Origin of the sequence: Streptomyces filipinensis (genome assembly GCF_014649495.1) — a bacterium.
GTDB classification, from domain to species: domain Bacteria; phylum Actinomycetota; class Actinomycetes; order Streptomycetales; family Streptomycetaceae; genus Streptomyces; species Streptomyces filipinensis.
In genome coordinates this window covers 851,287-906,457 of sequence record NZ_BMTD01000001.1, presented here as the reverse complement: position 1 = coordinate 906,457, position 55,171 = coordinate 851,287, and the positions used below count along the sequence as shown (strand labels likewise).

The following is a 55,171-nucleotide window of genomic DNA, read 5'->3' as shown; positions in this document are numbered from 1 at the left end:
AGACGTTCGCCCAGTTCCCCACGGACTACTCGACGCTGCCCCAGCTGTCGTTCGTGACCCCGGACCTGTGCAGCGACATGCACGACTGCTCGGTGTCCACCGGTGACACCTGGCTGAGGAACAACCTGGGCGCCTACGCGACCTGGGCCAAGAGCCACAACAGCCTGCTCGTGATCACCTTCGACGAGGACAACCGGCTCAGCGGGAACCGGATTCCCACGGTGCTCTACGGGCAGCCCGTCGCGGCGGGGTCGTCCAGCTCCACGACGTACGACCACTACGACCTGCTGCGCACCCTGGAGGACAGCCAGGGGCTGACCTCGCACGCGGGCAACGCGGCCTCCGCCCAGGACATCACCGGCATCTGGGCGTCCTGAGGTGTACGTAGCGGACAGCCGCGCGAGTACGCCGGCGTCCGCGGACGGCGCCGTCCGGCCCCTGGCCGGGCGGCGCCGTGCCGCGATCGCCCCGACCGTGCTCGCGCTCGGAACGGTCAGTCTGGTGACCGATGTGTCGTCCGAGATGGTCACGGCCGTGCTGCCGTTGTACCTGGTCAGCGGGCTGGGTCTGTCGCCGTTGGGCTTCGGGCTGCTGGACGGTGTCTACAACGGGTTCTCGGCGGTCGTACGGCTGGTGGGCGGGCATCTCGCGGACCGGGGCGGCGGGCGGCACAAGTGGGTCGCCGGGTTCGGCTACGGCCTGTCCGCCGTGTGCAAGCCGTTGCTGCTGGTGGCGCACTCGCTCACGCCGATCGGGCTGGTGCTGGCCGCCGACCGCACCGGCAAGGGGCTGCGGACCGCCCCCCGGGACGCCCTGATCTCGCTGTCCAGTACGGCCGAGTCGCGGGGGCGGGCCTTCGGTGTGCACCGGGCGATGGACACGGCCGGGGCCCTGCTGGGGCCGCTGGTGGCGTTTGTGATCCTGCGGGCCGCGGTGGACGGCTACGACGCCGTGTTCACGGTGAGTTCCTGTGTGGCCGTGCTGGGCGTGCTGGTGCTGGTGCTCTTCGTGCCGGGCGGGCGCGGTGGTGCGGTCGCGGCCGAACGGCCCACGGTGCGGGGCGCGGTGGGACTGCTGCGGCGGCGTGGGCTGCGGCGGGTCGCCGTGTGCGCGCTGCTGCTGGGTCTCGCCACGGTGAGCGACTCGTTCGTGTATCTGCTGCTCCAGCGGCGGCTCGGCGTACCGGACCGGTGGTTCGCGCTGCTGCCGCTCGGTACGGCCGCCGCGTTCCTGCTGCTGGCGGTGCCGCTCGGACGGCTCGCGGACCGGGTGGGCCGGTGGACGGTCTTCGTCGCCGGGCACGGTGCCCTGCTGCTGGGGTACGCCCTGCTGCTCACGGGGTGGCACGGACCGGCTCTCCCGTACGCCGTCCTGGCGTTGCACGGTGCCTTCTACGCGGCCACCGACGGGGTGTTGATGGCGGCGGCCTCGGACGGCGTGCCGGAGGCGCTGCGCTCGTCCGGGCTGGCCCTCGTCCAGACCGGGCAGGCGCTGGCCCGGTTCGCCTGCTCGCTGCTGTTCGGCGCCGCCTGGACGGTGTGGGGCGACCGGGCGGCGCTGGTGGGGGCGGCGGTGGCGCTGGCCGCCTGTGCCGTCCTCTCCCTCACCCTGCGTCCGAAGGCGACGGTGACCGCATGACCGTACGCAGCCGCATCCTGATCCTCGTCGCGGCCGTCGCCGCGCTCGGGGCGGTCGGGCTGGCGTCCGTGCTGCACGCCTCGGCCCGCGCCGACCGCCGCGACCACACCCGGGCGGGCGGTCCGCGGGTGGCGCCGGGGAGCGTCACGCTGACCGGGCACGCGCGGATGGTGTTCCGGAACATGGCGTGGGGCCCGCACCGGGACGAGATCGTCAGTGTCGCGGCCGGTGATCCTTCCGGTCCGCGTACCGCCTCCGGCGTCAAGTGCCTGCGTTTCTACGCCGCTTCGGGCACCGGCGTGTGCCTGCAGGCGGTGCACGGTCCGGTCTCGGACACCTACCGGGCGCTGGTCCTGGACGACCGGCTGCGGACGGAGCACCGGTATGACGTGCCGGGCATTCCGTCGCGCGCCCGGATCTCGCCGACGGGGCACTTCGCCGCCTGGACGGCGTTCGTGGGCGGGGACAGTTACGCCGGCACGGACTTCTCCACGCGCACGGCGATCGTGGACACCCGCAGCGGCGTGCTGATCCCGTCCCTGGAGGCCTTCCGGATCGTCAAGGACGGCCATCCGTACCGGGGGGCGGACGTCAATTTCTGGGGGGTGACGTTCGCGGCGGACGACCGCACGTTCTATGCGACCTTGGCGACGAAGGGGCGCACGTACCTGGTCCGTGGCGATCTGCGGGCCCGTACGGTGACGGCCCTGCACGCCGACGTCGAGTGCCCGTCCCTCTCGCCCGACGGCACCCGGATCGCCTACAAGAAACGGGTCAACGGCCTGCCGCAGGACGCCCCTTGGCGGCTGTACGTGCTCGACCTGCGGACGATGCGCGAGACACCGCTGGCCGAGCGGAGGAGCGTGGACGACCAGGCGGTGTGGCGTGACGCCCGGACCGTCGTCTACGCCCTGCCGGGCGACTACGGCGCCGACCTGTACCAGGTGCCGGCGGACGGGTCGGGACGAGCGCGGCGGATCAGTACGGCCGCGGTGTCCCCCGCTTATACGCCGTAGGGACCCAGGCCGCAGTCTGACAGATCATGAAATCGGCGTGTCGATGTCCATTTTGGCGGATATTAACCCTAGTCTCCGTTGCTGTAAGTGGAAGGTCCGTGACAGATCGCATCCACACACTCACTCTATGGAGATGACATGCACAAGCTTCACAAGGCTGCCGTCCTGGTCGCGGCCCTCGGCAGCGTCGGACTCCTGACCGCCGGTACCGCTCACGCCGGCGGCGAAGGGGGCAACAGCGTCCTTCAGAGCTCCAACTGCCGGTCGCACGACCTGAACCTCGACGTCCTCGGCGAGGTCGGGATCCTCAACGGCGTACTCGGCAACGCCCTCAACGGCGAAGGGGACCCGGGCGCGCAGGCGACGCACATCGGCTCGACCATGGGCTGCGACAACAAGGCCTGGTAAGAGGCCGGTTCAGCACCCCTGGACGTGGTGGGAAGTGGCTGGGCGGTGGCACCGAGGGCGCACGAAGCGCCCCGGTACCACCGCCCGCAACCGTTTAGGGGACGACCGGGGACCTGCGGACGCCGGGCCACGTGCGGGGGATGACGGCCGTCGGTGTGCCGGTGGTGGGGGGCGGCATGAGCGGTGCCGGGGGAGACGAGCCGGCGGGCGGCCGACCGCGGCCTTGCGGTCGCCCCCGGCGGGTCCGGCGCACCCCACCTAGACTCAAGGGGACGGAGCTCACCGCGAGACCGCCCTGCTGACGCCTGGGCCACCGGTTCGTGCGCAGGGCAGGGGATGCGCATGTCAGGTCCACGAAAGAGACGCGCACGTGGGGGGCTGGTGCCCCTTACCGCCGTCTCCGGTGGGCTGCTCGCCCTGCTGATCGGGCTCGCCTTCACGATGCTGCTCTGGTCGATCATCGGGCTCGGCGAGTCGACGGCTGCCGACCGCCACGCCCAGGCGGCGCTCGCCCAGGCGAGAACGGTCGAGGGGCTCGTCGTCGACCTGGAAACAGGCCAGCGCGGCTTCGTCATCACCAGGGAGAAGCAGTTCCTTGAGCCATGGCAGACCGCCCGGACCAAGTTCTCCGGCCAGGCACAGCAACTCGTGCGCCTCAGCGCCACCCCCGGCCAGAGGGCACTGGCCCAGCGCATCCGGCAGGCCGGCGAGTCCCTCATCCACGACTACTCGATTCCGCTGGTCGCGGCTGCGAGCCGAGGGGACCCCCGGGCACGCGGCGTGGAGGCGACGCTGGAAGGGAAACGGCGCGTCGACGCGCTCAGGAAGCAGTTCGACCGGTACGAGTCGACCCAGGCGACCCTGATCGCGGCGCGTGAGAGCGCCGCCAACGCTGACGCCCGGGAAGCGGTCGTGGCGGCGTCGATCGGCCTTGCCGGCTCCATGCTCCTCATCGCGACCTTCGCCGGGTACGTGATCCGGGCCGTGGTCTGGCCGGTCCGCAAGGCGGCAGGCGCGGCGTCCCGGCTCGCCGGCGGCGACCTCGCCGTACGGATGCCCGAAACCGGCAGGGGCGAGATCAGGCAGCTCGGGACGGCGTTCAACACCCTGGCCTCCTCACTTGAGGAGAGCCGTGAGCAGGCACGACACGCTCACGAGCGCCTCGGACTGTTGTACGAGGCCAGCATTGTCATCGGTACGACTCTCGACGCGAAGCAGACCGCGCAGGAACTGGTGCGCGTGCTGGTCCCCCGCTTCGCCGACTTCGTCACCGTCGACCTGGCCTTGCCCGTCCTGCTCGTCGGCGAGCCGCTCGCCGACCCCAGCGCACGGGCCCGCCGCGTCGCGCTGGGCGGGGTCCGCGATGACCCCCCGCTCGACCCCGTGGACTCACAGATCGCTCTCACCGCCACGAGCGCGACCTTCGTACCGGACCTTCGTACCTCCTCCGCGTGGCAGGCCCATCACGGCCACCGGGCCCGCGGGCTGCTGGACTTCGGCATGCACTCGCTGATCACCGCCCCGTTGTACTCACGGCGCACACTTTTGGGTGCGATCAGCCTCTGGCGAGCGCAGAACCCCAGCCCGTTCGGGGAGGACGAGCTGTCCGACGCCGAGGAGATCGCGGCCAAGGCCGCCGTGGCGATCGACAACGCCCTCAGCTACGCCCGCGAGCACGACACAGCCCTGACGCTGCAGCGCAGCATGCTGCCCCGCAGCTTCACCCCTCCCGGCGGTATCGAGATCGCCCACCGCTACCTGCCCGCCTCCGACGCCAACGAGGTGGGCGGCGACTGGTACGACGTGGCCGCCATGACCCCCGACAGGGCCGCCCTGGCCATCGGCGACGTCATGGGGCACGGCATCCCAGCCGCCGCCGTCATGGGGCAGATGCGCAGCACGCTCCGGGCCCTCACCCGCCTGGACCTGCCCCCCGACCAGCTGCTGCACCACCTCGACCAGACGATGCAGGACCTCGACGGCCCGATCCTGGCCACATGCCTGTACGGCGTCTGTGACGCCGCGGCCCACCGCTGCCGGTTCGCCCGGGCCGGGCATCCGCCACCTGCCCTGATCACCCCCGACGGCACGGCCCGCCTCATCGACCTGCCCTCCGGCGCACCGCTCGGTATCGGTGGCATCTCCTTCACGACCATCGAGATCGCCGTCGCTCCCGGGACCGTGCTCGTCCTCTACACCGACGGGCTCGTCGAAGCCCGCGAGCACGACCTCGATGAGCGCCTGGAGGAGCTCACCCACCTCCTCGCCGGCACCCATCCGTCCCTCGACGAGCTGGCCGACACCCTCCTCGACCGTCTCGCCCCGACCCCCGCGCAGGACGACATCGCCCTCCTCATCGCCCGCGTCGGCACCTCGCTCCCCCGGTGAACGCCCACGGTTCCATACCCCCTGGGCGCCGGCCCGAGCGCCGTGACCTCGCTGCGGTACCCGGTCACCCCCTGTCTGCTCCACCGAGAGGTGACCTCGGTAGATCTTCGAGCCGGTCGGCGAGGATCACCGCCACGTCGTCCGCCAAGTCGCCGTCCGTGTGGCGGGTCAACGCCTGGTGCAGTTGCTCCAGGAACACGGGTGGGGTGGGGCCGACGCCCATCCCCTCCATGGCCTCCGGCAGAGCGAAGAATTCGCCGGCACGGTTACGGGCCTCGATCACACCGTCGGTGTACAGCAACAGACGGTCGCCGGGCATGAACACATGGGTCTCGGGCTTCTCGGGGAGGTCCGTGACGAGGTCTTCGAGGCCGAGAGGCGGCGACGGCACGCTCGGCGTCAGCGGTACAGCCCTTCCCTGGTGCAGCAGCAGCGGCGGGGGATGTCCACGGTTGACCAGCTGGACCACGGGTTGGTCCGGCACCTGTGCGATGAGCGCCGTGGTGAACCCTTCCATCAGAACCTCATGACCGTACGCACCCGGCACCGCGACCTCCCGTCGCAGCGCAGCCGAGCAGCGGTTCATGACCTCCACCAGGTCCTCCTCGTAGTGCACGGCCTCCCGGAACGCGCCCAGCGCCACCGCGACGGCTCGCACGGCGACCAGGCCCTTGCCCCGGACGTCCCCCACGATCATCCGGACGCCGTATCGCGTCTGCACGGCCTCGTACAGATCACCGCCCACCCGTGCCCCCGTCCCGGCCGCCAGGCACAGGCTGGCGGCCCGCAGGGGGCCCAGGCGCGCGGGCACGGGCCGCAACACGACGTCCTGGGCCGCCACGGCGATGCTGCGGACCTGGTCGAGCTCTCTCCGCCTCCGCTCCTGCATCGCGCGGCTGGTGATGAAGCCAGCCGCGGACACCAAGGCCAGAGCCAGGAAGTTGCTGTAGACCTGCAGGCTGCCCCATGCCCCGTTACAGGTCGCGGTGGTCACGCTGATCGCCAGCGCGAGGGCCGCCGCCGCGGCGGTGCCCTTGGGCCCCAGCGTCACTGCCGCCAGCGCCGGGACCGCGGTGAGGAAGGGGCCGGTATAGATGAAGTGCGCAGGGGTGAGCTCGATGACCAGCACGGCCAGCGCGATCAGGAAGGGCACACACTGCATCAGCGTGAAGAGGATCCGGTTATGACCGCCTGCGCCTGGCCACGAGGGCGGGTGCAAGGGCGCCTTCATGCACCAAGCCTGCCTCGCTGGAGGCCACGGCTCCACCCGGACGGCGGCCCGGAACGGCCCGGGGCCTGCGAGACGCGGTGGGGCCGACGGTCCGCGACCGCCGGCCCCACGGAATCGACGTGGAGGGGAACTGCTCTGAGCGGCCCTACAGCACCGGCAGGTTCTTCCGCAGCTCGAACGCGGTGACCTCGCTGCGGTACTCCTCCCACTCCTGGCGCTTGTTGCGCAGGAAGAAGTCGAAGACGTGCTCGCCGAGGGTGTCGGCGACCAGGTCGCTGCTCTCCATGAGGGTCAGGGCCTCGCCGAGGTTCTGCGGCAGGGGCTCGATGCCCATCGCGCGGCGCTCGGCGTTGGACAGCGCCCAGACGTCGTCCTCGGCGCCCGGCGGCAGTTCGTAGCCCTCCTCGATGCCCTTCAGGCCGGCGGCCAGCAGGAGGGCGTAGGCCAGGTAGGGGTTCGCCCCCGAGTCGAGGGAACGTACCTCCACCCTCGCGGAGCCGGTCTTGCCGGGCTTGTACATCGGGACGCGGACCAGGGCGCTGCGGTTGTTGTGGCCCCAGCAGATGTACGAGGGGGCCTCGCCGCCGGCGCCGGCCGTGCGCTCGGAGCCGCCCCAGATGCGCTTGTAGGAGTTCACCCACTGGTTGGTGACCGCGGAGATCTCCGCCGCGTGCTTGAGCAGGCCCGCGATGAAGGAGCGGCCGACCTTGGAGAGCTGGAACTCCGCGCCGGACTCGTAGAACGCGTTGCGGTCACCCTCGAAGAGGGAGAGGTGCGTGTGCATGCCGCTGCCGGGGTGTTCGGAGAAAGGCTTCGGCATGAAGGTCGCCTGGACGCCCTGCTCCAGCGCCACCTGCTTCATGACCAGGCGGAACGTCATGATGTTGTCGGCCGTGGAGAGGGCGTCGGCGTAGCGCAGGTCGATCTCCTGCTGGCCGGGGGCGCCCTCGTGGTGGGAGAACTCCACCGAGATGCCCATGGACTCCAGCATGGTGATCGCCTGGCGGCGGAAGTCCATGCCGACGTTGGTCGGGGTGTGGTCGAAGTAGCCCGAGTTGTCGGCCGGGGTGGGGCGGGAGCCGTCCAGCGGGCGGTCCTTCAGCAGGAAGAACTCGATCTCCGGGTGGGTGTAGAAGGTGAAGCCCAGGTCGGAGGTGCGGGCCAGGGCACGCTTGAGGACGTACCGCGGGTCGGCGAAGGACGGGGAGCCGTCCGGCATGAGGATGTCGCAGAACATGCGGGCGGTGCCGGGGGTCTCCGCGCGCCACGGCAGGACCTGGAAGGTGGAGGGGTCCGGCTTGGCGATCATGTCGGACTCGTAGACCCGGGCGAAGCCCTCGATGGCGGAGCCGTCGAAGCCGATGCCCTCGTCGAAGGCCTGCTCCAGTTCGGCGGGGGCCACGGCGACGGACTTCAGGAAGCCCAGCACGTCCGTGAACCACAGCCGTACGAACCGGATGTCACGCTCCTCCAGTGTCCGGAGCACGAACTCCTGCTGCTTGTCCATCTTCCGCTACCCCATCCTTGCTGGTCAGGCCGCCTGTCCCCCATCCCGTGGGCGGCGGTCGGGCACCTGAGCATCCCACCACAACAGCATTTCATGCGCGTTGCGGACCTTGATCGCCCGAGCGTCCCGGGCCTGAACGCCTCGCGTACGGCAGGTGTACTGCTGTGTGGCCCATCTTGCCTGCTCGGACCGGCATCCGTCAGGGCCGGTCCGATCCGCGGCGTGAGGGACACCACGGCCGTTTAATTTGCATCTCAGATACAAGTTTTCATAGCGTCCCGATCAGCCGAGTCGTGAGGAGTCCCGATGCTGTCCGAGCAGTCCGCAGCCACCGTCCGCGCCACCCTTCCCGCCGTCGGCGCGGCCATCGGCGAGATCACCGAGCGCTTCTACGCCCGCCTGTTCGCCGCCCACCCCGGACTGCTGCGGGACCTGTTCAACCGCGGCAACCAGGCCTCCGGCGCCCAGAAGCAGGCCCTCGCCGGATCGATCGCCGCCTTCGCCACGCACCTGCTGGAACACCCGGACACCCGGCCCGACGCGATGCTCGGCCGCATCGCCCACAAGCACGCCTCGCTCGGCGTGGCACCCGAGCAGTACGCGGTCGTGCACGAGCACCTCTTCGGCGCCATCGCCGAGGTGCTCGGCGAGGCCGTCACACCCGAGGTGGCCGCCGCCTGGACCGAGGTCTACTGGCTGATGGCCAACGCGCTCGTGGCGATCGAGAAGCGGCTGTACGAGGAGAGCGGCACCCGGGACCGGCGGCCGTGGGAGGTCGTGGAACGCGTCGAGGAGACGGCGGACGTCGTCACCTTCCGGCTGCGCCCGGCCGACGGCGGCCCGGTGCGCGACGTCCGCGCCGGCCAGTACGTCTCCGTCCAGGTGGAGCTGGCCGACGGCGCCCGCCAGATACGGCAGTACAGCCTGTCCGGGGCGCCGGGCGAGAGCGTGCGCCAGTTCAGCGTCAAGCGCGTGACCGGCGACGCCGCCGCCCCCGACGGCGAGGTGTCGAACCACCTGCACGCACACGTGCGGGTGGGCGACGTCCTGGAGCTGTCCGAGCCGTACGGCGACCTCGTCCTGGACGCCGACGCCGGCACCCCTGTGCTGCTCGCCTCCGCGGGCATCGGCGTGACCCCGATGATCGCGATGCTGGCCGGCCTCGCCGCCACCGGCCACCAGGGAGCGGTCACCGTCGTCCACGGCGACCGCTCCCCCGCCGACCACGCCCTGCGCACCGACCACCAGACGTACGCCGGCAAGCTCGCGGACGCGTCCGTGCACTTCTTCTACGAGCGGGACGCGGAGCCGGGCACCCGCACCGGCCTGGTCGACCTCGCCGGCATCGCCGTGCCGCCCGGCACGCGCGCGTACCTGTGCGGGCCGCTGCCCTTCATGCGCGCGGTCCGCGCCCAGCTGATCGAGCAGGGCGTGGCCCCGGCCGACATCCACTACGAGGTGTTCGGCCCGGACCTGTGGCTGGCCCGGGGCTGAGCCCCCGCGGGTCACTCGGCGCCGAAGCGGCGGGCGCCCTCCCGGCCGATCTCCTGGTTCTCCGCCACGTAGGGGCGCAGCTCCTGCTCGTAGGCGGCGAAGGCCTTGGCGTGGTCGCCGCCGGACTCGGCCAGGTGCCGGGCGAGGGTACGGGCGCCGATCAGCGCCTGGGAGGTGCCCATGCCCGAGGTGGGGGCGGCGCAGTAGCCGGCGTCGCCCACCAGCACCACCCGGCCCTCGGACCAGCGGTCGAGGTGGACCTGGCAGGCCGAGGAGAAGTAGAGGTCGGTGGCGGCGGACATGTCGTCCAGCAGGCGGGGCACGATCCACCCGGCGCCGGCCATCCGCTCCCGGGTGATCCGCTCCTGCTCCGCGCGGCCCAGGAGGTCCAGCTCCGGTGAGTCGCTGGCGAAGGACAGGCTCACGGACATCCGCTCGGCGTCGGCACCGCTGAACGCGTAGACCGCGCGGCCGGGGCTCCGCCACAGCGCGCCCCGGCGGTCCAGGGCCAGCCGGTTCGGGGCGCTGAAGCCCACGCCCGACATGCCGAGGTGCCGGACGGCCTCGCTGTGCGGTCCGAAGACCAGGCGGCGCACCACCGAGTAGATGCCGTCGGCGCCGACGACCAGGTCGTAGGTGTCCGGGGCGGCGCGTTCGAAGCCGACCCGGACCCCGTCGGCGTCCTGCTCGATCGCGTTGATCGAGTCGTCGAAGACATAGCGCACCGCGGCGGCCGTGCGCGCGTGCAGGATACGGGTCAACTCCCGCTTGGGTACTTCCAGTTCACCGGCGAAGACATCGGCGGGCAGCTCGCCGGCGCGGTTGCCGCCGGCGTCCAGCAGGTCGGTGCCGCGCATCCCGGTGGCGTGCCCGCGCACCTCCTCCAGGATCCCCAGGTCCGCCAGCACCTCGAAGACCGCGCCCCGGAAGTCGACGGCGTAGCCGCTGTCCCGCAGGGCCGGGGCGCGCTCGACCACGGTCACCTCGTGCCCGTCGCGGTGCAGGAGGAAGGCGAGAGCGGGACCGGCCACGCTCGCGCCGGAGATGAGGATCTTCATGGCGTACCCCCGTCGCGGTTCTGAAGTCGGCCTCCAGCCTTCCCCAGGCCCGCCCGGCGATCAACGGCGTTTTTGGCCAGTGACCTCGGCCGTCCCAGGCCCGGAAGCCGACCGGCGACCCGCCGTGTCAGCCGGGTCCCGGCCCCCGGGACATGCCCAGCAGCAGGGGGGCTGTGGGGTCGGAGACGATGTCGGCGACCGTGACGGGGTCCAGCGCCGCGAAGAAGGCCTCCTGGGCCCGGCGCAGGGCGCCGCGCAGGCGGCAGCCGGAGTTCAGGGGGCAGGGGGTCGGGCCCTCGCAGTCGACCACGTCGCCGTCGCCCTCGAAGGTACGCACCACCGCGCCGACCGACGCCGTACGGCCCTCGCCGGTCAGCGCGAGACCGCCGCCCCGGCCGCGGCGGGCGTCGACGAGGCCCAGGTGCTGGAGTTCGGCGACGACCTTCGCGGTATGCGTGTAGGGCACATTCATGTCGGCCGCGACCTGGCGGGTGGTGGGCGTGGCGTCGGCGGCGACGGCCAGTCGCATCAGGACGCGCAGGGCCAGGTCGGTCGAGCGCAGGAGCCGCATACCACGAGCGTAGGCAATGCCGCATCCACGGTTCAAACTATCCCGCCGTCCCCTCGGCGTCCTGCCCGCCCTACGGAAGTTTGCCGTGCCCTCCCTACGGAAGCCGGCCCTTCCCGATTACGATCAGCAGGCCCGCCCCTTCCCGATGCCGTCCCTTTCCCCCGAAGGACACCTCATGGGTTCCGCCAAGAACAGCACCGCGGCGCGCAAGGCGCGCATAGAGGAGATGCGCCGCACCGAGCGCGTGCGCGAGCGCCGCAACCGTGTGCTCGCCGTCGCCGCGAGCGTGGTGGTCGTCGCCGGTCTCGTCGTCGGCGGCGTGGTCGTGCTGAACTCGCGGTCGGACGACAAGAAGGACACCGCGAGCGACTCCAAGGGCTCCGCCGCCGACTCCGGGCACTGGGTCGCCGGCGCCGACGGCGTGAAGACCTGGAGCGGCAAGCTGGAGCGGACGCACGTGCCGACCAGCGTGTCGTACCCGATGCACCCGCCGGTGGGCGGCAATCACAACCCGGTCTGGGCGAACTGCAACGGCGACGTCTACACCGAGCCGGTGCCGGACGAGAACGCGGTGCACTCCCTGGAGCACGGCGCGGTCTGGGTGACGTACACGAGCGAGGCGAAGAAGGCCGACGTCGACGCGCTCGCGGCGAAGGTGAAGAAGACGCCGTACTCGCTGATGAGCCCGTACCGGAACCAGGCGGCACCGCTGATCCTGTCGGCCTGGGGCCACCAGGTGACGGTGAAGAGCGCGGCCGATCCGGAAGTGGACAAGTTCTTCGCCGCGTACGTCCAGGGTGCGCAGACGCCCGAGCCGGGCGCCCCCTGCACCGGCGGGGTCATGAAGTGAGGCGGCGGTACGTCGGCTGGATCGCGGGGGCCGCGGCGGCGGTGCTCGTCGCGGCGGGCGCCATCACCTACGCGGTCGCCGAGGACTCGGGCGGCTCGGACCCCGGTACGCCGGGCCCGGAGTCCGCGGACGCCGGTTTCGCGCGGGACATGGCGGTCCATCACCAGCAGGCCGTCGAGATGTCGTACATCGTCCGGGACCGCACGGGGAACGAGGAGGTGCGGCGGCTCGCCTACGACATCGCGCAGACGCAGGCCAACCAGCGCGGCATGCTGCTGGGCTGGCTGGACCTGTGGGAGCTGCCGAAGGTGTCGGCCGAGCCGCCGATGACCTGGATGGGCATGGGCGACATGGCCTCCGGCAAGGACGGCGCGCTGATGCCGGGCATGGCGACGAACACGGAGCTGAACAAGCTCCGGTCGCTCAGCGGGAAGCGGGCCGAGGTCCTCTATCTGCAGCTGATGACGGACCATCACAAGGGCGGTATCCACATGGCCGAGGGGTGCGTGGCCAAGTGCACCGTCGGCGTGGAGAAGCGGCTCGCGCAGGGGATGGTGGACGCGCAGCAGTCGGAGCTGCAGGTGATGGCGGGGATGCTCAAGGAGCGGGGAGCGGCGCCGCGTTCCTGAACAGCCCGCCGGCCGTTCCGTTACCCAACCGTGAGGGATGAAAGGCGCAATTCGCCCCACCTGACGGGCACTTGAGCTTCTCTTGACCTTTACCTTCCCCTGGCATGAACGGTTCATCGCAAGAGTGACCCCCATCATGTGATCCATTCGCCGGCCGAACCGCCGCGGGCCGACGCGCGGATACATGGCGTACCGACCACTACATGCATGCGAACCGCATCGCAGGGGGTTCTATGAGATCCAACCGCGCCAAGACGCGCGCTGTGAGCATGGCAGCGACACTGCCCATGATCGCCGGCGCGCTGGCGCTGGGCATACCCGCGGCGCACGCCGCGGGCAGCCCCGCTCGTGACGCACTGAAGGGCACCAAGCCCGTTTGGGCGACGGCCAAGGCGGACAAGGGTGCGACCTCGAACAGCGCCCAGATCAACGCCCGGGTCTACCTGGCCGGCAAGGACGCGGCCGGACTCGCCGCCTACGCCAAGGCCGTGTCCGACCCCAGCTCGCCGCTGTACGGCAAGTACCTGAGCGCCAAGAAGGCGCAGGCCCGCTTCGGGGCCACCAAGGCCCAGGTGGCCGCCGTCAAGTCCTGGCTGACGGCGTCCGGCCTGAAGGTCACCGCGGTCACCGCGCACTACGTCGCCGTCTCCGGTGACGTGGCCGCCGCCGAGAAGGCCTTCGGCACCCAGCTGCACAACTTCGCCAAGGGCTCGGCGACTTACCGCGCCCCGGCGCAGACGGCCTCCGTGCCGGCCGGCCTGCAGGACGCCGTCCTGACCGTCACCGGTCTGGACAACGCCCCGCACAAGTCGAACCACGACGACCAGCTGCCGCCCCCGGACGCCGTGTTCAAGAACGCGGGCCCGTTCTCGTCCTACTACGGCTCGAAGACGGCGTCCTCGCTCCCGGACGCGTACGGCGGCAAGATCCCGTACGCGATCAAGGGCTACACCGGCAAGCAGCTGCGCGCCGCCTACGGCGCCGGCACGTACACCGGCAAGAACGTCCGCATCGCCATCACGGACGCCTACGCCTCGCCGACCATCGCCCTGGACGCCGGCACGTACGCGGTGAAGAACGGCGACGCGGCCTGGAAGACCGGCCAGCTGCACCAGTCGCTGCCCGCGAACTACACCAAGACCAAGGAGTGTGGCGCGGCCGGCTGGTACGGCGAGGAGACCCTCGACGTCGAGGCCGTGCACGCGGTCGCCCCGTCCGCCGACGTCACCTACGTCGGTGCGGCCTCCTGCTACGACGCCGACCTGCTCGACTCGCTCAGCAAGGTCGTCGACAACCACCTGGCCGACATCGTCTCCAACTCCTGGGGCGACGTCGAGGCGAACCAGACGCCGGACCTCGCGGCGGCCTACGACCAGGTCTTCCAGCTGGGCGCGGTGCAGGGCATCGGCTTCTACTTCTCCTCCGGTGACGACGGCGACCAGGCCGCCAAGTCCGGTACGAAGCAGGTCGACACCCCGGCCAACTCGGCGTGGGTGACCGCGGTCGGCGGTACCTCGCTGGCCGTCGGCAAGGGCGACACGTACCAGTGGGAGACCGGCTGGGGCACCGAGAAGGCGACCCTGTCGGCCGACGGCAAGAGCTGGCAGGGCTTCCCCGGCGCCTTCACCTCGGGCGCGGGCGGCGGCACCAGCAAGAACGTGCCGCAGCCGTACTACCAGAAGGGCGTCGTGCCGAAGGCGCTGGCCACGGCCAACAACGCCACCGGCAACCGCGTCGTCCCGGACATCGCGGCCATCGCCGACCCGAACACCGGCTTCCTGGTCGGCCAGACCCAGACCTTCCCCGACGGCACCGAGCGGTACAGCGAGTACCGCATCGGCGGCACCTCGCTCGCCGCTCCGGTGATCGCGGCGGTCCAGGCCCTGGCCCAGGAGGCGCAGGGCGGCAAGGCGCTCGGCTTCGCCAACCCGGCGATCTACGCCAAGTACGGCAAGAAGGGCGTCTTCCACGACGTCACGGACAACCCGACGGGCTCCGGCCTGGCGGTCGCCCGCGTGGACTTCGCCAACGGCCTGAACGCCTCCGGCGGCCTGCTCTACTCGGTGCGCAGCCTCGGCAAGGACAGCTCGCTGTCCGCGGTCAAGGGCTACGACGACGTGACGGGCGTCGGCTCGCCGGCGGACGGGTACGTGCAGTCGTACGCCGCCAAGAAGCACTGACACTCCGCTGAACAAAGGGGGCGTGGGGTCCTGGTACCCCGCGCCCCCTTTCCCTTTCAGTGGTGCAGCGCCTCCGCGCCCTCCGGCACGTGGGACGTGACGACCCGCCCCGCCGGCCAAGTCGCCCGGCGCCGGTCCACGGCGTACGCCACGCCCGCCACACCGAGTCCCAGCACCGCCAGTGCCGCTCCGGCGAGCGCGGGGGACGTCGTACCGAAGCCCGCCGCGAGGGCCAGGCCGCCGATCCAGGCGCCGCCGGCGTTCGCCAGGTTGAAGGCCGCCTGGTTGGCGGAGGAGGCCAGGGACGGGGCCGCGGCGGCCTTCTCCATGACCATCAGCTGGAGCGGGGAGCCGGTGACGAAGGCGGCCATGCCCAGCAGGGCCACCGCCAGGGCCGCGCTCCACTCCGCCCGCATCAGCACCGGGAAGAGCAGCAGGACGAGTCCCAGCGAGGCCAGGCCGCCGAACAGCGTCCCGCGCAGCGCATGGTCCGCCAGCCGGCCGCCCAGCAGGTTGCCCGCCGTCGCGCCCACGCCGAACAGCGCGAGCAGCAGTGTCACGTTCGAATCGGCGTAGCCCGCCGCGTCCGTCAGCATCGGGGTGACGTAGCTGTAGGCCGCGAAGAGCGCGCCGAAGCCCGCCACCGTCGTACCGAGCGCCAGCCAGACCGGCAGGGACCGCAGCGCGGCCAGTTCGCCGCGCAGGCCGGCCGACGCGGCGGCGTGCGCCCGGTCGTGCGGGATCAGCAGGGCCAGCGACGCGATCGCCGCCAGGCCGATCAGGCTCACCCCCAGGAAGGTCGCACGCCAGCCGAGGTGCTGGCCGACCAGCGTCGCCACCGGCACACCCGCGATGTTGGCCACGGTCAGGCCGAGGAACATCAGGGAGACCGAGCGGGCCTTGCGCTCCGGCGGGACCATCCCCGTGGCGACGACCGCGCCCACGCCGAAGAAGGCGCCGTGCGGCAGGCCGCTGAGGAAGCGCGCGGCGAGCAGGGAGCCGTCGCCGGGGGCGAACGCCGACAGGGCGTTGCCCGCGACGAACAGCGCCATCAGGGCGATGAGGACCGTGCGGCGGGACATCCGGGCCGTCACGGCGGCCAGCAGCGGGGCACCGATGACGACACCCAGCGCGTAGGCCGAGACCAGGTGCCCTGCGGCGGGGATCGAGATGTGCAGGTCGTCCGCGACGTCGGGGAGCAGCCCCATCATCACGAACTCGGTCGTGCCTATACCGAAAGCGCCGACGGCCAGGGCGAGCAGGGCCAGGGGCATGAAGGGCCTGTGCCTTTCAACGTAAGGGAGCGGAGTTCCGTGTCAGCCTATGTTCAGCATCGGAACAAAGCCTCTCAGGCCCGGTATTCCCCAGGGTTACGACGACGTGTCCAGCTTCACACGGGCGGCCACCGGCAGGTGGTCGCTGCCGGTGCGCGGCAGCGTCCAGGAGCTCTCGGGCTCCACGCCCCGGACCATGATCTGGTCGATCCGCGCCATCGGGAACGACGCCGGCCAGCTGAACCCGAAGCCGCTGCCCGCCGCGCCCTGCGTGGAGCGCATCTGGGAGGTGACGGCGTTGAGGGAACGGTCGTTCATCGTGCCGTTCAGGTCGCCGAGCAGGACGACCCGCTTCAGGGGCTCGGCGGCGATGGCCTCGCCGAGCGCGTCGGCGCTCTTGTCCCGCTGCCGGGCGGTGAAACCGGCCTCCACCTTCACCCGCACCGAGGGCATGTGGGCGACGTACACGGCGACCGGCCCCTCGGGGGTGGTGACCGTGGCCCGCATGGCCCGCTTCCAGCCGAGCTTGATGTCGACGGCCTGCGTGTCGGTCATCGGGTACCTGCTCCACAGGCCGACCGTGCCGACGACCGCGTGGTACTTGTACGTCGGCGCGAGCGCCCTCTCGTAGACGGCGACGGCCGTGCCGGGGATCTCCTCCAGGGCCAGGACGTCGGCGCCGGAGGAGGCGACGTCACGGGCGGTCACGGCGGGGTCCGGGTTGTCGGCGTTGACGTTGTGGGTCGCCACCATCAGGTCGCCGCCCGAACCCGACTTGTCGCTGAGCAGCCCGCCGAAGAGGTTCAGCCACACGATCGCCGGGAGCAGTACGGCGACGAGCGCCGTCGCCGACTTCCGCAGGAGGCCGAGGAGCAGCAGGACCGGGATGGCGAAGCCCAGCCAGGGCAGAAACGTCTCGGTCAGGCTGCCGAGGTTGCCCACCCGGTTCGGGATGCGCGAGTGCAGCAGCATCACCAGGGCCAGCAGCAGGGCCAGCACGGCCAGGACGATGCCCCGGCGCCAGATGCCCGGATCCCCGCGCCAGCCCGCGAGCAGGCGGTGCAACAGGCGCCGAAGCCGCGATCCCGGTCGCTCGGGCCCCGAGCCGCCGTCCGCCGTCTCCGCCATGTATGCCTGCTGCGCCATACCGTCTGCCTCACTGCCTGCCGTGCACACCGTCGTTCCCCCGTGCTCTTCCGACCCTAGGGGATGATCGGCTCCGTTCCCGCCGTCCCATGACGGCCGTACGGAAGACGAGGACGAACGGGCCGGGGCGGGGAGTTCCGCCTACCCCCGGGACACGTGAGGTCTGTGACGAAATGCGCACATGAGTGCTACGAGGCTGTCGACCTGACGGGCCGTAGGCCCTCCAGGACCGTGTCGACGATCTGCTCCGCCAGGCCCTCGGGCAGCTCGGCGTCCGGGCGCAGCACGGCCCGGGTGAGCATGGGGCCGACGAGCATGTCGTTGGCCAGTTCCAGGTCGACGTCGGTGCGCAGCTCGCCGTCGCGCTGCCCGCGGCGCAGCACTTCCAGGCCGAGGGCGCGCCGCGGCGCCACGACGTTCGCGTGGTACGCGGCCCAGATCCTGGGACTGCTCTTCATCTGGGCGTGGGCGTTGTGCAGCATCGCCGACGTCCGGCTGGCCAGGCCGCGCTGGCGCAGGTTCTCCAGCAGGACGACGAGGTCGTCGCGCATGCAGACACCGGGGAGTTCGGGGTCGGCGGGCTCGACGGCACGCACGACGTCGATGAACAGCTCCTCCTTGCCGCTCCAGCGGCGGTAGATGGTGGCCTTGCCGACCCCGGCGGTGCGGGCGATGCGCTCGACGGAGAGTTCGGCGAGGGACACGCCGTCCTCCAGGAGCTTCATCACGCCCTCGATGATGGCGCGTTCCACGGCCTCGCTGCGGGGCCTGCCCCGTACGGGGCCGTCCGGGCGCGGCCGGCTTTCGGCAAGGCTCACGTCGATCCGTCCTCTCACTGTGCTGCGGGAATTGTCCCGCAGCCGCCTCCTTCCCCCGTGGAGCCGTGGTCCGCGTCAGTCCGCGGCCGCGACCAATTCCGTTTCCTTCTCGTCCCCTTGCGCGGCGGGCGGCCTGCCCGGCAGGAACAGGGCCGTGACCACGGCGCCGATGAGCGCGACGCCCACTCCGCACAGCGCGGTGACGTGCATGGCGTGCAGGAACGCGTCGTCGGCGGGCGTGACCAGGGCCTCGCCCCGCGGGCCCAGCTTGTCGGCGATGCCCAGGGTGGCCTCGATGGACTCGGCGGCCTTGTCGCGCAGGGCGGGCGGCAGCACGCCGAGCTTGCCCTCGATGCCGTTGCGGTAGGACGTGGCCAGCACCGAGCCGAGGACGGCGATGCCGAGCGCGCCGCCGACCTGGCGGAAGGTGTTGCTGAGCGCCGAGGCGGAGCCGGCCTTCTCACGCGGCAGCGCCTGCATGATGACGACCGAGGTCGGCGTCATGATGTGCGCCATGCCGGTGCCCATGAGGAAGAAGACGACCTCAAGCAGCCAGATCGGCGTGTCGGCCTCGAAGGTGGCGAACATGGCCAGCGTCGCCGCGATCAGCACCAGACCGGCGGTGGTGGTGGCCTTGTTGCCGAACCGGTCGACCAGCAGCCGGGCGCGCGGCGCGAAGATCAGCTGGGCGGCGGCGAGCGGCAGCATCAGCACACCGGACTCCAGCGGGGAGTAGCCGCGCACGCTCTGGGTGTAGAAGACACCGAAGAACGTGACGCCCATCAGCGCGAAGAAGACCAGCGCGATGGCGCTCATGGCGGCCGAGAACACCTTGTTCTTGAAGTAGGTGACGTCGAGCGACGGGTGGTCGCTGCGCTTCTCGAAGACGACGAAACCGGCCAGCACGACGAGACCGGCGATGATCGTCGCCAGCACCTTCGGGTCGGTGAAGTCGGCGAGCTCGCCGCCCTTGATGATGCCGTAGACCAGCAGGACGAGGCCCACGACGGACAGGACCACGCCGACCGGGTCCAGGCGGCCCGGCCGGGGGTCGCGGGAGTCGGGCACCAGCCAGGTCATCAGGACCAGCGCGACGACCACGATCGGCACGTTGACGAAGAAGACCGAGCCCCACCAGAAGTGGTCGAGGAGGGCGCCGCCGGTGATCGGCCCGATGGCGATGGCGAGGCCGACGCCGCCGGCCCAGATGCCGATGGCCTTGGGCTGCTCCTCACGCTCGAAGACGTTCATCAGGACGGCGAGGGTGGCCGGCATGACGAAGGCGGCGCCGAGGGCCATCAGGGCGCGGTAGGCGATCAGCTGGCCCGGCGAGCCGGACTCGGCGGCCAGCATCGAGCCGATGCCGAACACGGCGATGCCGCCGAGCAGCACCTTCTTGCGGCCGAGGCGGTCGCCGATGAGGCCGGCGGTGAACAGCAGGCCGGCGAAGACGAGGGTGTAGGCGTTGATCGCCCACTCGATCTGGCCCTGGGTGGCACCGAGGCCCGTCGGCGCGGGGCTGGAGATGGTCTTGATGGCGACGTTCAGGATCGAGTTGTCGAGCACCACGATGAGCAGGCTCAGCATCAGCACGCCGAGGATCGCCCAGCGGCGCCGGTGCACCGCTTCGGGTATCCGGGAGGCAGGGACAGGACTTGTCATGTGTCCGACCCTACGGCCTTTTCGATACGGAACGGTCTCGTATCTTACTTCTTTACCAAGGCCTTACACGCCAGCCCTGTACGGCCGCCTCCGGCCATGGGCGGGGATCACAAGCTGCCCCTCTGGTCCTGGCTGGCACGAGGTGCCACCATGGAGTCGATCCGGGGACGCCGTCAGGGCGCCTCGAGATGACTGAAGGAGCCGTTGCCATGACGCAGCTTTCGGCTGCCCAGAACAAACCTTCCGACGGCAGCAAGGCGCTGTACGGGGGGAAGGGCACCCGCCGCATCACCGTCCGCGACATCACGCTCGCCAAGGAGCGGGGCGAGAAGTGGCCCATGCTCACCGCCTACGACGCGATGACCGCGTCCGTCTTCGACGAGGCCGGGATCCCGGTGATCCTGGTCGGCGACTCGGCGGGCAACTGCCACCTCGGGTACGAGTCGACCGTGCCCGTCACCCTCGACGAGATGACGATGCTGTCGGCGGCCGTGGTCCGCGGCACACAGCGCGCCCTGATCGTCGGCGACCTCCCCTTCGGCTCCTACCAGGAGGGTCCGGTGCAGGCGCTGCGCTCCGCGACCCGGCTGGTGAAGGACGCCGGGGTCGGCGCGGTCAAGCTGGAGGGCGGCGAGCGCTCGCACGAGCAGATCCGGCTGCTGGTGGAGTCCGGCATCCCGGTCATGGCCCACATCGGGCTGACCCCGCAGTCCGTCAACGCGATGGGCTACCGCGTCCAGGGACGCGGCGAGGAGGCGGCGCAGCAGCTGCTGCGGGACGCGAAGGCGGTCCAGGACGCGGGAGCGTTCGCGGTCGTGCTGGAGCTGGTGCCGGCGGAGCTGGCCGCCGAGGTGACGCGGGTACTGCACATCCCGACGGTGGGGATCGGCGCCGGTCCGGAGACGGACGCCCAGGTGCTGGTCTGGACCGACATGCTGGGGCTGACCTCCGGCCGGGTCCCGAAGTTCGTCAAGAAGTACGCCGCCCTGCGTGAGGTCATGGGCGACGCGGTGAAGTCGTTCGCCGAGGAGGTCGTCTCCGGAGCGTTCCCGCTGGAGGAGCACTCCGTCCACTGAGCCACTGCGGCAACACCCCGGCAGCCCCGCTGATCGTCCCCCGTCAGCGGGGCTGCCCCTTTCTGCGCCTGAGCCGACGCCGCTCTCGCGGAGGGGGTTGCTCACCGTCGTGGTCGCTCAATCGGTGGTCACGGTGGTCGTCGGGAGGTTGTCGGCGGCTGTCGGCGGGCTGTCGGTGGTTTGTCGGTGGGCGCTGGCACCGTCTTCCCCATGACGCGAATCGATGACACCCCCGTCGGCGCAAGCCACGCAGTGACGGTACGGGGACTGGTCAAGCACTACGGCGAGACCAAGGCGCTGGACGGTGTCGACCTGGACGTGCGCGAGGGCACCGTGATGGGCGTGCTCGGTCCGAACGGCGCCGGCAAGACCACCCTCGTACGGATCCTGTCCACCCTGATCACCCCGGACGCGGGCCGGGCCACCGTGGCCGGCTACGACGTCGTACGGCAGCCCAGGCAGCTGCGCCGGGTCATAGGGCTCACCGGGCAGTACGCCTCCGTCGACGAGAAGCTGCCCGGCTGGGAGAACCTGTACATGATCGGCCGGCTGCTGGACCTGTCCCGCAAGGACGCCCGCGCCCGCGCCGACGAGCTGCTGGAGCGGTTCTCGCTGACGGAGGCGGCCAAGCGGCCGGCGAGCACGTACTCCGGCGGTATGCGGCGGCGGCTGGACCTCGCCGCCTCCATGATCGGCCGGCCCGCCGTGCTGTACCTCGACGAGCCGACCACCGGGCTCGACCCGCGTACCCGCAACGAGGTGTGGGACGAGGTCAAGGCGATGGTCGGCGACGGTGTCACCGTGCTGCTGACCACCCAGTACATGGAGGAGGCCGAGCAGCTGGCCTCCGAGCTGACCGTGGTGGACCGCGGCAAGGTCATCGCCACCGGCGGCATCGAGGAGCTGAAGGCCCGCGTCGGCGGGCGCACCCTCCGCGTCCGCCCGGTCGACCCGCTGCAGCTGCGCCCGCTCGCCGACATGCTGGACGAGCTGGGCATCACCGGGCTCGCGGCGACCACCGTGGACCCCGAGACCGGCACGCTGCTGGTGCCGATCCTCAGCGACGAGCAGCTGACGGCCGTGGTCGGCGCGGTCACCGCGCGCGGCATCACGATCTCCTCCATCACCACCGAACTGCCCAGCCTGGACGAGGTGTTCCTGTCCCTGACCGGCCATCGCGCCGGTGCCCCGCAGGACGCCACGCCCGCCGAAGCCCGCCAGGAGGTCGCCGTATGAGCGCCACCACCGTCACCGCCGCCACCGACGTCCGCATCCCGCTGCGCGGGCACCTGCGGCACACCGGGGCGCTCATCCGCCGCAATCTGCTCTGGATCCGCCAGGACCCGGAGTCGATGTTCGACGCGCTGTTCATGCCGATCGTCTTCACGCTGCTGTTCGTGTACGTCTTCGGCGGTTCGATCGGCCAGGCGCTGGGCGGCGGCCAGGAGCGGTATGTGCAGTACGTCATCCCCGGCATGATCGCGATGATGAGCATGACCCTGTCGCAGGGGGTCGGCACCGGCTTCAGCCAGGACTTCAACAGCGGCGTCATGGACCGGTTCCGCACGCTGCCGATCGGGCGCGGGTCCGTGCTGTTCGCGAAGATCGCCGTCGAGCTGGCGCGCATGCTGTTCGCCACGGCCGTACTGATGGTCGTCGCCGTCCTGGTCGGGTTCCACATCCACCACTGGGCGGGGCTGTTCGCGACCGTGGGCCTGTCCGCGCTGTTCGCCTCCTCGATCATGTGGGTGTTCCTCACCCTCGGCGTCATGCTGAAGAACGCGCAGTCCGTGCAGGGCGTGGGCTTCCTGGTGCTGTTCCCGCTGCAGTTCGGCTCGTCCATCTTCGCCCCGCCCACGTCGATGCCGGGCTGGCTGCGGCACTTCACCGACTACAACCCGCTGTCGACGCTCGCGGACGCGGCCCGTGGCCTCATGAACGGCGGTCCGGTCGCCCACGACCTGTGGATGACGGTGGGCTGGTCGGTGGCGCTCACCGCGGTGATGGCACCGATCGCCATCCACAAGTTCCGCACCAAGAGCTGAGCCGTGGCTCAGACCAGGGCGGTGGCCTCCGCGAGGGAGAGGCCACCGCCCTCGGCGTACGCGGTCCGGAAGACGGGCTCGTCCAGGGCCTGACGGATCCGGCCCTCGGTCAGGTCGTGGCACCGCCGCTCGACGCCGGAGAGGATGTGGCCGGCCGGCAGCAGGGCGTCGGCGGCGCCCAGGCAGCGGGCGGCGTCGACGGCGCGGCTGCCGCCGTCGGCTCCGGCGAGGGCCATCGCCGCGGTGTTGAGGCAGACGGAGTCCAGGTGCGGGGCGATGGTCTGGGTCAGCGGGTCGCGGGCGAGGCGCATCGCCCGCCGGCACCGGTCGAGCGCGGCCTCGGCCTGCCCGTCGAGAGCGTCCAGCCAGGCCTCCTGGCAGAGGATCATGGCGTCGAAGACGACGAAGTGCGAGATCTGGAACTCCTCGCGCAGCAGGCGCAGTTGCTCCCGCGCCTCGGGGACGCGACCGGTCAGGCCCAGCCAGCAGCCGAGGAAGAGCCGGGCGGCGGGCATCGCCTCGTTGAGGGAGCCCTCCTGGCTGGCGACGACGTCCCGGAGCAGTTGCTCGCCCGCCTCCGAGTCGCCCGCCTGCATGAGCACGCTGCCGAGGCGGGCGCGGAGCACGGCCATCTGGCCGCGGGCGCCGAGGCGTTCGGCGTGTTCGATGGCGGCCCGGTAGTCCTCGGCGGCGTCGCGGTAGGCGCCCTGGCGTTCACGGGCCTCGCCCCGGGCGGACAGCGCCTCCGCGATGCCCCAGGTGTCCCCGAGGCGGCGGAAGATCTCCAGCGACTCCTCGGCGTCGCGGGAGGCGTCGTCGGCCCATTCGGCGCGGTTGGCACGGAGGTTGGCGCGCATCTGCAGCGTCATGGCCAGTTCCCCCTCGAAACCGGGGGTGTCGCGGCAGGTCCGGACACAGGCGTCGATGACGGCCCACATCCGCTCGGGGCCGCCGGTCAGCATGACGGCGAAGAACCAGAGCAGGCCGGGCACCCGGCAGGTCTGCGGCAGCCCGGGCTCGTAGGTCTCCGCGATGGCGTGCAGCTTGGCCTGCGCCTCGGGCGTCTGCCACGTCTCCAGGTCGTGGTCCATGCAGGAGAGATGGGCGAGGTGGACGCCGCGCCGGGCCTCGGCGAGGATCTCGCCGGTGTACGGGGGCGGGGCGTCGGTGCAGCGCTGCCACAGCGGCCGGGCGGTCCGTACGGGCGCGGTGAAGGGGTCGGGGCCGAGCGCCATGACCTCCTCGCACCAGGTGCGGGTCTCGATGCGCTGGTCCCGCATCTGCCAGAAGACCACCAGGGACAGCACCAGGCACAGCGCCTCCTGCTCGTCGCCCGCGGCGACGGCGTGCCGCAGGGCGGTGCGCAGGTTCTCGTACTCCAGCTGGAACCGGTCGACCGCGGTGCGCTGCGCGCGGCCGCGCAGCAACGCGTCGGTGGTGCGGGCGAGTTCGCGGTAGTACGTCAGGTGGGCGCGCTCGGCGTCGGCGCGACGGCCGGTCTCGTCCAGCCGTTCGCCGGCGTACTCGGCGACGGTCTCCAGGAGCCGGTAGCGCATCCCGCCGTCGGCTGCCCCGCCGGGCAGCGGCGCAGCCACCACCAGGGACTTGTCGACCAGGGAGCCGAGGGCGTCCAGGGCGACGGGGCCGCACACGGCCTCGGCGGCGGCCAGGTCGCAGCCGCCGGCGAAGACGGACAGCCGGGCGAGGACGTCCCGTTCGTCGGCGTCCAGCAGCTCCCAGGACCAGTCCACGACGGCCCGCAGGGTCTGCTGGCGGGGCAGCACGGTACGGCTGCCGGAGGTGAGCAGCCGGAAGCGGTCGTCGAGGCGGTCGGCTATCTGACGCGGGGTGAGCATCCGCAGCCGGGCCGCGGCGAGTTCGATCGCGAGGGGCAGTCCGTCGAGCCGGCGGCAGATCTCGGCGCCGGCCCCGGGATCGTCGGAGACGCGGAATCCGGGGCGGGCCGCGGCGCCCCGGTCGGCCAGCAGCCGCAGCGCGACCGGCTCGGGGAGCGGCTCCACCGGGCGCAGCACCTCCCCCGGCACACCGAGGGGCTCGCGGCTGGTGGCGAGGACGGTCAGGCCGGGGCAGCGGGCCAGCAGCCGCTCGGTGAGGCGGGCGGCGGACTCGACGACGTGCTCGCAGTTGTCGAGCACGATCAGCATCCGGCGCCGCGCGCAGTGCTCCACGAGCCGTTCGACGGGGTCGTCGTGCCGGTCGGCGACCGCGCGCATGCTCTCCGCACCGGCGCCGTGCAGCACGGTCTCACGGGCGCCGATCGCGGTGAGCACGGCCTGCGGTACGGCGTCGGGGTCGTCCACGGGGGCCAGCTCGGCCAGCCACACCCCGTCCGGCTGGGTGTGCCGTACGGCGTCGGCGGCCTCCTGGGACAGCCGGGTCTTGCCGGCGCCGCCGGGCCCGAGCAGGGTGACCAGGCGGGCGGTGGCCAGATCGGCGCCGATGGCCTCGATGTCGGCTTCCCGGCCGACGAAGGACGTGAGCCGGGCGGGGAGGTTACCGAGGACCGGGCGCTCGGGCTCCGGCGCGGTCTCGGTGAGCAGCAGGTCGGCGTGCAGGGCGCGCAGTTCGGGGCCGGGGTCGGAGCCGAGCCGGTCCGCGAGCAGCCGCCGTACGTCCTCGTAGGCGGCCAGTGCCCGGGCGGGGCGGCCGGTGTCGCGCAGGGCGCGCAGCCGCAGCACCTGCAGCGGTTCGTCCAGCGGGTGGTCGTCGCACAGGGCGGTGAGCTCGGGCAGGGACCGCTCGGCGTGCCCGAGGGCGAGGGCGGCGGCGTGCCGGGCGCGCACGGCGTCCAGGCGGCGGGTCTCCCAGCGGGCCGCCTCGGCGGTGTGGTCGGGCAGGTCGGCGAGTGCGGGGCCGCGCCACAGGGCGAGGGCGTCGTCCAGGACGGCGGCGGCCTTGGCCGGGTCGCCGTCGGCGAGGGCGGCGAGGCCGTCGCCGGTCAGCCGCTCGAAGCGGGTGAGATCGACGTCGTCGGGGGCCGCGGTGAGCTGGTAGCCGCCGTCGGCGGAGGCGACGGCGTCCGCGCCGAGGGCACGGCGCAGCCGGCCGACGAGCGCCTGGAGCGCGCCGGCGGCGTCGGCGGGCGGCTCGGCGCCCCACACCTCGTCGACCAGTATGCCCACGGGCACGGTCCGCCCGGCCCGGAGCGCGAGCACGCCCAGCAGGGCACGCAGCCGCGCCCCGCCGACCGGGACGGCCGTACCGTCGGGGCGGAATACCTGGGTGGTGCCGAGCAGGCGATAGCGCACGGGGTCCATTGTCTCCGGGGGCTCGGGCGGCGTCAGGGCAGGTCGTCGCACTCGTCGTCCTCGATGCCGTCCGGGAGGTACGGGGCCTGCAGGACGTGCGTGGTGTCCGGGGCGTCCAGGGTGACGAGGGCGCCGCAGGTGCGGCGGACCCGGCCGAGGCCGTCCACCGGGTCGCGCTCGACCTCCCCGAACCACTTCGGGCAGCTGCCGACGGGCTCCAGCGTGACGGCTCCGGGCACCGGCTCCAGGCACCGTCCCATGCCCCGCAGGACGAGCCCCTCCCCCGCCTCCACGGGCGCGGGCCGGGGGTCGGGCAGGTGGAAGCTGTACTCCTGGTGGACGAGGTCGACGGCGTGCACCCGGCCGGTGGTGGGGTGGTCGGGGCCGCCGTGGTTCTCCACCCACGCCTCGGCGCCGTGTCCGTAGCCCTCCCGGACGTTTTCGGCGTCGTAGGCGACCAGCTTCCAGGCCACCTCGTCGCCCACCGCGAAGGGGGTGCCGCAACACCCCATCTGCCAGTCCTCGTAGAACACCCTCATCCGTGGCATCCCCCCAGGTTCCAGGAACCGGACGGCGAGCGCGAGACGTTTCCCCCAGGAGTGCGCGGCCGGTACGGTCGCACACCTGACCGTCCTCGTCCGCACAGGAGCCGCCGATGACCACCGCCACCACCCGCCGCGGCGAACGCCGAGTCAGCCCGGTGTTCGTCGGGATCCTGGCCGTGACGGCGGTGACGGGCTGGGCCACCTGGACCGGGTACGCGGCGCAGCCGGGCGTCGCGGTGTTCCTGTTCGTGACGGCGGCCTGGATCGTCTCGCTGTGCCTGCACGAGTACGCGCACGCGCGCACGGCCCTGCACAGCGGCGACATCACGGTCGGCGCCAAGGGGTATCTCACGCTGAACCCGCTGAAGTACACGCACGCGCTGCTGAGCATCGTGCTCCCGGTGCTCTTCGTGATCATGGGCGGGATCGGTCTGCCGGGCGGCGCGGTGTTCATCGAGCGCGGCCGGATCCGGGGCCGCTGGCGGCACAGCCTGGTCTCGGCGGCGGGCCCGCTGACGAACGTGCTGTTCGCGGCCGTGTGCACCGCGCCGTTCTGGCTGCACGCGCTGGACGGCGTGCCCGCGGACTTCCAGTACGCGCTGGCGTTCCTGGCCCTGCTCCAGGTGACGGCGGCGATCCTGAACTTCCTGCCTGTGCCGGGTCTGGACGGCTACGGCGTCATCGAGCCGTGGCTGTCGTACAAGCTGAAGCGCCAGGTGGAGCCGTTCGCGCCGTTCGGCCTGCTGTTCGTGTTCGCGCTGCTGTGGGTGCCGTCGGTCAACAGCGTGTTCTTCGACGTCATCGACGCCCTCCTGAAGCACCTGGGCGTGGGCGACTTCCCGCGCTACTGCGGCCAGGAGCTGTACCGCTTCTGGCAGGGCACGCCCGACATCTGCCAGGTCACCCCGTGACGGACCCGCCCCGCGCGGCGGCGGCCCGGCCGCGCTTGAGGTAGTACCAGGTCATGTTGGACGTCAGGCCCGCCAGCAGCACCCAGACGAGGCCCAGCCAGCTGCCCTGGACGAAGGAGACGACGGCGGCGGCCACGGAGAGGACGCAGACGACGAGGGCGTAGAGGGCGATGCGGGGCATGGGGTCGGCTCCGGATCCTGTCGGGGGACACTGCTGAGGTCACCAGTGTCCCCCATGGGGTCATACGTCCGTGACGCGGAGCCCGGCGTGGGCCTTGTAGCGGCGGTTGACGGAGATCAGGTTGGCGACCAGCGACTCGACCTGGTGGGCGTTGCGCAGCCGCCCGGCGAAGACGCCGCGCATCCCGGGGATGCGCCCGGCGAGGGCCTGCACGATCTCGACGTCGGCCCGCTCCTCGCCCAGCACCATCACATCGGTGTCGATCCGCTCGGTCTCCGGGTCCTGGAGCAGGACGGCCGACAGGTGGTGGAAGGCGGCGGTGACGCGGGAGTCCGGCAGCAGGGCGGCGGCCTGCTCGGCGGCGCTGCCCTCCTCCGGCCTGAGGGCGTAGGCGCCCTGCTTGTCGAAGCCGAGCGGGTTGACGCAGTCCACGACGAGCTTGCCGGCCAGCTCCTCGCGCAGGGACTTCAGCGTGTCGCCGTGGCCGTCCCACGGTACGGCGACGATCACGATGTCGCTGCGGCGCGCGGTCTCGGCGTTGTCGGCGCCCTCGACTCCGTGGCCGAGCTCCTCGGCGGCGGCCCGCGCGCGCTCGGCGGCACGGGAGCCGATGATCACCTTCTGGCCGGCGCGGGCGAGCCGGTGGGCCAGGCCCTTGCCCTGCGGTCCGGTGCCGCCGAGCACGCCGACGACGTACCCGGAGACGTCGGGCAGGTCCCAGGGGTCCTTGGCCGGGGCCTTGGCGGGGGTCTGTGCGCTGTCGGTAGAGGTCATGGGGCGACTCTACGTGCGTGGCGCGGGCGCCACCGGCTCAGGTGAGCCGGTCCACGGGCACCCGGCGGAAGGTGATCGTCTCGTAGGCGCCGAAGTCACCGGTCTCGTACAGCAGTCCCACCGTGTCGCGGTCGACGCGGACCAGGTCGGAGTAGGCGGCGGGCAGCCCGTCGACGGTGTGCGCCGTGCGCCAGGTGGCGCCGCCGTCGGCGGAGGCGCGGATCGTCATCAGGGCGCGGAAGGCGGGGTCGGCCGGGGCGGAGAAGAGCAGCAGATCCGGGTCGCGGAGCTGGAGGAGGGAGCCCTCGCAGACGGGGGCGGTCAGCCCGGCCTGCGGCCGGAACGGCTTGACCAGGCTCCGCCCGCCGTCCGCGGAGTGGGCGTCGGCCCGGTTGCCGGGGGAGGGTGAGTCGTTGCGGGTGTTGAAGTAGACGCGGCCGTCGGGGAGTTCGGCGGCGGTGGTCTCGTTGACGTTGATGTACCCGTCGGTGTTCTCGTCCAGGTAGCCGAGGTACCAGCTCTCGCCCCGGTCGTCGCTGAGCAGGCAGTGGCCGCTGTTGTAGCGCGGCTCTGCGCCGGTGTCGGTGCCGGTGGGCGGGAGGGTGTGGTTGGCGGGGACGAGAACACGGCCGCCGTGTCCGCCGCTGAGCTGGAGGGCGTGTCCGGGGGTGGTGGCGTACCAGCGCCAGCCGGGTTTCCTCACCTGCGCGGTGATCTCCCTCGGCGCGGACCAGGTCACGCCGTCGTCGTCGCTGTGCTGGACCCATACGCGCCGTCCGTCGGCGGCCTTGACCCTGCCGCGCAGGATGGCGTCCTCGGTGGCGGTGGCGGCGGCCCGGATGTGCACGAGCAGGATCCGGCCGGTGTCGAGGACGACGGGGGCGGGGTTTCCGGCGAGGTTCTGGCCGCCCCGCGCGGCGACCCGCAGCGGCCCCCAGGTACGGCCGCCGTCCTGGGACCGCTTGAGCACGATGTCGATCCGCCCGTGGTCGGCGGCGGAGTCCGCCCGGCCCTCGCAGAAGGCGAGCAGGGTGCCCTGGCGCGTGCACACGACGGCCGGGATCCGGAAGCAGGCGTAGCTCTCGTGTCCGGCGCGGAAGGGGACGGTGACGTCGGTCATCGGGCGGCTCCCGGGGAGGGCGGGGGGACGGTGAGGTGGTGTATGTCCCCGGAGCGGGCGAATTCCGGGTGAACTCCGCGTCACGAGTGGCCGGTTGCGGCAGGATGCGGGCGCATGGACGCCGTACGGGTCGCGCTGCTGCGCGAAGTGCTCGCCGGGACCGAGTGGCTGGGGGCCACGCGGAGATTCGCGGGGGTGCTGCGCGGGTCGGTGGTGGCGCACGGGGGCGGGCTGCTGCTGGTGGGCACGCCGGCGTACGAGCCGTGGCACCTGGCCGCGCACCTGGTGGACGAGGCCGCGTGGTCCGGGACGCCCGAACTGGCCCCGACCCTGGTGCGGCATCACGCCCGCCCCTGCGACCCGCCTCACCTGGCCGTCGGACCGGGCCGGATCGAGGCGGCGCGACGCGGTGAGACCCTGCTGGTCGTGGCCCCCGAGGAGCCCACGCCGCTGCTGGAGCGGGTCCACGACGCCCGCCGGGCCGGGGTGACGGTGCTGGCCCTCGGCGCGGACGCCGGCGAGCTCGCCGCCATGGCGCACGACACGCTGGCGGTGCCGAAGGGTGCGGAGCTGGACCTGGACACCGTCCAGCACCTGGTCAGCGCGGCGGCGGGCGAGAACGGCGGCTCGCCGCGGGCGCGGCGGGGATTCCGGGACAGGCTGGCACGGCTGACGGAGATCCTGACGGCACCGCCGCCCGCCCCCTGGTGACGTGACCGGGGACGCCGGGGACGCCGGGGAGGGGAAAAGCAGTTGCCCCGCCCCGCGCCGCAGCCGAACATGCCTCAGTGACCCGCGCCCTCCTCCCCGACCTGGCCCCCTGGAAGGCCTCCGCGGACTTCCGACGGCTGTGGACATCGGGGCTGATCAGCAACTTCGGCAGCTTCCTCACCTTCGTCGCGCTGCCGGTCCAGCTGAAGGACCTCACCGGCTCCGCGGCTGCCGTGGGCGCGATCGGGGCCGTGGAGCTGCTGCCGCTCATCGTCTGCGGCCTGTACGGCGGGGCCCTCGCGGACGCCCTGGACAAGCGGCGGCTCATCGTGTGGACGGAGGCGGGCCAAGGGCTGCTGAGCGCGGTCCTGTTGCTCGACGCCTTGCTCCCGCACCCCGTGGTGTGGCCGCTGTACGCCGTCGCCGCGCTCTCCTCCGCCCTGGTCTCCGTCCAGCGCCCCGCGCTCGACTCCCTGTGGCCCCGGATCGTCGCCCACGACGACATGCCCGCCGCGGCCTCGCTGAACTCGCTGCGCTGGACCGTCGGCGGGGTCGCGGGACCGGCGGTCGCGGGCGTGGTCGTCGCCTACGCGGGCCTGGGCTGGGCGTACGCCGCCGACCTGCTGACCTTCGCCGTCTCGCTGGCGTACATCGTGCGGATCGCCCCCTCCCCCGCCTCCCACGAGGCGTCGAAGCCGTCGCTGGGAGCGGTCCTGGAAGGCGCCCGGTACGCCTGGAGCCGCAAGGAACTCCTCGGCACCTACGTCGTCGACCTCGCCGCGATGTTCCTGGCCATGCCGCTCGCGATCCTGCCGTTCCTCGCCGACGAGCTGCACGCGGGCTGGGCGCTCGGCCTGATGTACGCCACCGTGCCGGCCGGGGCCATGCTGGTGAGCCTGACCGGCGGCTGGACCTCCCGGGTGCACCGGCACGGGCTGATGGTGCTGCTGTCGGCCACGGGCTGGGGCCTGGCGGTCGCGGCGGCCGGCGTCTGCGGGAACGTCTGGCTGGTCCTCGTCTTCCTGACCGTCGGCGGCGGCTTCGACATGGTCAGCGGGATCTTCCGGGCCGCCATGTGGAACCAGACGATCCCGGACGAGCTGCGCGGCCGGCTCGCCGGGATCGAGCTGCTGTCCTACTCGGTCGGCCCGCAGCTGGGCCAGGTCCGGGCGGGCGGCCTGGCCGCCTGGGCGGGCGTACGGGCCTCCGTCGTCGCCGGCGGGCTGGCGTGCGCGGGCGCGATGGGCCTGCTCGCGCTGTGCCTGCCGGGGCTGATGACGTACGACGCCCGGACCAACGAGCACGCGGTACGGATGCGCGAGCGGCGCGCCGCCGTCCGGGCGTGATCCCTCGGGTGGGCGACGCGGCCTCACTCGTCGTCGGCGTCGCCTCCCGCGGCGGCGTCGTGCCAGCGCGGGTCGTTCTCCCACTGGAGGTTGCGCTCGGCGGCGATATCCATCGCGCGCTGGGCCTCCTGGGGGGAGGTGTACGGCCCGAAGCGGTCCTTGCCCGGGCAGTCCGGGCCTTCCTCGACCTTCTTGTGCTCCAGGCAGTAGTACCACTCGCCCGGCTTGCCGACGGTGCGCTTCTTGAACAGGGCCATGGACAGCTCCTCTCGCCACCGACATGTTCCCCCATGTCCGCTCGATAGACTCACTGGCATGTCTGGCCAGTCGCTGCTCGTACCAGGGGAGCTGTCTCCCACCCGTCCGGTACCCGGAAACATCCGCCGCCCCGAGTACGTCGGCAAGCCCGCGCCGGCGCCGTACACCGGGCCGGAGGTGCAGACCCCGGAGACCATCGAGGCGATGCGGATCGCCGGCCGCATCGCCGCACAGGCGATGGAGGAGGCCGCGAAGGCCATCGCGCCCGGCGTGACCACGGACCAGCTGGACAAGGTCGCGCACGCGTACATGTGCGACCACGGCGCCTACCCCTCCACGCTCGGCTACCGCGGGTTCCCGAAGTCCCTGTGCACGTCGGTCAACGAGGTCATCTGCCACGGCATCCCGGACTCGACGGTCCTCAGGGACGGGGACATCGTCAATCTGGACGTGACCGCGTACATCGGCGGGGTGCACGGCGACAACAACGCGACCTACCTGGTCGGCGACGTGGACGAGGAGTCGCGGCTGCTGGTGGAGCGGACCCGGGAGTCCCTCACCCGCGCGATCAAGGCGGTCAAGCCGGGCCGTCAGATCAATGTCATCGGCCGGGTCATCGAGTCCTACGCCAAGCGGTTCGGGTACGGGGTGGTGCGGGACTTCACCGGCCACGGCATCAGCTCGGCGTTCCACTCGGGCCTGATCATCCCGCACTACGACAGCCCGCACGCGACGACGGTCATGCAGCCGGGCATGACGTTCACGATCGAGCCGATGCTGACGCTGGGCACCCACGAGTACGACATGTGGGAGGACGGCTGGACGGTCGTGACCAAGGACCGCAGGCGGACCGCGCAGTTCGAGCACACGCTGGTGGTGACGGAGACCGGCGCGGAGATCCTGACCCTGCCCTGACGCCGCGCCCGGCCTGGCCCGCTCTCTTCGGAGGGCGGGCTTTTCGCTGCCCGCTCGCCTCCCGGACGTTTTTGCCGACGTCTTGTCGGTAAAGTTACCGACAAGACGTCGGCAAACCGGGGAGTGGCCATGGAGTCGTTCTCGACCCTCATCCGCACCGCGTCCCACGAGGCGCACCGGGAGGCGGAGAGCTCGTCGTTCATGAGCGACCTGCTCGGCGGCCGGCTGGGCGTGGCCGCCTACGCGCGCTACACCGAGCAGCTGTGGTTCGTGTACGAGGCGCTGGAGAGCGGCGCCGGGCGGCTGGCGGCGGACCCGGTCGCGGGGCCGTTCGTCCGGCCCGAGCTGTTCCGGCTGGCCGCGCTGGAGCGGGACCTGGCGCATCTGCAGGGTCCCGCGTGGCGGGAGGGGCTGGACGCGCTGCCGGCCACGCGGGCGTACGCTGACCGGATCCGGGAGTGCGCCGAGCGCTGGCCCGGCGGTTACGTCGCCCACCACTACACCCGCTACCTGGGCGACCTGTCCGGCGGCCAGGTCATCCGGGACCGGGCCGAGCGGGCCTGGGGCCTGCCGAAGAAGGGCGACGGCGTCCGCTTCTACGTCTTCGAGGACATCTCCAACCCCGCCGCGTTCAAGCGGGGTTACCGGGAGCTGCTGGACGCGATACGGGCGGACGACCTGGAGAAGCAGCGGGTCGCGGCGGAATGCACGCGGGCGTTCGCCCTGAACACCGCCGTCTTCCGGGCCCTGGGCGAGGAGTTCCCGCTGAGCGCCTGACGCGCACGGACGACCGAGCGCCTCCGAGGGACGCGAGGCCGCGCTCAGCGCTCCAGGAACACCCGGCCGCCGATCTCCACCCAGCCGTGCGGCTGCGGGGCGGTCAGGATCTGGGAGCCCTGGCCCTGGGTGATGTTCAGGGCGCGGCCCAGCCGGTCGGTGAGGAGCAGCGCGGCGGCGCCGGTGGCCTCGTCCTCGTCGATGCCGTCGTCGCGTCCGGGGAAGGCGCGGGCGCGGACCCGGCCGGCCGCCTCGTCCTCCCAGGCCCAGGCGTAGAGCCACTCCCCCGGCGGCGGCACGTCGAGCGCGTCGACCTCGGCGGCGGTGGCGTACTGGCGCAGGGTGCGCGGCGGGGCCCACTCCGCCCGCGCCTCGATCCAGCTGAACTCGCCGTCCAGGCGGGCGCCGGCCACTCCGGCGGGGGTGACCAGCTCGGGCACGTCGAGCAGCCAGGCGGTGCCGACGCAGGGGTGACCGGCGAAGGGCAGCCGCAGGGTGGGCGTGTAGATGTCGATCACACCGCGCTCGGGGTCGTCCACGAACACGGTCTCACTGAAGCCCAGTTTGGCCGCAAGCGCCTGCCGATCGGCCCGCTCGGGCAGCACCGAGCCGTCGCGGACGACACCGAGTTCGTTGCCGTAACCGCCGTTCGGTCCGCAGAAGACACGGAGTACGTCGTAGTCAGTCACAGGGGAATTGAAACACCGCGGCGGCGGCGAGCGCGTCCCAGGCGGGGGCGCCGCCGGGGAGCGGGTGGGTGCCGGTCGGCACGACGGCGTACGGGAGTTCGGCGAGGGTGTCGCCATGGGCCTTCTCCAGGGCGGCCCGTTGGCGTCCGACGCCCGGCCCCGGCGGGCGCGCCGCGAGTCGCTCCATGTGGTACTCGTGCGCCTGGACGACCGTTTCGGCGCTTCGCCCCAGCGTGTCGGCGTCGGGCAGCCGCGTCAGCTGCACACACTCCGGTGTGCGCCCCTCCGCCAGCGCCGCCACCGCCCGGTCGTGGCCGTCGAGGAGGAGCCAGCCGTCGAGGAAGCTCACCCACCACAGCAGGACCGGGGCGATCGTGCGCTCACGGACGAGTCTGCGGTAGGCCTTGACCCGGCCGGAGTCCGGCGGCGACAGCGGGCGCAGCGGGACGACTCCGTGCCAGCCGCCGCCGCAGTACAGCCCGAGGCTGCCGCCCGGCCACTCGCGCACGAAGTCCTCGTCCCAGATGCCGGGCGGGAATCCGGTGCGCAGGGCCAGCTCCCAGCGCCCGTCGGTGAGCGGGGTCCCGGTCGCCTCCTCAAGCCTGCGCGCGTACTCGTGCGGCCAGTTGACGGCCGACCGCTGCCGTGCGGCACGCGGGGGCGGCAGCGGCGAGCGGTAGCCGTCGAGGCGGTGCAGGTGCAGGTCGGGACAGCAGGTGCCCACCGACCGGCCGAGCATCAGCGGTCGCCCGTCCTGGCGCAGCAGCAGCCTGCCGCCGTCCGCCGTCTCGAAGCGGAGCGGCGGCGGGCCCGGGCGGCCCCGGACGTCCAGCACCAGCCGGCCGGCTCCCAGCAACTCCCTGCGCGCGTTCCCCATGCCGGTCACCCTCCCATCGCCGCCCGCCGCCCCGCGAACTCTTCTGAGACCTGAATCACCACCCCGCTGGGTATGGGTGAGGTAAGCCTCAGGTAAGTTAGGCCAGCCTCACCACACCAGATCCGCCAGGAGCCCGCATGCGAGCCGTCCGACTGACCGTCACCGCCGCCACGACCGTGGCGGCCCTGACCGCCCTCTCGGCCTGCACCGCGAAGAGCGACGCCAAGGACGGCGACGCCATCCGGGTCACCGCCGCCGACTCGAAGTGCGACACGTCCGCCACGTCGGTCCCGGCCGGCCAGGTCACGCTGAAGATAGAGAACAAGGGCGCCAAGGCCACCGAGGTCGAGATCCTCTTCCCGGACGACCGCATCGTCTCCGAGAAGGAGAACATCGGGCCCGGCACCCGGTACACGCTGACCGCCGAGGTGAAGGCGGGGTCGTACGAGATCGCCTGCCGCCCCGGCATGAAGGGCCACGGCGTCCGGCAGAAGCTGACCGTGACCGGCTCCGGCACCGCGGCGGCCAAGCGCGACCCGAGGCTGGACCAGGCCGTCGCCGAGTACCGGCAGTACGCCCAGGACCAGGCCGACGAGACGCTGCCGCGGGTCGAGACCTTCGTGAAGGCGGTGAAGGACGGCGACCTGGAGGCCGCGAAGAAGGCCTACGGGCTCTCCCGCCTCGGCTGGGAGCGCACCGAGCCGGTCGCCGAGTCGTTCGGTGACATCGACCCGAAGGTCGACGTCCGCGAGGACGGCCTGGACGACGGCCAGAAGTGGACCGGCTGGCACCGGCTGGAGAAGGCCCTCTGGCAGGACAAGAAGATCGGCGCCGCGGAGAAGGGCCTCGCCGACCAGCTGGTGAAGGACCTCAAGGACTGGCAGGGCCGGGTCGGCAAGGCCGAGATCACCCCGACCTCCATGGCCAACGGCGCCAAGGAGCTGCTGGACGAGGTCGCCACCGGCAAGGTCACCGGTGAGGAGGACCGCTACGCGCACACCGACCTGGTCGACTTCAAGGGCAACGTCGAGGGCGCGCAGAAGGCGTACGAGCTGCTGAAGCCGGTCGCCGCGAAGAACGACCCGGCGCTGACCGCGGAACTGGACAAGCAGTTCGCCTCGCTGGACACGCTGCTCGACAAGTACCGCTCGGACAAGACGGGTTACGACTTCGTCTCCTACGACAAGGTCACCAAGGACCAGCGCAAGGAGCTGTCGGACGCGGTGAACGCGCTCGCCGAGCCGCTGTCCAAGCTCGCCGCCGCGGTGGTGAAGTGACCATGACCGACACCCACACCAACGGCAGCAGCAGCCCGTCGCGCCGTGCACTGATCGGCTGGGGCGGCGCCGGGCTCGCGCTCGGTGCCGCGGCGGCCGGCGGCGCGGTGGCGATGGCCAACGCCGGAAACGACGTGGACCCGGTGGCCGCCGAGGCGGGCGGCGCGGTGGCGTTCCACGGCGCCCACCAGGCCGGCATCGCCACCCCGGTGCAGGACCGGCTGCACTTCGCCGCGTTCGACGTGAAGACCGACGACCGCGCCGAGTTCGTGCGGATGCTGAAGGACTGGACGGCGGCGGCCCGGCGGATGACGGCGGGCGAGCCGGTCGGCGAGGGCGCGTACGGAGGGCTCGCCGAGGCCCCGCCGGACGACACCGGCGAGGCGCTCGGGCTCAAGCCGTCCCGGCTGACGCTGACGATCGGGTTCGGGCCTTCGCTGTTCGACAAGTTCGGTCTGAGGGACGAGCGGCCGGCGGCCCTGGTCGACCTGCCCAAGTTCCCCGGTGACAACCTGGACGGGGCCCGCACCGGCGGCGACCTGTGCGTCCAGGCCTGCGCGGACGACCCGCAGGTGGCCGTGCACGCCATCCGCAACCTCGCCCGCATCGGCTTCGGCAAGGTCGCCATCCGCTGGTCGCAGCTCGGCTTCGGCAAGACCTCGTCGACCACGCCGGACGCGCAGACCCCGCGCAACCTCATGGGCTTCAAGGACGGCACCCGCAACATCGCGGGCACCGAGACCGACCGGCTGAAGAAGTTCGTGTGGGTCGCCGACGGGGACGGGCCGCGCTGGATGACCGGAGGGTCCTACCTGGTCGCCCGGCGCATCCGGATGAACATCGAGACCTGGGACCGCACCTCCCTGCAGGAGCAGGAGGACGTGTTCGGGCGCGACAAGCGCGAGGGAGCGCCGGTCGGCAGGGCCAAGGAGCACGACAAGCCGTTCCTGAAGGCGATGAAGCCCGACGCGCACGTCCGGCTCGCGCATCCCGACTCCAACGACGGCATCACCATCCTGCGCCGCGGCTACTCCTTCACCGACGGCACCGACGGCCTCGGCCGCCTGGACGCCGGCCTGTTCTTCCTGGCCTACCAGCGGGACGTGCGCCAGGGGTTCATCCCGCTGCAGCGCAGGCTGTCCGCCCACGACGCGCTCAACGAGTACATCCAGCACGTGGGTTCGGCGGTCTTCGCGGTACCGCCCGGCGTCCGGGACGCCGGCGACTGGTGGGGCCGCACGCTGTTCTCGAAGGAGGCGTAGCCCGTGTTCTCCAACTACCTCATCGCCCTGCGCGAGGGCCTGGAGGCGTCGCTCGTCGTCTGCATCCTGATCGCCTACCTGGTCAAGACGGGACGCCGGGACGCCCTGAAGCCGGTCTGGATGGGGATCGGCACCGCGATCGCCATCGCGATGGGCTTCGGCTGCGCCCTCCAGTTCGGCTCCCAGGAGCTGACGTTCGAGGCGCAGGAGGCGCTCGGCGGCTCGCTGTCCGTCGTCGCCGTCGGCCTGGTGACCTGGATGGTGTTCTGGATGCGGCGCACCGCCCGGCACCTGAGGTCGGAGCTGCACGGCAAGCTGGACGCGGCCCTCGCCCTGGGCACGGGCGCGCTGGTCGCCACCGCGTTCCTGGCCGTCGGCCGGGAGGGCCTGGAGACCGCGCTGTTCGTGTGGGCGTCGGTGCACGCGGCGAGCGACGGTACGCCGCGTCCGCTGCTCGGGGTCGCCCTCGGCCTCGCCACGGCCGTCCTGCTCGGCTGGTTGTTCTACCGGGGCGCCCTGAAGATCAACCTGGCGAAGTTCTTCACCTGGACCGGCGGCATGCTGGTCGTGGTCGCGGCGGGCGTGCTGGCGTACGGCTTCCACGACCTGCAGGAGGCGGACTGGCTGCCCGGACTGACGCACCTGGCCTTCGACATCAGCGACACCATCCCGCCGGACAGCTGGTACGGCACTCTGCTGAAGGGCGTCCTCAACTTCCAGCCCGACCCGACGGTCCTCCAGGTCACGGTGTGGCTGCTGTACCTGATCCCGACGCTCACGATCTTCCTCGCCCCGGTAGGGTTCGCCTCCGGAAAGGGGAAGGTGAAGGGACCCGATGAGCAGGGATCGCAGCCCGCGCAGGCTCCGCAGGCGTGACCGGAACGCACTCATAGCGGCCTCGCTGACCGCTTTGTCGCTGACGGCGAGCGGGTGCGTGGTGGTGCACGGGGAGCGCGCGGTGCTCCCCGCCGCCACCCGCGCCGAGGCCGCCAAGGCGCTCACCGCGTTCACCACCGCGTACAACAAGGCCGACAAGGCCTACGACAGCTCCCTGGACGCGCCCTATCTCACCGGCCCGTTCGGCGACATCACCGCCGCACGGCTGAAGGCCGGGCACGCCAACAACCCGTCCGGCAACCCCCGGCACGTGCCGCTGAAGCTGTCGGACGTGAAGATCACGATCCCCCAGAAGGCCGGCTGGCCGCGCTGGTTCGTCGCCGACGCCCAGGGCAACAAGACCGGCAGGCAACGCTGGCTGATGGTGTTCACCCGCAACGACCTCGGCGAGCACTGGCGGGTGGCGTACGTGACCCTCGTGGCGCCCGGCGCCGTACCTGAGTTCAGGACGGACGACGACGGCTGGGCCGAGGCGGTACCGGCCGACTCCGCGCGGCTCGCCGTCGCGCCGGGGAAGCTCAGTGCGGACTACGCGGCGTACCTGAAGAAGGGCGGGAAGACCTTCGCCGACGGCAGGTACACCAGCGGCGAACGCGCGGACCGCGCCGGTCGGGCGCGCAAGCCGGGCCTGGTCACGCAGTTCATCGACCGCCCGCTGACCAGCGGCGACTACGCCCCGCTGGCGCTGCGCACGGCGGACGGCGGGGCGCTGGTGTTCTTCACCACGCACCACTACGAGAAACAGACCTCCGCCCCGGGCACCACCGTGCCGATCCCGAACAAGGACGTACGGGCCCTGACCGAGGGCGAGGTGAAGCAGTCCCTGACCCTGGAGTTCATGTCGGCGGAGATCGCCCTGGACCCGGCGGGAAGCGGCAGGGTGTCACTGCTGGGCCGGGTGCCTGGGCTCACTTCGGCACAAGGGGAGTGATCCGCGCCCCTCGGGCGCGGGGAACCGCGCGGGCAGCCACCACGAACCCGCCGCCGGGCGGCCCTTGCCCGCCGTCCCGTGCCGCGCTCAGTGCCGCAACGGCCAGGCCACGCCCTCGGCGCCGGTGAAGCGCGCGCACGCGTCGGTGAGCACCTCCAGCAGGCTCAGGGGGTCCGGCAGCGGGTGCTCCGGCCCCCGCGCCCAGCGCACCCGCTGATCGTCACCGGGCAGCCGCGCGGGTGGCACGAGCACGTACGACCCGCGGCAGTGCCAGCGCAGCCCGGGGTGCTCGTCCATGGTCTCGGGGTGGCAGTCCAGCTCGCACGGCCACCACTCGTCCTCGTCCTCGGGGGTGCCGCGGGTGAGGGTGAAGAACAGCATGCGGCCGTCGTCGCTCTCGGCGACCGGGCCGACCTCGACACCGGAGGAGAGCAGCCGCTCCAGGGCCTCCCGCCCGGCTTCCAGGGGGACGTCGAGCACGTCGTGGACCATGCCGGTGGCGGTGATGAAGTTGGCCTGCGGCTGGTGCCGGGCCCACCGCTCGATCTGGGCGCGGTCGGTGGTGGACTGGGTCTGCCACGCGAACGACACCGGGTGCCGGGCCGGGGTGGGACAGCCGACGCGGTCGCAGGAGCAGCGGTAGCCGGGGGCGGGGTGCGCGGCGGGGGCGAGCGGCAGTCCCGCCGCGGCGGCGGCGAGCAGCAGGGTCTCCCGCCCGTCGTCGGCGGCCTCCTTCGGGCGCCGTCCGAGCAGCCACCGGGAGAGTTTGCCCTGCCGGCCCGACCGGCCGCCGAACGTCGCGCTCATCTATCCCCTCGGTCTGGTGGTCGCCTCGCTGGTGTGCGGACAGTGTGCCTTATCGTCCCATCTTCATGCGCTTCGGGGTGGCTGGGAGGCGATTCCGTGCAACGCGTACTCGACGAGGGTGTCCGTGTAGTCGTACGAGATCGGCCCCGTGTGCTGCAGCCAGCGCTGCGCGAGCGGTGAGACGAACAGCTCCAGGGCGATACGGCAGTCGACGCCGGCCCGTACCTCCCCGGCCTCCTGCGCGGCGCGCAACCGGTCGACGTACAGCTGGAGCTGGGGTTCGAGGAGTTTGGTGACGAACTCGCGGCCGAGCGGCTCGTTGACGAGGCCCTCGGCGGCCAGCGCCCGGGAGGGCGCCTCGAAGCGCGGGTCGAGCAGCTGGTCCACCGTGAGCCGCAGCACGGCCTTGAGGTCGGCGGCGAGGTCCCCGGTGTCCGGGATGGCGTACGGCTCCTGGCCCGCTTCCTGTGCCGCCTGCCGGGAGAGGTCGAGGAACGCCTCCAGCAGGACGTCCGCCTTGGACGGCCACCAGCGGTAGATCGTCTGCTTGCCGACGCCGGCCCGGGCGGCGATCCCCTCGACGGTGGTCCTGGGATACCCGACCTCGCCGACGAGCGAGAGGGCGGCGGCGTAGATCGCTCTGCGGGACTTCTCGCTGCGGCGGGTGGCGTCGGGGGGCGGCTTGCTGACCATGCCCAGACGTTAACAAGTACGGCCATGCCCCCCGGGGCGGAGCGCTTACGCGGACGGCTCCTCGGGCGGCCACGTGTCGCCCCACTCGGTGTCCCGGGCCGCCTTGTACAGGGAGCCGTGGCGTTTGGTGACCGTCGTGCGCGACAGCCGTCCGCCGGCCTCGCACAGGTCCAGCAGCACCTGGCCCTTGCGGATCTGCGGGCGGCGGACCACCCGGGAGGGGGCCGGCCCGGCGGGCAGGCGGGTGGCGACGACGTACGAGAACTTCTCGTCCTCGTACGGCAGGGTGCCGCCCTTGACCTGGCGGTGCAGGGAGGAGCGGCTCACCCGGGCGGAGAAGTGGCACCAGTCCTTGCCGGGCTCGATGGGACAGGCGGCGCTGTGCGGACAGGGGGCGACGACGTGGAGTCCGGCGCGGACGAGGCGGTCGCGGGCCTCGATGACGCGGGCGTAACCGGCCGGGGTGCCGGCCTCCACGATCACCACGGCCTGCGCGGCGGCCGCGGCGGCGTCCACGAGCGCGGCGCGGTCGGGCTCGGACAGCTCGTTGAGGACGTACGACACCGTGACGAGGTCGGTGTCCGCCAGGGTGAGGTCGGCGCCGATCCGGGCGCGCTGCCAGCGGGCGTCCCGCAGGGCGGGGTTGGCGGCGGCGATCTCCCGGCCGAGGGCGAGCGCGGGCTCGGCCCAGTCCAGCACGGTGACGCCGCGCTCGCCGGGCCAGGTGGCGGTGACGGCCCAGGTGGCGGCGCCGGTGCCGCCGCCGACGTCGACATGGCTGCGGGGCGTCCAGTCGGGCGCGGTCGCCGCGAACGCCTCCAGCGCCGAGCGGACCGCTTCGAAGGTGGCGGGCATGCGGTAGGCGGCGTAGGCGGCCACGTCGGCGCGGTCGCGCAGGATCGGGGCGTGGGTGGGGGTCTGCCCCCGGTAGTTGGCGATCAGCCGTTCGACCGCTCCGGCGGCTTGCCTGGGCGGGAGTCCGTCGAGCAGCTCGGCGAGGCTCCTGCGCAGGGTTTCCGCCGGGGATACGGGGTCGTTCACCCGGTGATTCTAAGGCGCCCGGTGTGCTGGTACGGGCCTCAGATCACCGCTCTCGCCAGCCGGGTGGCCAGGGCCGCTCTCGGCCCGCTGTCCGGTGCCCTGCGCCGGGGATGCACCGTGTTGGCCAGCAGCACCAGGAACGTGTCCGTCCTGGGATCGAGGACCAGCGAGGTGCCGGTGAAGCCGGTGTGGCCCGCCGCCCCGTGGCCCGCCAGTTCGCCCATGAACCACGGCTGGTCGACGGCGAAGCCCAGCCCCGGCGGGGTCAGCAGCAGTTCCACGAAGTCGGGGCCGAGGATGCGGGCGGGCCCGTAGGAGCCGCCGGCGAGCAGGGTCCGGCAGAAGACCGCGAGGTCGCGGGCGGTGGAGAACAGGCCCGCGTGCCCGGCGACGCCGCCGAGCGCCCAGGCGTTCTCGTCGTGGACCACGCCTCGCAGCATCCCGCGGTCCGCCTTGGCCCACGGCCGCCGCTGGTCCTCGGTGGCGGCCGCGCCGGGGCAGGGCGCGAAGCCGGTGGCCGTCATGCCGAGGGGGCGGGTGATGCCGTCCTGGACGAGGACGTCGAGGGCACGGCCGGTGAGGCGTTCCAGGACGGCCTGGAGCAGGAGCATGTTCAGGTCGGAGTACCGGTAGCGGCCCGGCTCGCCGGTCGGGGCCTCGGCGCGCAGCAGGGCCAGCCGGGCGGCGTCGTCCGGGCAGTCGTACAGCGGCAGCTCGGGGCGCAGCCCGGAGGTGTGGGTGAGCAGCTGCCGCACGGTGGTGCCGTGGGCGGCCGCGGCGTGGAAGTCGGGCAGGTAGTCGCCGACCCGGGCGTCCATGCCGAGGGTGCCGCGCTCGATCTGCTGCACGGCGGCGACGGAGGTGAACAGCTTGGTGAGGGAGGCCAGGTCGAAGGGCGTGCCGACGGTGGCCGGGACCCGGGCGGCGGGCGGCAGTTCCACGCCGGTGTCGGTCTCGGGGTCGTAGGAGGCGTAGCGGACCGCCCAGCCCGACGCCTCGGCCACGGCGATCACGGGGCCGCGGCCGGCCAGCACGACGGCGCCGGCCGCCCAGGGGCGGTCGCCGGCGGTGAGGGCGTGCACCTCGCCGACCAGGTGCCCGAGCTCGACGGGGTCGAGCCCGGCCCGTTCAGGCGTGTCGGCGCGCAGTCTGGGTGCGCTCAGTTCCGCTCTCCCTCCGGCCCCGCACAGGTGTGCCGCACGTCTGTTCCACGTGTGCCCCAGGGACGGCACATTCCCACGAAGCAGGCCGCCGCGACCAGTGCTCCCGCCAGTTGGACCAGAGCCATCGGTACGGCGGTGTGCTCCCCGGCGACTCCGACGAGCGGTGAGGCGACCGCGCCGACGAGGAAGGAGGAGGTGCCGAGCAGCGCGGAGGCGGAGCCGGCGGCGTGCCGGGTGCGCAGCAGGGCCAGGGACTGGGCGTTGGGGAGCGTGATGCCCATGGCGGACATGAGGACGAAGAGTGCGGCGGCGACGGGGGCGAGCCCGACGTCGCCGAAGGCGCCGGTGGACATCAGCAGCAGGGCGGTCGCGGCGAGCACGATCACCGTCAGGCCGGTGGCGAGGACCTTGTCCAGGGCGATGCGGCCGACCAGCAGCTTGCCGTTGACCTGGCCGGCGGCCACCAGGCCGACCGAGTTGAGGCCGAACAGCAGACTGAACGTCTGCGGGGAGGCGCCGTAGATCTCCTGGACGACGAAGGGGGACGCGGATATGTAGGCGAACAGGGCGGCGAAGGCGAAGCCGCCGGCCAGCATGTAGCCGGTGAAGGGCGGGTCGGCGAGCAGTCCGCGCATCGCCCGCAGCGCTTCGCCGGCTCCCCCGCCGTGCCGTTCGGCGGGCGGCAGGGTCTCGGGCAGCCGCAGCCAGACGAGCGCGGCGAGCAGCACGCCGACCGCCGTGAGGACCACGAACACGCCCCGCCAGTCCGTCACCCGCAGGATCTGCCCGCCGATCAGCGGTGCCACGACCGGCGCGACCCCGGAGACCAGCATCAGGGTGGAGAAGAAGCGCGCCATGGCCACCCCGTCGTACAGGTCGCGTACGACGGCGCGGGCGATGACGATCCCGGCCGCGCCCGCGAGGCCCTGGGCGAGCCGGAAGGCGACCAGCGTCGCGACGTCCGGGGCCACCGCGCACAGGGCGGTCGCGAGGACGTAGACGGCGAGGCCGGTGAGCAGCGGGCGGCGGCGGCCCCAGCGGTCGCTCATCGGGCCGACGACCAGCTGCCCGAGCGCCATGCCCAGCAGGCAGGCGGTGAGGGTGAGCTGGACGGTGGCGGCGGGCGCGTGCAGGGAGGTGGTGACCTCGGGCAGGGACGGGAGGTACATGTCCATCGCGAGCGGGGGTGTCGCGGTGAGGCCGCCGAGGACGAGGGTGACGAGCAGGCCGGTGCGGCGGGTGGCGGTGGAGGTCCGGTCCGGGGTGGACGAGTGGTGGGTGTCCGGTGTCGGCGCCGCCGCGTGCTCGGGCATCTGTCCCCTCCCTTGATGGACCGACCGGCTGGGTGAAGCGGCCGGCTGGTGAAACGGCCGGCCCCCATGTTCTCAGCTCGCACAGACTGCCGGGGCACACACGAGCGAGGGCGGGGTGACGGCGGAGGCGGCCGGCCCGGGCGTCATCCCCGCCGAACCGTATGGCGGACAGTCGATTCCGCATGACGGATGTTCCGCCTACGCTGCGGAGCCATGACTGACAGGCAATCGAAGATCGCGGTGGTGACGGGCGCCGGTTCCGGCATCGGGCGGGCCGTCGCCGTGGAGCTGCTGCGCGCCGGCTGGTCGGTGGCGCTGGCCGGCCGGCGCACCGAGCCGCTGGAGGCGACGGCGGCACTGGCGCCCAAGGCCGCCGCGCTCGCCGTGCGCGCCGACGTGTCCCGCCCCGAGGACGTGGACGCGCTGTTCGCGGCGACGACGGACCGGTTCGGGCGGGTGGACCTGCTGTTCAACAACGCGGGGACCTTCGGGCCCGGCGGGGTCCCGGTCGAGGAGCTGTCCTACGACGCCTGGCGACACGTGGTGGACACCAACCTCAACGGGGCGTTCCTGTGCGCGCAGGCGGCGTACCGGCGGATGAAGGAGCAGGATCCGCAGGGCGGCCGGATCATCAACAACGGCTCCATCTCGGCCCACACACCCCGTCCGCACTCGGCCGCCTACACCGCGACCAAGCACGCGCTGACCGGCCTGACCAAGTCACTGTCGCTGGACGGGCGGCCGTACGGCATCGCGGTCGGGCAGATCGACATCGGCAACGCCGCCACCGACATGACGGCCCGGATGGAGACCGGCGCGCTCCAGGCGAACGGCGAGGTGGTCCCGGAGCCGGTGATGGACGTGGCCGATGTGGCCCGCACGGTGCGGCACATGGCCGAGCTGCCGCTGGCGGCGAACGTGCAGTTCGCGACGGTACTGGCGACGGCGATGCCGTACATCGGCCGGGGCTGAGGACGGGTCCGGGGCCCGGCCGGTCCCATTACCACAAACGGAATTCGAACATCCGCGGTATTGCGGCCGGTCGAGCCCATATGCTCAACTTTCCTCCACGATAGCTTCACAGTTGGAGCACGTGGATTCCATGGCCACATCAGAGGGGGGAGGCGGCGGCCGTTCCACCGGGCCGGAGTTGGGGGTGGACCTCGCGGGACGCGGGGTGCGCACCGGTCGGTGGAACGGCCGCCGCATGCTTCAGCGCCGGTGCCGGCCGCCCGGCTCCGGCACCTGAACGGCCTCCTGGGACACCTCGGCCGTCGCGGCCGCGGCGACGGCCCTGCGGCGCCGCTTCATCACCAGCGCCGTCGCCGCCGTCAGCAGCAGCGCCGTACCGGCCGCGCCCTCCACCAGCCGTCCGGTGGACGGTTTGGCGGGGCCCCGCCCGGGCGCGCCGGCCGCCGCCCGGGCCGCTTTGCGCGCGGGCGCCGGACCCGCGCTCGCCCCGCCCTCGCTGAGCGGATCCACCAGCGTGCCCACGGCCTGCGCCGAACGCCCGCCTCCGAAGCCCCAGTCGAGCAGCGCGGCGGTCTGCTCGTACACGGCGTTGCTGCCCTCGGCGGGGTGCATGACCGTCACCAGCAGGGTGCGCCCGCCGCGGGTGGCCGCGCCGGTGAAGGTGTTGCCGGCGTGGCTGGTGTAGCCGTTCTTGACGCCGATCAGGCCGTCGTACGTCCTCAGGCCCCATGCCCCGGTCAGCAGGCGGTCGGTGTTCTGGATCTGGAAGGTCTTCTTGCCGCCCGCCGGGAAGTCGGCGGTCCGCGTACCGCAGTAGCCGCGGAAGTCGGCGTCCTTCAGACCGTACCGGGCGAACAGCGTGAGGTCGTACGCCGAGGACGTCTGGCCGGGGTGGTCGAAGCCGTCGGGGCTGACCACATGGGTGTCCAGGGCCTGCAGGTCCTCGGCCTTGGCCTGCATCTCGGCGACGGTCTTGGCGATCCCGCCGTTCATGTGGGAGAGCACATGAACGGCGTCGTTGCCGGAGCGCAGGAACACGCCCTGCCACAGCTGGTCGACGCTGTAGGTGATGCCGGGCTTGATGCCGACCAGGCTGGAGCCGGCCGGGACGTCGGCGACATCGGCGTCCTTGACCGTGTACCGCTCGGCGCGGTCGAACTTCTTCAGCACCGTGTCCGCGAACAGCATCTTCAGCGTGGACGCGGGCGCGAGCCGCTGATGCGCATTGAACGAGGCGAGCACCTCTCCGCTGTCCTGGTCGGCGATCAGCCAGGAGCGGGCGGTGATCTTCTTGGGCAGGCCGGAGGCGCCGCGCACCTGGACGCCGGAGCGGGCCAGTTGCTCGCCCCCGATGACAGTGGAATCGACGGCGGCGGCCGCGGTGGCCGTGGACACGGGAAGGGCAGCGGCCGTCAGCCCGAGGACGGCACGCCTGCTGAGCCGGGAACATTCACGCACCCGGGGACCGTACACCGCGCCCAGCAGGGGATTCCTTCAGGGCGACCGGTACGGCGCGGAATTTGCCGCGTTATGAAAATCCGATGAGTTCCCCTGGTTTCCCAGGCCTTACAAAGATCGCGCTGTCCGCCCCCGTCTCCCCGACGACCATCCGGTCGACGTGGACCGAGGCCGCTTCTCCCGTCCGGCTAGGCCTGCCCGGTCTCGAAGCGGGAGATCCGTCCGTCGTCCTCGACGGTGAAGGTCCACCTGGTGCGCATCTCGCCCCAGGTGTCGTTGCGGTAGCGGGCGAGCAGGGCTCGGCCGCCGGCGGACTCGTTGTCGACCTCCATGTGGCCGTGGGAGGTGAAGATCTCCCGGTCGATCCAGTCGGCGAGATCGCGGTCGGAGCCGTCGTCCGCCATGGTCGCGCCCGGGGCGAGCAGCGCCATGAAGCCTTCCCGGTCATGCGAGTTGACGGCGTTCACGAAGGCCCGGACGGCCGGATCGCTGAGCTTGGCTGGCTGAATCGTCATGGCGCCAGGTTCACATCGGCGTCCCGGACCCGCCACCCGAACGCCCGCCACGGCGGGCCCGTCGGTGTGCGAGCTGCGACGGTGGAAACACGGGAGGAACCCGTCCGCCTGTCTGCATGGGAGTCACCGTGAGCTGTTACGACCGACGTGATCTGGGCCTGCTGCTGCTCCGGCTGGGGACCGGCGGAGTGCTGGCCGCGCACGGCGCGCAGAAGCTGTTCGGCTGGTTCGGCGGGCACGGTCTGGAGGGCACCGGCCAGTTCATGGAGTCCGTCGGCTACGCGCCCGGCAAGGCGAGCGCGACGGCGGCCGGGCTGGCGGAGGCCGGCGGCGGCACCCTGCTCGCCCTGGGCCTGGCGACCCCGGCGGCCGGCGCGGCGGCGGCCGGCGCGATGGCGGGGGCGGCGGCGGTCCACCTGCCCAACGGGTTCTTCGCCCAGGAGGGCGGCTACGAGTACGCGGCGAGCCTGGGTCTCGCGGCAGCGGGCCTGGCGGTCACGGGCCCCGGCCGGCTCTCCCTGGACCACGCCCTCGGCCATGTCTTCGACCGCGGCTGGATGGTCCCGGCGGCCCTCGGCGTCACGGCCGCGGCGACGGCGCTGGTCGTGGGCCTGCGCACCCAGCGGGTGCGGGCGCGGCGGGAGGGCGAGCAGGAGGTGCTGTTCGAGGAGTAGGGAGGGGTGGGCAGGGGTGGGCAGGGGTGGGCGAGGAACGGGGGTGGTCTTCGCGAGAGTGGCCGACGGCCGGTCCGGACGGCGTGGGACGCTGGCCGGCATGACCGATCAGGACACCCCCGCCGCTCTGTGGCCGACCCTCGACGACCTCTGGACCCGCCTGGAGTCCGCCCGCACGCACACCGGAACCGAGGGGCTCCTGCTCCGCCTCCTCAAGCTCTCCGAGGAGGTCGGCGAGGTCGCGGAGGCGGTCATCGGTACGACCGGCCAGAACCCGCGCAAGGGCGTCACCCACACCTGGGAGGACGTGCAGGGCGAGCTGTGCGATGTGGCGATCACGGCGCTGGTGGCCCTGCGGACGCTGACACCGGACGCGCAGGAGGTGTTCACCCGTCATCTGGCCCGCGTGGCCGCCCGCCGCTGAGCGGCCCGTGGGGGGGGGTGGGGCAGACGAGTCGGGCTGTACGCCGGGTTCTGTTCCCCGGTGCCCTCGCGGGCGCCGGGGCGACGGCCATCCATCTAGGGCCGGTGTTGCCACCGGCCTCGTGCGGTCTACCCGCGGACTCGGGCGGGCAGCCCTCGAACGTCCGCGCAGAAACACCGAGGTGTCTCCTTTTGACCTTGCTCCGGGTGGGGTTTACCTAGCTGCCCAGGTCACCCTGGGCACTGGTGGTCTCTTACACCACCGTTTCACCCTTACCGAGGACGAGGTCCCCGGCGGTCTGCTTTCTGTGGCACTGTCCCGCGGGTCACCCCGGGTGGCCGTTAGCCACCACCCTGCCCTGTGGAGCCCGGACGTTCCTCGGGAAGCCCCCTAGGGGGACTCCACGCGGCCGCCCGCCCGGCTCGTCTGCCGTGTCGACCATGGTACCGGGCGCCGGGGGCGGCGCGGACCGGCGGCCGTGGCCAGGACCGAGCCCGCCAGGATGAGGGCGAAGGCCACGAGGACGGTGGCGGTCAGCGGCTCGTGCAGGAAGACCGCGCCCGCGGCCACGGCCACCGCCGGATTGACGTAGGTGATCACCGTCGCCCGCGTCGGGCCCGCCTCCTTGATCAGCTCCAGGAACGCCACGAACGCCACCGCCGTGCAGAGCACGCCCAGGCCGGCCAGGGCCGCCAGGACGGTGGACGAGGGGACGGACGCCGGCCGGGCCACGATCGCCACCGGGGCGTAGACGACGGCCGCCAGGGTCAGACAGGCCGCCGTCAGGTGCAGGGACGGGACCTCCTTCAGCCGGCGCGCGGCTATCACCGGGGCGGTGGCGTACCCCAGGACCGTCAGCAGGACCTCGGCCAGGGAGCGGGCGTCGCCGCCGGTGAGATGGGGAAGGGTCAGGACCGTCACGCCGCCCAGGCCCAGTGCGAGGCCGGTGATGCGGCGGGCTCCGAGACGTTCCGTGTCACCCAGCGTGCGGGCGGCGACCAGTCCCACGATCGGCACGCCCGCGATCAGCAGACCGGCCGTCGAGCTGGACAGGTGCCGTTCGGCGTCGGTGAGCGTGAACCAGGGGACGATGATCTCCAGGCACGCGAAGGCCAGCAGGGGGCGCCAGTGGGTGCGTACGGTCCGGGGCAGGCCGCCCTGGCGCAGGGCGAAGGGGAGCAGCAGCACCGCGCCGAGCGCACAGCGGGTGAACACGACCACGGGCGGGGACACCTCGTCCACCGCCACCTTGATCATCAGATAGGGAACGCCCCAGATCACTCCCATGAGGGAGAACAGGAACCAGCCACGTGCAGTCATGCGGTGAGTCTCGGCCGCGCCCTCACGGGGTGTCTTGAACGCTGTTGCGGTACTGCGCCGGCGTCACCCCGAGCACGCGGCGGAACCAGCGGGTCAGATGCGCCTGGTCGGCGAAGCCGACGAGCGGGGCCACCTCGGCGGGGCGCAGTCCGGAGGCGAGCAGCGCGCGGGCCCGGGTCACCCGGTACTGGGCGAGCCAGGCGTAGGGAGGTATGCCCATGGTCGTGCGGAAGGCCCGCAGCAGCTGGTAGCGGGACAGTCCGAGCTCGGCGGCGAGGCCGGCGAGCGGGGGCGGTGCGGTGAGTTCGTCGGCGAGGCGGTCGCGGACCGTCAGCGCGATCGCGCCGGCGCCGGGGATCACGTCGGACGTGGGCCGGGCGGTGGAGTGGCGGCGGGCCAGGGCCGTCAGCAGCCACGGCAGGACGGACTCGGCCTCCAGCGGGTCCGGGCAGCTGGTGAGCTCGGTGTGGGAGCGGCGGAGCGCCATGGCCAGCTCGGGGTCGTCGAGGAGCGGTTCACGGAAGTACGGCAGCCCGCCGAGGATGCCGTCGGTCAGCAGCGACGGCTCGGCGTACAGGGCGCGGTAGGCGTAGCCGTCGGTGGCGTTGCCGGGGCCGCCGGTGTGCATCTCGCCGGGGTCGAGGACCACGATGGTGCCCGGTCCGGTGCGGATGTGGCCGCCCCGGTAGTCGATCACCTCGCAGCCGCCGACGCAGACGCCGACGGTGTACTCCTCGTGGGCGTGCGGAGCGTAGGTGTGCCGGCGGAAGTCCGCCGTCAGGAGGTCGAGCGGCGGCCCGCCGTGGCCCAGCCGGGCCCGCGTCCACCGCGCCTGTTCAGTCATTCGCCCTCCACCCCTTTCGCCTAGGGGTGCAACGCTTTCAGGCCCCGCTTCCATGCCGCGTCCAGGTCGGCGTCGGCGGGAAAGCGGCCGTGGATCTCCAGGATGACCATGCCGTGGGCGAAGGCCCAGGTCGCGCGGGCCAGGTCGAGGTCGCCGCCGCAGGCGCGCAGCAGCGGCAGGGCGGCCCGGTCCTCCAGCCCGGCGGGGAGTTCGGCGCGGGGCAGCGGGCGTTCGGTGGCCAGGCGGTACAGGTGCGGGTGGGCGAGGGCGTAGACGCGGTAGGCCTCGGCGAGCGCTGCGAGGGAGCCGGGCGCGCGGGTCTCGGCCGCCTCCAGGGCCTCGGCCGACTCCTGGAGCATCCGTGCGGTCAGTTCGACCTCCACGGCGTGCTTGTCGGGAAAGTGCTTGTAGAGGGACGGCGCCCTGATGCCGAGGCGGTCGGCGAGGGTGCGCATGGTGAGCAGGGCGGGCCCGGACTCCTCCAGGAGATCCCGGGCGGCCGCCACGATCTCGCGGGCGCGGGGGGTGAGCCGGTCGGTGGCGGGGGGACGCTCAGTCACGCTGGAAGCCCTCCTTTGTGCGCAGCCCGTAGCCGAAGGCGCGATCGTACGAGATGTGGGCGAGCCAGCCGCACAGGGCCGCGAAGGCGGGCGGCCAGGAGACAGGCAGGACGCTGTAGGCGACCAGCAGTGCGAGCGGGACCAGGGCGCGGTGCATCGCGTTGTAGTACGGCACCGCGCGCGGCGGCAGCTGCCCCTTGGCCATGGGGGGCGCGTCGTCGAGGGCGACCAGGAAGGTCAGGTCCGGCAGGACGAGGAGGGCCAGGGCCAGGGTGCCGGCGAGCCAGCCGTGGTTGACGCCCTCCAGCACCGCGAAGGCCGACCAGAACAGGGCGAGCGCCAGCCAGGCGGTGCGGCGCAGAACGGTGCGGGCGGAGCGGGGCGCGCGGGTGATGCCGGCCGCTGCGGTCATGACTGCCTCCGGTGTCGTACGGCGGTCTCGGGCGAGGATGCGGCTAACACCGTTAGCCGCCCTGCCCTCCGACCGTATGGCTAACACCGTTAGCCGTCAAGGCCCGTGCGCTGGAGTGCGGCGAAGGCCGCCTCCAGGGCCGCCCGGTGCTCCCGGGCCACCTCCGCCACCGCGTCACCCGCCATCAGCCGGCGCACGGAGGCGGTGGAGACCGTCCGGTAGGCCGCCACGACCAGGGCCGCGAGCAGGCGGGGGTCGGGCGCGGCGGTTTCGGTGAGGGCGGCGGCCAGGGCCCGCTCCACCTCCTCGGCGCCCTCACGGGCGCGGGCGCGCAGCGCCGGCGAGCCGACGACGATCCGCCAGAAGGGGGCGAAGGTCTCCCCCACGCCGCCGAGCGGGTGCCGCTCGTCGAGCAGGCGCAGCGCGAGGCGGCGCAGGGCGGCGAGCGGGGGCTCGCCGGGCGCGCGGTCGCGCACCGCCGAGGCGAGGAGTTCGGCGGCCTGCGGGATGCGGTCGAGGAAGAGGTCCTCCTTGCGCGGGAAGTAGTTGAAGACCGTCATCGCGGAGACCCCGGCCGCCCGCGCCACCTCCGCGACCGTCACCGCGTCGAAGCCACGCTCCGCGAACAGGCCCGTGGCGATGTCCGAGATCCGCTGCCGCGTCTCGCGCTTCTTGCGCTCCCTCAGCGAGAGTTCCTCATGCATGAGAAAACTATAGCCGCTCAAAACTTTTAGTGACTATATTGATCACCATGACGACGATGACCGAGTACGACGTGGTGGTGGCGGGTGCCGGGCCCGTGGGGCTCTTCCTCGGCTGTGAGCTGGGGCTCGGCGGTGCGCGGGTGCTGGTCGTGGAGCGGCTGACCGAGGTGGACGAGACGATCAAGGCGGGCGCGATCAACATCCCGAGCGCGATCGCCTTCTACCGCCGGGGAATGCTGCCCGAGCTGACGGCGGTGTGGGAGGCGGCGCGGGAGCGGCTGCGGGCCTTCCGGGGGAGCGGCGCGCCACAGCGCTGGGACAAGCTCCCGCCCAAGTTCGCCGGGCACTTCGCCGGGATCCCCATGGACTCCGATCTCTTCGACGGCTCGGACCCGGCATGGGCGGACGCCGGCCCGGCGGCCGACCTGGGACTCGGTGTGCCCCAGGCCGAGCTGGAGCGGATCCTGGGCCGGCGGGCCGCGCGGCTCGGGGTGGAGGTGCGCCGGGGAGTGGAGCTCACCGGCTTCGACGCCGACGCGGACGGGGTCGCCGTACACACCGGCGAGGGAACGGTCCGCGCCGGCTGGCTGGTCGGCTGCGACGGCGGCCGCAGCACCGTCCGCAAGCTCGCCGGCTTCGACTTCCCGGGCACGGACCCGGAGATCACCGCCTACCAGGCGGTGGTGGAGCTGACCGGCGCCGAACGGCTGGGAACGGGCTGGAACACGACCGACGTGGGCACGTATGTGCACGGACCCTTCCCGGGCCGGATCCTCACCGTGGAGTTCGACAGGCCCCCGGCCGACCGCTCGGCGCCCCTCACCGCCGGGGAACTGCAGGCCAGCCTGCGCCGGGTCACGGGCGTGCCGGAGGTCACGGTCGACAAGGTGGTCAGCGCCACCCGCTTCACCGACAACGCCCGCCAGGCCACCGACTACCGCAAGGGGCGGGTGCTGCTCGCGGGCGACGCCGCGCATGTGCACTCGCCGTTCGGCGGGCAGGGGCTCAACCTGGGCATCGGGGACGCGATGAACCTGGGGTGGAAGCTGGCCGCCGTCGTACGCGGCACGGCACCCGAGTCCCTGCTGGACAGCTACACCGCCGAGCGGCATCCGATCGGCGCCTGGGTGCTCGACTGGACCCGCGCCCAGATCGCGGTGATGCGCCCGGACCGGCACGCCCGCGCCCTGCGCCGGGTGGTCACCGACCTGGCGCTGACCACCACCGGCACGACGTACCTCGTCACGCGGATCTCCGGCATATGGCAGCGCTACGACCTGCCCGGCGACCACCCGCTGACCGGCGCCAGCGCCCCCGACCTGGTGCTGGCCGACGGCACCCGGCTCGGCGACCACCTGCACTCCGGCCGCGCCCTGCTGCTCGACCTCGCCGACGACGCCGCACTGCGCGCCCACGCCGAGGGGTACGGCGACCGGCTGGAGGTCCGTACGCTCGCCTGCCCGGACCGGTCCGGCCTCAGGGCGCTGTTCGCGCGGCCGGACGGGTTCGTGGCCTGGGCCGCCGAGGACGAGGGCGGCAAGGGCCTGCCGGAGTCCCTGGAGCGCTGGCTCGGCGCCCCGGCGGTCTCCGCTTGACCCTGCCGCGACGTCAACGTCTGTACTGATCCCATGCGGATCGGAGAACTCGGCGCCGCCGTCGGCGTCACGACGCGCACCGTGCGGCACTACCACCACCTGGGCCTGCTGCCCGAACCCGAGCGCAGGTCCAACGGCTACCGGCACTACACCCTCCGGCACGCCGTCGTCCTCGCCCGGATCCGGCGGCTGACCGAGCTGGGGCTGGGTCTCGCCGAGGTGCGGGACGCGCTCGCCGACGACGCCGGGAAGGACCTGGTCGAGGTGCTCACCGAGCTGGACGAGGACCTGGCCCGGCAGGAGGCGGGGATCCGGGAGCGCCGGCAGCGGCTGCGGGCGCTGCTGGACGCCGGGGAACTGCCCGCCGAGGGGCCCGTCTCGCCGCAACTGGCCGAACTGTTCGGCTCGTTGTCCGGTGGCGACTCGCCCACGGCCGCCAAGGACCGCGAGATCCTCGCCCTGATCGACACCGGGGCACCCCCCGAGCAACGGGAGCGGCTGCTGTCCGCGCTGCGCGGCGTCCTGGAGGACCCGGACGCACTGGCGCGGACCCGCGAGGCGCACGCGCTGCTCGACGCCCTCGCGGACGCCGGACCGGACGACCCGCGCGTGGCGGTGGCCGCACGGACCCTGGCCGGCTGCATTCCCGCGGGACTGCTGCCGGCCGGCCCGGTCCACCCCGACCACGCCGTCCTGCGCGCCCTGTACGCGGACTTCGCGCCCGCCCAGGCCGAGGTGATCCGCCGTGCGCTCAATATCCTCGCGGAGGAGGGGAGATGAGGATGCTGAGGACAGCGGGTCGTCTGGCGCGGCACGAGGCCCGCCTCTTCGCCGGTCTGGTGCTGTGGCTGGCCCGGCGCACCGAGGGCACCGCCGGTGGGCGGGCGTTCGGGTACACGCGCGGGCAGGGCGCCACGATGGCGGGGCTGGCCTTCGTGTGCGTCG

General features: G+C 72.5%; 54 protein-coding genes, 1 other RNA gene and 1 pseudogene (2 of these 56 running past the window's edge). 27 read left to right on the top strand and 29 right to left on the bottom strand.

The genetic code is table 11. From position 1 onward, the window contains the following. The 5 genes from IE244_RS04095 to IE244_RS04075 form a co-directional block, all read left to right on the top strand. Nucleotides 1–377 carry the final stretch of an alkaline phosphatase family protein gene (locus tag IE244_RS04095; RefSeq protein ID WP_191871204.1) on the top strand. 511 nt of this gene lie to the left of the window's left edge, so the window shows 377 of its 888 coding nt (coding positions 512–888); its start codon lies beyond the left edge, outside the window; the stop codon is at nucleotides 375–377. 1 nt (nucleotide 378) lies between these two features. Then, complete coding sequence (locus tag IE244_RS04090; protein WP_191871203.1) at nucleotides 379–1,638, top strand: MFS transporter; 1,260 nt, start codon at nucleotides 379–381, stop codon at nucleotides 1,636–1,638. After that, entirely contained in the window at nucleotides 1,635–2,654 is a 1,020-nt protein-coding gene (locus tag IE244_RS04085; RefSeq protein ID WP_191871202.1) for a TolB family protein, read from the top strand. The genes IE244_RS04090 and IE244_RS04085 overlap by 4 nt, the downstream gene beginning before the upstream one ends. Before the next feature lie 138 nt (nucleotides 2,655–2,792). Continuing rightward, nucleotides 2,793–3,062: a hypothetical protein gene (locus tag IE244_RS04080; protein ID WP_031171225.1), complete on the top strand. Its 270-nt coding sequence runs from the start codon at nucleotides 2,793–2,795 to the stop codon at nucleotides 3,060–3,062. Between the two features lie 381 nt (nucleotides 3,063–3,443). Next, entirely contained in the window at nucleotides 3,444–5,450 is a 2,007-nt protein-coding gene (locus IE244_RS04075; RefSeq protein ID WP_191871201.1) for a SpoIIE family protein phosphatase, read from the top strand. Between the two features lie 64 nt (nucleotides 5,451–5,514). On the opposite strand, the gene IE244_RS04070 is transcribed toward IE244_RS04075, so the two are convergent. Together IE244_RS04070 and glnA2 are read right to left on the bottom strand one after the other, a co-directional pair. Further along, entirely contained in the window at nucleotides 5,515–6,612 is a 1,098-nt protein-coding gene (locus IE244_RS04070) for a PP2C family protein-serine/threonine phosphatase (protein WP_229853936.1), read from the bottom strand. A gap of 214 nt (nucleotides 6,613–6,826) precedes the next feature. Next, nucleotides 6,827–8,188: a gamma-glutamylpolyamine synthetase GlnA2 gene (gene glnA2 / locus IE244_RS04065; protein ID WP_191871199.1), complete on the bottom strand. Its 1,362-nt coding sequence runs from the start codon at nucleotides 8,186–8,188 to the stop codon at nucleotides 6,827–6,829. Nucleotides 8,189–8,494: 306 nt separating this feature from the next. Between glnA2 and IE244_RS04060 the strand changes: the two genes are divergently transcribed. Next, a complete protein-coding gene (locus IE244_RS04060) occupies nucleotides 8,495–9,682 on the top strand; it encodes a globin domain-containing protein (RefSeq protein ID WP_191871198.1) in 1,188 nt (395 codons plus the stop codon). Between the two features lie 11 nt (nucleotides 9,683–9,693). Here IE244_RS04060 and IE244_RS04055 read toward each other — a convergent pair whose 3' ends face one another. Beyond that, a complete protein-coding gene (locus tag IE244_RS04055; RefSeq protein ID WP_191871197.1) occupies nucleotides 9,694–10,740 on the bottom strand; it encodes an FAD-dependent monooxygenase in 1,047 nt (348 codons plus the stop codon). 127 nt (nucleotides 10,741–10,867) lie between these two features. Beyond that, complete coding sequence (locus tag IE244_RS04050) at nucleotides 10,868–11,311, bottom strand: RrF2 family transcriptional regulator (protein WP_191871196.1); 444 nt, start codon at nucleotides 11,309–11,311, stop codon at nucleotides 10,868–10,870. A gap of 175 nt (nucleotides 11,312–11,486) precedes the next feature. Here IE244_RS04050 and IE244_RS04045 point away from each other — a divergent pair, with 175 nt between their 5' ends. From IE244_RS04045 to IE244_RS04035, 3 genes are all read left to right on the top strand, one after another. Continuing rightward, nucleotides 11,487–12,161 (top strand): thioredoxin-like domain-containing protein, encoded by a 675-nt coding sequence (locus tag IE244_RS04045; RefSeq protein WP_191871195.1) that lies wholly within the window; start codon nucleotides 11,487–11,489, stop codon nucleotides 12,159–12,161. Next, a complete protein-coding gene (locus tag IE244_RS04040) occupies nucleotides 12,158–12,790 on the top strand; it encodes a DUF305 domain-containing protein (protein ID WP_191871194.1) in 633 nt (210 codons plus the stop codon). Before IE244_RS04045 ends, IE244_RS04040 begins: the two co-directional genes overlap by 4 nt. A 233-nt stretch (nucleotides 12,791–13,023) precedes the next feature. Continuing rightward, a complete protein-coding gene (locus IE244_RS04035; RefSeq protein ID WP_191871193.1) occupies nucleotides 13,024–14,970 on the top strand; it encodes a S53 family peptidase in 1,947 nt (648 codons plus the stop codon). 56 nt (nucleotides 14,971–15,026) lie between these two features. Here the strand turns inward: IE244_RS04035 and IE244_RS04030 are convergent, their stop codons facing one another. From IE244_RS04030 to IE244_RS04015, 4 genes are all read right to left on the bottom strand, one after another. Continuing rightward, nucleotides 15,027–16,244 carry an MFS transporter gene (locus IE244_RS04030; RefSeq protein ID WP_191871192.1) on the bottom strand — a complete coding sequence of 406 codons (1,218 nt, stop codon included), beginning with the start codon at nucleotides 16,242–16,244 and terminating at the stop codon, nucleotides 15,027–15,029. Nucleotides 16,245–16,340: 96 nt separating this feature from the next. After that, nucleotides 16,341–17,390 (bottom strand): endonuclease/exonuclease/phosphatase family protein, encoded by a 1,050-nt coding sequence (locus IE244_RS04025; protein ID WP_191871191.1) that lies wholly within the window; start codon nucleotides 17,388–17,390, stop codon nucleotides 16,341–16,343. 188 nt (nucleotides 17,391–17,578) lie between these two features. Further along, nucleotides 17,579–18,208 carry a TetR/AcrR family transcriptional regulator gene (locus IE244_RS04020; RefSeq protein WP_191871190.1) on the bottom strand — a complete coding sequence of 210 codons (630 nt, stop codon included), beginning with the start codon at nucleotides 18,206–18,208 and terminating at the stop codon, nucleotides 17,579–17,581. Between the two features lie 75 nt (nucleotides 18,209–18,283). Further along, on the bottom strand, nucleotides 18,284–19,870 hold the full coding sequence (locus IE244_RS04015; protein ID WP_191871189.1) for an MFS transporter: 1,587 nt from the start codon (nucleotides 19,868–19,870) through the stop codon (nucleotides 18,284–18,286). 209 nt (nucleotides 19,871–20,079) lie between these two features. On the opposite strand from IE244_RS04015, the gene panB reads away from it, so the two are divergent. The 3 genes from panB to IE244_RS04000 all read left to right on the top strand — a co-directional run bounded on the left by panB (nucleotide 20,080) and on the right by IE244_RS04000 (nucleotide 22,991). Then, the gene (panB, locus tag IE244_RS04010; RefSeq protein WP_031171201.1) at nucleotides 20,080–20,946 is read left to right on the top strand and encodes a 3-methyl-2-oxobutanoate hydroxymethyltransferase; all 867 of its coding nucleotides are present in this window, start codon (nucleotides 20,080–20,082) and stop codon (nucleotides 20,944–20,946) included. 210 nt (nucleotides 20,947–21,156) lie between these two features. Next, a complete protein-coding gene (locus IE244_RS04005; RefSeq protein WP_191871188.1) occupies nucleotides 21,157–22,182 on the top strand; it encodes an ATP-binding cassette domain-containing protein in 1,026 nt (341 codons plus the stop codon). After that, entirely contained in the window at nucleotides 22,179–22,991 is an 813-nt protein-coding gene (locus IE244_RS04000) for an ABC transporter permease (protein WP_191871187.1), read from the top strand. The genes IE244_RS04005 and IE244_RS04000 overlap by 4 nt, the downstream gene beginning before the upstream one ends. 8 nt (nucleotides 22,992–22,999) lie before the next feature. Here the strand turns inward: IE244_RS04000 and IE244_RS03995 are convergent, their stop codons facing one another. Beyond that, on the bottom strand, nucleotides 23,000–26,269 hold the full coding sequence (locus IE244_RS03995; RefSeq protein ID WP_191871422.1) for an AfsR/SARP family transcriptional regulator: 3,270 nt from the start codon (nucleotides 26,267–26,269) through the stop codon (nucleotides 23,000–23,002). 23 nt (nucleotides 26,270–26,292) lie between these two features. Beyond that, entirely contained in the window at nucleotides 26,293–26,799 is a 507-nt protein-coding gene (locus tag IE244_RS03990; protein WP_191871186.1) for a DUF6578 domain-containing protein, read from the bottom strand. Nucleotides 26,800–26,915: 116 nt separating this feature from the next. Between IE244_RS03990 and IE244_RS03985 the strand changes: the two genes are divergently transcribed. Then, complete coding sequence (locus tag IE244_RS03985; protein WP_191871185.1) at nucleotides 26,916–27,716, top strand: site-2 protease family protein; 801 nt, start codon at nucleotides 26,916–26,918, stop codon at nucleotides 27,714–27,716. Here IE244_RS03985 and IE244_RS03980 read toward each other — a convergent pair. From IE244_RS03980 to IE244_RS03970, 3 genes are read right to left on the bottom strand one after another with little or no spacing between them, the layout of a single operon-like run. Beyond that, nucleotides 27,706–27,897: a hypothetical protein gene (locus tag IE244_RS03980; RefSeq protein WP_191871184.1), complete on the bottom strand. Its 192-nt coding sequence runs from the start codon at nucleotides 27,895–27,897 to the stop codon at nucleotides 27,706–27,708. The genes IE244_RS03985 and IE244_RS03980 overlap by 11 nt on opposite strands. Before the next feature lie 60 nt (nucleotides 27,898–27,957). Further along, nucleotides 27,958–28,671, bottom strand: a complete 714-nt coding sequence (gene npdG / locus IE244_RS03975; RefSeq protein WP_191871183.1) for an NADPH-dependent F420 reductase — start codon at nucleotides 28,669–28,671, stop codon at nucleotides 27,958–27,960. A 37-nt stretch (nucleotides 28,672–28,708) separates the two neighbouring features. Next, nucleotides 28,709–29,791: a sialidase family protein gene (locus tag IE244_RS03970; RefSeq protein WP_191871182.1), complete on the bottom strand. Its 1,083-nt coding sequence runs from the start codon at nucleotides 29,789–29,791 to the stop codon at nucleotides 28,709–28,711. Between the two features lie 114 nt (nucleotides 29,792–29,905). On the opposite strand from IE244_RS03970, the gene IE244_RS03965 reads away from it, so the two are divergent. Continuing rightward, on the top strand, nucleotides 29,906–30,502 hold the full coding sequence (locus tag IE244_RS03965; RefSeq protein ID WP_191871181.1) for a hypothetical protein: 597 nt from the start codon (nucleotides 29,906–29,908) through the stop codon (nucleotides 30,500–30,502). A 77-nt stretch (nucleotides 30,503–30,579) separates the two neighbouring features. Further along, nucleotides 30,580–31,848: an MFS transporter gene (locus IE244_RS03960; protein WP_191871180.1), complete on the top strand. Its 1,269-nt coding sequence runs from the start codon at nucleotides 30,580–30,582 to the stop codon at nucleotides 31,846–31,848. Between the two features lie 23 nt (nucleotides 31,849–31,871). On the opposite strand, the gene IE244_RS03955 is transcribed toward IE244_RS03960, so the two are convergent. Beyond that, nucleotides 31,872–32,105 (bottom strand): hypothetical protein, encoded by a 234-nt coding sequence (locus IE244_RS03955; protein ID WP_191871179.1) that lies wholly within the window; start codon nucleotides 32,103–32,105, stop codon nucleotides 31,872–31,874. Between the two features lie 58 nt (nucleotides 32,106–32,163). Between IE244_RS03955 and map the strand changes: the two genes are divergently transcribed. Further along, entirely contained in the window at nucleotides 32,164–33,021 is an 858-nt protein-coding gene (gene map / locus IE244_RS03950; RefSeq protein WP_031171179.1) for a type I methionyl aminopeptidase, read from the top strand. Between the two features lie 129 nt (nucleotides 33,022–33,150). Further along, nucleotides 33,151–33,798, top strand: coding sequence for a biliverdin-producing heme oxygenase (locus IE244_RS03945; RefSeq protein ID WP_191871178.1), 648 nt, complete (start codon nucleotides 33,151–33,153; stop codon nucleotides 33,796–33,798). Between the two features lie 44 nt (nucleotides 33,799–33,842). On the opposite strand, the gene IE244_RS03940 is transcribed toward IE244_RS03945, so the two are convergent. Further along, nucleotides 33,843–34,487 carry a PhzF family phenazine biosynthesis protein gene (locus IE244_RS03940; RefSeq protein WP_191871177.1) on the bottom strand — a complete coding sequence of 215 codons (645 nt, stop codon included), beginning with the start codon at nucleotides 34,485–34,487 and terminating at the stop codon, nucleotides 33,843–33,845. Continuing rightward, entirely contained in the window at nucleotides 34,480–35,364 is an 885-nt protein-coding gene (locus IE244_RS03935) for a hypothetical protein (RefSeq protein ID WP_191871176.1), read from the bottom strand. Before IE244_RS03935 ends, IE244_RS03940 begins: the two co-directional genes overlap by 8 nt. Nucleotides 35,365–35,501: 137 nt before the next feature. Here IE244_RS03935 and efeO point away from each other — a divergent pair, with 137 nt between their 5' ends. From efeO to IE244_RS03915, 4 genes are read left to right on the top strand one after another with little or no spacing between them, the layout of a single operon-like run. Next, nucleotides 35,502–36,641 carry an iron uptake system protein EfeO gene (gene efeO / locus IE244_RS03930; RefSeq protein ID WP_191871175.1) on the top strand — a complete coding sequence of 380 codons (1,140 nt, stop codon included), beginning with the start codon at nucleotides 35,502–35,504 and terminating at the stop codon, nucleotides 36,639–36,641. 2 nt (nucleotides 36,642–36,643) lie between these two features. Then, nucleotides 36,644–37,903 carry an iron uptake transporter deferrochelatase/peroxidase subunit gene (gene efeB, locus IE244_RS03925; protein WP_191871174.1) on the top strand — a complete coding sequence of 420 codons (1,260 nt, stop codon included), beginning with the start codon at nucleotides 36,644–36,646 and terminating at the stop codon, nucleotides 37,901–37,903. A 3-nt stretch (nucleotides 37,904–37,906) separates the two neighbouring features. Further along, entirely contained in the window at nucleotides 37,907–38,779 is an 873-nt protein-coding gene (gene efeU / locus IE244_RS03920) for an iron uptake transporter permease EfeU (RefSeq protein ID WP_191871173.1), read from the top strand. Continuing rightward, nucleotides 38,739–39,731, top strand: coding sequence for an SCO2278 family lipoprotein (locus tag IE244_RS03915; protein WP_191871172.1), 993 nt, complete (start codon nucleotides 38,739–38,741; stop codon nucleotides 39,729–39,731). The genes efeU and IE244_RS03915 overlap by 41 nt, the downstream gene beginning before the upstream one ends. A gap of 87 nt (nucleotides 39,732–39,818) precedes the next feature. Here IE244_RS03915 and IE244_RS03910 read toward each other — a convergent pair whose 3' ends face one another. The 5 genes from IE244_RS03910 to IE244_RS03890 all read right to left on the bottom strand — a co-directional run bounded on the left by IE244_RS03910 (nucleotide 39,819) and on the right by IE244_RS03890 (nucleotide 44,748). Beyond that, a complete protein-coding gene (locus IE244_RS03910) occupies nucleotides 39,819–40,538 on the bottom strand; it encodes a bifunctional DNA primase/polymerase (protein ID WP_191871171.1) in 720 nt (239 codons plus the stop codon). A 63-nt stretch (nucleotides 40,539–40,601) separates the two neighbouring features. Continuing rightward, the gene (locus IE244_RS03905) at nucleotides 40,602–41,231 is read right to left on the bottom strand and encodes a TetR/AcrR family transcriptional regulator (protein WP_191871170.1); all 630 of its coding nucleotides are present in this window, start codon (nucleotides 41,229–41,231) and stop codon (nucleotides 40,602–40,604) included. A 45-nt stretch (nucleotides 41,232–41,276) separates the two neighbouring features. Continuing rightward, nucleotides 41,277–42,272, bottom strand: coding sequence for a small ribosomal subunit Rsm22 family protein (locus tag IE244_RS03900; protein WP_191871169.1), 996 nt, complete (start codon nucleotides 42,270–42,272; stop codon nucleotides 41,277–41,279). A 38-nt stretch (nucleotides 42,273–42,310) separates the two neighbouring features. Next, nucleotides 42,311–43,504 (bottom strand): serine hydrolase domain-containing protein, encoded by a 1,194-nt coding sequence (locus IE244_RS03895; protein ID WP_373305702.1) that lies wholly within the window; start codon nucleotides 43,502–43,504, stop codon nucleotides 42,311–42,313. Further along, on the bottom strand, nucleotides 43,432–44,748 hold the full coding sequence (locus IE244_RS03890; protein WP_191871168.1) for a multidrug effflux MFS transporter: 1,317 nt from the start codon (nucleotides 44,746–44,748) through the stop codon (nucleotides 43,432–43,434). The genes IE244_RS03895 and IE244_RS03890 overlap by 73 nt, the downstream gene beginning before the upstream one ends. Before the next feature lie 213 nt (nucleotides 44,749–44,961). Here IE244_RS03890 and IE244_RS03885 point away from each other — a divergent pair, with 213 nt between their 5' ends. Further along, nucleotides 44,962–45,720, top strand: coding sequence for an SDR family oxidoreductase (locus tag IE244_RS03885; RefSeq protein ID WP_191871167.1), 759 nt, complete (start codon nucleotides 44,962–44,964; stop codon nucleotides 45,718–45,720). A 240-nt stretch (nucleotides 45,721–45,960) separates the two neighbouring features. Here the strand turns inward: IE244_RS03885 and IE244_RS03880 are convergent, their stop codons facing one another. Both IE244_RS03880 and IE244_RS03875 read right to left on the bottom strand, forming a co-directional pair. Continuing rightward, a complete protein-coding gene (locus IE244_RS03880; RefSeq protein WP_191871166.1) occupies nucleotides 45,961–47,178 on the bottom strand; it encodes a D-alanyl-D-alanine carboxypeptidase family protein in 1,218 nt (405 codons plus the stop codon). 188 nt (nucleotides 47,179–47,366) lie between these two features. Further along, complete coding sequence (locus IE244_RS03875) at nucleotides 47,367–47,693, bottom strand: nuclear transport factor 2 family protein (protein ID WP_191871165.1); 327 nt, start codon at nucleotides 47,691–47,693, stop codon at nucleotides 47,367–47,369. A gap of 128 nt (nucleotides 47,694–47,821) precedes the next feature. Between IE244_RS03875 and IE244_RS03870 the strand changes: the two genes are divergently transcribed. Next, entirely contained in the window at nucleotides 47,822–48,367 is a 546-nt protein-coding gene (locus IE244_RS03870; RefSeq protein WP_191871164.1) for a DoxX family membrane protein, read from the top strand. A gap of 100 nt (nucleotides 48,368–48,467) precedes the next feature. Next, on the top strand, nucleotides 48,468–48,791 hold the full coding sequence (locus tag IE244_RS03865; RefSeq protein ID WP_191871163.1) for a MazG-like family protein: 324 nt from the start codon (nucleotides 48,468–48,470) through the stop codon (nucleotides 48,789–48,791). A gap of 23 nt (nucleotides 48,792–48,814) precedes the next feature. On the opposite strand, the gene rnpB is transcribed toward IE244_RS03865, so the two are convergent. The 6 genes and pseudogenes from rnpB to IE244_RS03830 all read right to left on the bottom strand — a co-directional run bounded on the left by rnpB (nucleotide 48,815) and on the right by IE244_RS03830 (nucleotide 52,631). Further along, an RNA gene (rnpB, locus tag IE244_RS03860) (RNase P RNA component class A) lies at nucleotides 48,815–49,216 on the bottom strand. 115 nt (nucleotides 49,217–49,331) lie between these two features. Further along, nucleotides 49,332–50,048 (bottom strand): annotated as a pseudogene (locus tag IE244_RS43110) (DMT family transporter); the annotation flags it as partial. A gap of 85 nt (nucleotides 50,049–50,133) precedes the next feature. Further along, the gene (locus IE244_RS03845; protein ID WP_191871161.1) at nucleotides 50,134–50,955 is read right to left on the bottom strand and encodes an AraC family transcriptional regulator; all 822 of its coding nucleotides are present in this window, start codon (nucleotides 50,953–50,955) and stop codon (nucleotides 50,134–50,136) included. A 20-nt stretch (nucleotides 50,956–50,975) separates the two neighbouring features. Further along, nucleotides 50,976–51,515: a TetR/AcrR family transcriptional regulator gene (locus IE244_RS03840; protein WP_191871160.1), complete on the bottom strand. Its 540-nt coding sequence runs from the start codon at nucleotides 51,513–51,515 to the stop codon at nucleotides 50,976–50,978. Beyond that, a complete protein-coding gene (locus IE244_RS03835; protein WP_191871159.1) occupies nucleotides 51,508–51,927 on the bottom strand; it encodes a DUF4260 family protein in 420 nt (139 codons plus the stop codon). The genes IE244_RS03840 and IE244_RS03835 overlap by 8 nt, the downstream gene beginning before the upstream one ends. A gap of 89 nt (nucleotides 51,928–52,016) precedes the next feature. Further along, nucleotides 52,017–52,631: a TetR/AcrR family transcriptional regulator gene (locus tag IE244_RS03830; protein ID WP_191871158.1), complete on the bottom strand. Its 615-nt coding sequence runs from the start codon at nucleotides 52,629–52,631 to the stop codon at nucleotides 52,017–52,019. Between the two features lie 56 nt (nucleotides 52,632–52,687). Between IE244_RS03830 and IE244_RS03825 the strand changes: the two genes are divergently transcribed. The 3 genes in view from IE244_RS03825 to IE244_RS03815 are tightly spaced (at most 33 nt apart) and all read left to right on the top strand, a layout consistent with a single transcriptional unit that may run on beyond the window. Then, nucleotides 52,688–54,226 (top strand): FAD-dependent monooxygenase, encoded by a 1,539-nt coding sequence (locus IE244_RS03825; protein ID WP_191871420.1) that lies wholly within the window; start codon nucleotides 52,688–52,690, stop codon nucleotides 54,224–54,226. Between the two features lie 33 nt (nucleotides 54,227–54,259). Then, nucleotides 54,260–55,006, top strand: a complete 747-nt coding sequence (locus IE244_RS03820; RefSeq protein WP_191871157.1) for a MerR family transcriptional regulator — start codon at nucleotides 54,260–54,262, stop codon at nucleotides 55,004–55,006. Nucleotides 55,007–55,008: 2 nt separating this feature from the next. Beyond that, on the top strand, nucleotides 55,009–55,171 hold the start of the coding sequence (locus IE244_RS03815) for a hypothetical protein (protein WP_229853960.1). It continues 407 nt past the right edge of the window; only the first 163 of its 570 coding nucleotides appear in the window; it begins with the start codon at nucleotides 55,009–55,011; its stop codon lies beyond the right edge, outside the window.

Excerpts from the sequence above, each read along its gene's own strand:
- efeB (WP_191871174.1), top strand. The coding sequence starts at position 36,644 with ATGACCGACACCCACACCAACGGCAGCAGCAGCCCGTCGCGCCGTGCA.
- npdG (WP_191871183.1), bottom strand. The coding sequence starts at position 28,671 with ATGACCTCTACCGACAGCGCACAGACCCCCGCCAAGGCCCCGGCCAAG.
- IE244_RS04030 (WP_191871192.1), bottom strand. The coding sequence starts at position 16,244 with ATGCCCCTGGCCCTGCTCGCCCTGGCCGTCGGCGCTTTCGGTATAGGC.
- IE244_RS04055 (WP_191871197.1), bottom strand. The coding sequence starts at position 10,740 with ATGAAGATCCTCATCTCCGGCGCGAGCGTGGCCGGTCCCGCTCTCGCC.
- IE244_RS03835 (WP_191871159.1), bottom strand. The coding sequence starts at position 51,927 with ATGACCGCAGCGGCCGGCATCACCCGCGCGCCCCGCTCCGCCCGCACC.
- IE244_RS03995 (WP_191871422.1), bottom strand. The coding sequence starts at position 26,269 with ATGGACCCCGTGCGCTATCGCCTGCTCGGCACCACCCAGGTATTCCGC.
- IE244_RS03955 (WP_191871179.1), bottom strand. The coding sequence starts at position 32,105 with ATGGCCCTGTTCAAGAAGCGCACCGTCGGCAAGCCGGGCGAGTGGTAC.
- IE244_RS03910 (WP_191871171.1), bottom strand. The coding sequence starts at position 40,538 with ATGAGCGCGACGTTCGGCGGCCGGTCGGGCCGGCAGGGCAAACTCTCC.
- IE244_RS04050 (WP_191871196.1), bottom strand. The coding sequence starts at position 11,311 with ATGCGGCTCCTGCGCTCGACCGACCTGGCCCTGCGCGTCCTGATGCGA.
- IE244_RS03935 (WP_191871176.1), bottom strand. The coding sequence starts at position 35,364 with ATGGGGAACGCGCGCAGGGAGTTGCTGGGAGCCGGCCGGCTGGTGCTG.
- IE244_RS03965 (WP_191871181.1), top strand. The coding sequence starts at position 29,906 with ATGGACGCCGTACGGGTCGCGCTGCTGCGCGAAGTGCTCGCCGGGACC.
- IE244_RS03865 (WP_191871163.1), top strand. The coding sequence starts at position 48,468 with ATGACCGATCAGGACACCCCCGCCGCTCTGTGGCCGACCCTCGACGAC.
- IE244_RS04085 (WP_191871202.1), top strand. The coding sequence starts at position 1,635 with ATGACCGTACGCAGCCGCATCCTGATCCTCGTCGCGGCCGTCGCCGCG.
- IE244_RS04025 (WP_191871191.1), bottom strand. The coding sequence starts at position 17,390 with ATGGCGCAGCAGGCATACATGGCGGAGACGGCGGACGGCGGCTCGGGG.
- IE244_RS03885 (WP_191871167.1), top strand. The coding sequence starts at position 44,962 with ATGACTGACAGGCAATCGAAGATCGCGGTGGTGACGGGCGCCGGTTCC.
- IE244_RS03945 (WP_191871178.1), top strand. The coding sequence starts at position 33,151 with ATGGAGTCGTTCTCGACCCTCATCCGCACCGCGTCCCACGAGGCGCAC.
- IE244_RS03980 (WP_191871184.1), bottom strand. The coding sequence starts at position 27,897 with ATGCCCCGCATCGCCCTCTACGCCCTCGTCGTCTGCGTCCTCTCCGTG.
- IE244_RS04035 (WP_191871193.1), top strand. The coding sequence starts at position 13,024 with ATGAGATCCAACCGCGCCAAGACGCGCGCTGTGAGCATGGCAGCGACA.
- map (WP_031171179.1), top strand. The coding sequence starts at position 32,164 with ATGTCTGGCCAGTCGCTGCTCGTACCAGGGGAGCTGTCTCCCACCCGT.
- IE244_RS04080 (WP_031171225.1), top strand. The coding sequence starts at position 2,793 with ATGCACAAGCTTCACAAGGCTGCCGTCCTGGTCGCGGCCCTCGGCAGC.
- IE244_RS03845 (WP_191871161.1), bottom strand. The coding sequence starts at position 50,955 with ATGACTGAACAGGCGCGGTGGACGCGGGCCCGGCTGGGCCACGGCGGG.
- efeO (WP_191871175.1), top strand. The coding sequence starts at position 35,502 with ATGCGAGCCGTCCGACTGACCGTCACCGCCGCCACGACCGTGGCGGCC.
- IE244_RS03825 (WP_191871420.1), top strand. The coding sequence starts at position 52,688 with ATGACCGAGTACGACGTGGTGGTGGCGGGTGCCGGGCCCGTGGGGCTC.
- IE244_RS04070 (WP_229853936.1), bottom strand. The coding sequence starts at position 6,612 with ATGCAGTGTGTGCCCTTCCTGATCGCGCTGGCCGTGCTGGTCATCGAG.
- IE244_RS03830 (WP_191871158.1), bottom strand. The coding sequence starts at position 52,631 with ATGCATGAGGAACTCTCGCTGAGGGAGCGCAAGAAGCGCGAGACGCGG.
- IE244_RS03985 (WP_191871185.1), top strand. The coding sequence starts at position 26,916 with ATGACCACCGCCACCACCCGCCGCGGCGAACGCCGAGTCAGCCCGGTG.
- IE244_RS04045 (WP_191871195.1), top strand. The coding sequence starts at position 11,487 with ATGGGTTCCGCCAAGAACAGCACCGCGGCGCGCAAGGCGCGCATAGAG.
- IE244_RS03915 (WP_191871172.1), top strand. The coding sequence starts at position 38,739 with ATGAGCAGGGATCGCAGCCCGCGCAGGCTCCGCAGGCGTGACCGGAAC.
- IE244_RS04000 (WP_191871187.1), top strand. The coding sequence starts at position 22,179 with ATGAGCGCCACCACCGTCACCGCCGCCACCGACGTCCGCATCCCGCTG.
- IE244_RS03875 (WP_191871165.1), bottom strand. The coding sequence starts at position 47,693 with ATGACGATTCAGCCAGCCAAGCTCAGCGATCCGGCCGTCCGGGCCTTC.
- panB (WP_031171201.1), top strand. The coding sequence starts at position 20,080 with ATGACGCAGCTTTCGGCTGCCCAGAACAAACCTTCCGACGGCAGCAAG.
- IE244_RS03905 (WP_191871170.1), bottom strand. The coding sequence starts at position 41,231 with ATGGTCAGCAAGCCGCCCCCCGACGCCACCCGCCGCAGCGAGAAGTCC.
- IE244_RS03890 (WP_191871168.1), bottom strand. The coding sequence starts at position 44,748 with ATGCCCGAGCACGCGGCGGCGCCGACACCGGACACCCACCACTCGTCC.
- IE244_RS03990 (WP_191871186.1), bottom strand. The coding sequence starts at position 26,799 with ATGAGGGTGTTCTACGAGGACTGGCAGATGGGGTGTTGCGGCACCCCC.
- IE244_RS03820 (WP_191871157.1), top strand. The coding sequence starts at position 54,260 with ATGCGGATCGGAGAACTCGGCGCCGCCGTCGGCGTCACGACGCGCACC.
- IE244_RS03970 (WP_191871182.1), bottom strand. The coding sequence starts at position 29,791 with ATGACCGACGTCACCGTCCCCTTCCGCGCCGGACACGAGAGCTACGCC.
- IE244_RS04015 (WP_191871189.1), bottom strand. The coding sequence starts at position 19,870 with ATGACAAGTCCTGTCCCTGCCTCCCGGATACCCGAAGCGGTGCACCGG.
- IE244_RS04060 (WP_191871198.1), top strand. The coding sequence starts at position 8,495 with ATGCTGTCCGAGCAGTCCGCAGCCACCGTCCGCGCCACCCTTCCCGCC.
- glnA2 (WP_191871199.1), bottom strand. The coding sequence starts at position 8,188 with ATGGACAAGCAGCAGGAGTTCGTGCTCCGGACACTGGAGGAGCGTGAC.
- IE244_RS04005 (WP_191871188.1), top strand. The coding sequence starts at position 21,157 with ATGACGCGAATCGATGACACCCCCGTCGGCGCAAGCCACGCAGTGACG.